Source organism: Streptomyces sp. NPDC048419, from assembly GCF_043200415.1.
Classification (GTDB): domain Bacteria; phylum Actinomycetota; class Actinomycetes; order Streptomycetales; family Streptomycetaceae; genus Streptomyces.
In genome coordinates, this window is sequence record NZ_JBICXT010000041.1 from 1 (window position 1) to 44,446 (window position 44,446).

Annotated in this window: 26 protein-coding genes and 14 pseudogenes; 21 read left to right on the forward strand and 19 right to left on the reverse strand. The window is 65.0% G+C overall.

From position 1 onward, the window contains the following. Positions 1-213: 213 nt before the first annotated feature. The gene (locus tag ACGFYN_RS43450; protein ID WP_393871538.1) at positions 214-1,347 is read left to right on the forward strand and encodes an LCP family protein; all 1,134 of its coding nucleotides are present in this window, start codon (positions 214-216) and stop codon (positions 1,345-1,347) included. Between the two features lie 2,179 nt (positions 1,348-3,526). Continuing rightward, a pseudogene (locus ACGFYN_RS43455) lies at positions 3,527-3,882 on the forward strand (transposase family protein); the annotation flags it as partial. A gap of 5 nt (positions 3,883-3,887) precedes the next feature. Here the strand turns inward: ACGFYN_RS43455 and ACGFYN_RS43460 are convergent. Continuing rightward, positions 3,888-5,148: pseudogene (locus ACGFYN_RS43460) on the reverse strand (IS110 family transposase). Between the two features lie 402 nt (positions 5,149-5,550). Between ACGFYN_RS43460 and ACGFYN_RS43465 the strand changes: the two are divergent. Continuing rightward, positions 5,551-5,954: pseudogene (locus tag ACGFYN_RS43465) on the forward strand (transposase family protein); the annotation flags it as partial. On the opposite strand, the gene ACGFYN_RS43470 reads toward ACGFYN_RS43465, so the two are convergent. Both ACGFYN_RS43470 and ACGFYN_RS43475 read right to left on the reverse strand, forming a co-directional pair. Then, positions 5,900-7,219, reverse strand: a complete 1,320-nt coding sequence (locus tag ACGFYN_RS43470; protein ID WP_393871559.1) for a transposase — start codon at positions 7,217-7,219, stop codon at positions 5,900-5,902. The pseudogene ACGFYN_RS43465 and the gene ACGFYN_RS43470 overlap by 55 nt on opposite strands. Continuing rightward, a pseudogene (locus ACGFYN_RS43475) lies at positions 7,110-7,496 on the reverse strand (transposase); the annotation flags it as partial. The pseudogene ACGFYN_RS43475 and the gene ACGFYN_RS43470, both read right to left, overlap by 110 nt. Positions 7,497-7,584: 88 nt before the next feature. On the opposite strand from ACGFYN_RS43475, the pseudogene ACGFYN_RS43480 reads away from it, so the two are divergent. Continuing rightward, positions 7,585-8,131: pseudogene (locus tag ACGFYN_RS43480) on the forward strand (IS5 family transposase); the annotation flags it as partial. A 174-nt stretch (positions 8,132-8,305) separates the two neighbouring features. Here ACGFYN_RS43480 and ACGFYN_RS43485 read toward each other — a convergent pair. From ACGFYN_RS43485 to ACGFYN_RS43495, 3 genes are read right to left on the reverse strand one after another with little or no spacing between them, the layout of a single operon-like run. Further along, positions 8,306-9,490, reverse strand: coding sequence for an IS701 family transposase (locus ACGFYN_RS43485; RefSeq protein ID WP_393871560.1), 1,185 nt, complete (start codon positions 9,488-9,490; stop codon positions 8,306-8,308). Positions 9,491-9,520: 30 nt separating this feature from the next. Next, on the reverse strand, positions 9,521-9,823 hold the full coding sequence (locus tag ACGFYN_RS43490; protein WP_393871561.1) for a transposase: 303 nt from the start codon (positions 9,821-9,823) through the stop codon (positions 9,521-9,523). Beyond that, on the reverse strand, positions 9,733-10,281 hold the full coding sequence (locus ACGFYN_RS43495; protein ID WP_393871563.1) for a hypothetical protein: 549 nt from the start codon (positions 10,279-10,281) through the stop codon (positions 9,733-9,735). The genes ACGFYN_RS43490 and ACGFYN_RS43495 overlap by 91 nt, the downstream gene beginning before the upstream one ends. Before the next feature lie 118 nt (positions 10,282-10,399). Here ACGFYN_RS43495 and ACGFYN_RS43500 point away from each other — a divergent pair, with 118 nt between their 5' ends. Then, positions 10,400-10,621, forward strand: coding sequence for a hypothetical protein (locus ACGFYN_RS43500; RefSeq protein ID WP_393871539.1), 222 nt, complete (start codon positions 10,400-10,402; stop codon positions 10,619-10,621). 1,189 nt (positions 10,622-11,810) lie between these two features. On the opposite strand, the gene ACGFYN_RS43505 is transcribed toward ACGFYN_RS43500, so the two are convergent. Together ACGFYN_RS43505 and ACGFYN_RS43510 are read right to left on the reverse strand one after the other, a co-directional pair. Beyond that, positions 11,811-12,113, reverse strand: a complete 303-nt coding sequence (locus tag ACGFYN_RS43505) for a hypothetical protein (protein WP_393871540.1) — start codon at positions 12,111-12,113, stop codon at positions 11,811-11,813. 964 nt (positions 12,114-13,077) lie between these two features. Then, complete coding sequence (locus ACGFYN_RS43510; RefSeq protein WP_393871541.1) at positions 13,078-13,896, reverse strand: gamma-glutamyl-gamma-aminobutyrate hydrolase family protein; 819 nt, start codon at positions 13,894-13,896, stop codon at positions 13,078-13,080. A gap of 255 nt (positions 13,897-14,151) precedes the next feature. Here ACGFYN_RS43510 and ACGFYN_RS43515 point away from each other — a divergent pair, with 255 nt between their 5' ends. Then, complete coding sequence (locus tag ACGFYN_RS43515) at positions 14,152-15,060, forward strand: LysR family transcriptional regulator (protein ID WP_393871542.1); 909 nt, start codon at positions 14,152-14,154, stop codon at positions 15,058-15,060. Positions 15,061-16,332: 1,272 nt separating this feature from the next. Beyond that, entirely contained in the window at positions 16,333-16,704 is a 372-nt protein-coding gene (locus tag ACGFYN_RS43520; protein ID WP_393871543.1) for a DUF1330 domain-containing protein, read from the forward strand. 693 nt (positions 16,705-17,397) lie between these two features. Here ACGFYN_RS43520 and ACGFYN_RS43525 read toward each other — a convergent pair. Continuing rightward, positions 17,398-20,292 (reverse strand): putative adhesin, encoded by a 2,895-nt coding sequence (locus ACGFYN_RS43525; protein WP_393871544.1) that lies wholly within the window; start codon positions 20,290-20,292, stop codon positions 17,398-17,400. Between the two features lie 2,697 nt (positions 20,293-22,989). On the opposite strand from ACGFYN_RS43525, the gene ACGFYN_RS43530 reads away from it, so the two are divergent. Then, a complete protein-coding gene (locus tag ACGFYN_RS43530) occupies positions 22,990-23,598 on the forward strand; it encodes a hypothetical protein (RefSeq protein WP_393871545.1) in 609 nt (202 codons plus the stop codon). Positions 23,599-23,711: 113 nt separating this feature from the next. Here ACGFYN_RS43530 and ACGFYN_RS43535 read toward each other — a convergent pair whose 3' ends face one another. Then, the gene (locus tag ACGFYN_RS43535) at positions 23,712-23,891 is read right to left on the reverse strand and encodes a hypothetical protein (protein ID WP_393871546.1); all 180 of its coding nucleotides are present in this window, start codon (positions 23,889-23,891) and stop codon (positions 23,712-23,714) included. Between the two features lie 483 nt (positions 23,892-24,374). Here ACGFYN_RS43535 and ACGFYN_RS43540 point away from each other — a divergent pair. Then, positions 24,375-24,525: pseudogene (locus ACGFYN_RS43540) on the forward strand (transposase); the annotation flags it as partial. 808 nt (positions 24,526-25,333) lie between these two features. After that, positions 25,334-25,452 (forward strand): annotated as a pseudogene (locus tag ACGFYN_RS43545) (IS5/IS1182 family transposase); the annotation flags it as partial. 9 nt (positions 25,453-25,461) lie between these two features. On the opposite strand, the gene ACGFYN_RS43550 reads toward ACGFYN_RS43545, so the two are convergent. Then, positions 25,462-25,896 carry an SSI family serine proteinase inhibitor gene (locus ACGFYN_RS43550; RefSeq protein ID WP_393871547.1) on the reverse strand — a complete coding sequence of 145 codons (435 nt, stop codon included), beginning with the start codon at positions 25,894-25,896 and terminating at the stop codon, positions 25,462-25,464. An 820-nt stretch (positions 25,897-26,716) separates the two neighbouring features. Between ACGFYN_RS43550 and ACGFYN_RS43555 the strand changes: the two genes are divergently transcribed. The 4 genes and pseudogenes from ACGFYN_RS43555 (at position 26,717) to ACGFYN_RS43570 (ending at position 28,818) form a co-directional block, all read left to right on the forward strand. Further along, positions 26,717-27,505 carry an IS256 family transposase gene (locus tag ACGFYN_RS43555; protein WP_393871548.1) on the forward strand — a complete coding sequence of 263 codons (789 nt, stop codon included), beginning with the start codon at positions 26,717-26,719 and terminating at the stop codon, positions 27,503-27,505. Then, a pseudogene (locus ACGFYN_RS43560) lies at positions 27,502-27,618 on the forward strand (hypothetical protein); the annotation flags it as partial. The gene ACGFYN_RS43555 and the pseudogene ACGFYN_RS43560, both read left to right, overlap by 4 nt. An 88-nt stretch (positions 27,619-27,706) precedes the next feature. Further along, positions 27,707-27,784 (forward strand): annotated as a pseudogene (locus ACGFYN_RS43565) (hypothetical protein); the annotation flags it as partial. A gap of 216 nt (positions 27,785-28,000) precedes the next feature. Further along, positions 28,001-28,818, forward strand: a protein-coding gene (locus ACGFYN_RS43570) for an IS5 family transposase (RefSeq protein WP_393871549.1) whose coding sequence is annotated in 2 segments (ribosomal slippage) — positions 28,001-28,343 and positions 28,343-28,818 — 819 coding nt in all. Because the reading frame shifts where the segments join, the coding sequence is not laid out codon by codon here. Between the two features lie 251 nt (positions 28,819-29,069). On the opposite strand, the gene ACGFYN_RS43575 is transcribed toward ACGFYN_RS43570, so the two are convergent. The 4 genes from ACGFYN_RS43575 to ACGFYN_RS43590 form a co-directional block, all read right to left on the reverse strand. Then, the gene (locus ACGFYN_RS43575; protein ID WP_393871550.1) at positions 29,070-29,384 is read right to left on the reverse strand and encodes a hypothetical protein; all 315 of its coding nucleotides are present in this window, start codon (positions 29,382-29,384) and stop codon (positions 29,070-29,072) included. Between the two features lie 907 nt (positions 29,385-30,291). Next, on the reverse strand, positions 30,292-31,155 hold the full coding sequence (locus ACGFYN_RS43580) for a GNAT family N-acetyltransferase (RefSeq protein WP_393871551.1): 864 nt from the start codon (positions 31,153-31,155) through the stop codon (positions 30,292-30,294). A gap of 234 nt (positions 31,156-31,389) precedes the next feature. Next, positions 31,390-33,903, reverse strand: a complete 2,514-nt coding sequence (locus tag ACGFYN_RS43585) for a hypothetical protein (protein ID WP_393871552.1) — start codon at positions 33,901-33,903, stop codon at positions 31,390-31,392. A gap of 2,179 nt (positions 33,904-36,082) precedes the next feature. After that, positions 36,083-36,424 carry a hypothetical protein gene (locus ACGFYN_RS43590; protein WP_393871553.1) on the reverse strand — a complete coding sequence of 114 codons (342 nt, stop codon included), beginning with the start codon at positions 36,422-36,424 and terminating at the stop codon, positions 36,083-36,085. 179 nt (positions 36,425-36,603) lie between these two features. Here ACGFYN_RS43590 and ACGFYN_RS43595 point away from each other — a divergent pair. Together ACGFYN_RS43595 and ACGFYN_RS43600 are read left to right on the forward strand one after the other, a co-directional pair. Next, positions 36,604-36,742 (forward strand): annotated as a pseudogene (locus tag ACGFYN_RS43595) (ATP-binding protein); the annotation flags it as partial. Between the two features lie 499 nt (positions 36,743-37,241). Continuing rightward, positions 37,242-39,470 (forward strand): hypothetical protein, encoded by a 2,229-nt coding sequence (locus ACGFYN_RS43600; RefSeq protein ID WP_393871554.1) that lies wholly within the window; start codon positions 37,242-37,244, stop codon positions 39,468-39,470. 139 nt (positions 39,471-39,609) lie between these two features. Here ACGFYN_RS43600 and ACGFYN_RS43605 read toward each other — a convergent pair. After that, positions 39,610-39,846: pseudogene (locus ACGFYN_RS43605) on the reverse strand (transposase); the annotation flags it as partial. A gap of 269 nt (positions 39,847-40,115) precedes the next feature. On the opposite strand from ACGFYN_RS43605, the gene ACGFYN_RS43610 reads away from it, so the two are divergent. Beyond that, positions 40,116-40,250, forward strand: coding sequence for a hypothetical protein (locus tag ACGFYN_RS43610; RefSeq protein ID WP_393871555.1), 135 nt, complete (start codon positions 40,116-40,118; stop codon positions 40,248-40,250). Here the strand turns inward: ACGFYN_RS43610 and ACGFYN_RS43615 are convergent. Beyond that, entirely contained in the window at positions 40,247-40,405 is a 159-nt protein-coding gene (locus ACGFYN_RS43615; protein WP_393871556.1) for a helix-turn-helix domain-containing protein, read from the reverse strand. The two genes, ACGFYN_RS43610 and ACGFYN_RS43615, sit on opposite strands and share 4 nt — an antisense overlap. Positions 40,406-41,193: 788 nt before the next feature. On the opposite strand from ACGFYN_RS43615, the pseudogene ACGFYN_RS43620 reads away from it, so the two are divergent. Continuing rightward, a pseudogene (locus tag ACGFYN_RS43620) lies at positions 41,194-41,322 on the forward strand (hypothetical protein); the annotation flags it as partial. Positions 41,323-41,363: 41 nt separating this feature from the next. Beyond that, the gene (locus ACGFYN_RS43625) at positions 41,364-41,747 is read left to right on the forward strand and encodes a putative Ig domain-containing protein (protein WP_393871562.1); all 384 of its coding nucleotides are present in this window, start codon (positions 41,364-41,366) and stop codon (positions 41,745-41,747) included. 418 nt (positions 41,748-42,165) lie between these two features. Here ACGFYN_RS43625 and ACGFYN_RS43630 read toward each other — a convergent pair. Further along, positions 42,166-42,451 (reverse strand): annotated as a pseudogene (locus ACGFYN_RS43630) (transposase); the annotation flags it as partial. Between the two features lie 395 nt (positions 42,452-42,846). On the opposite strand from ACGFYN_RS43630, the gene ACGFYN_RS43635 reads away from it, so the two are divergent. Continuing rightward, positions 42,847-43,101: a DUF3303 family protein gene (locus ACGFYN_RS43635; RefSeq protein ID WP_393871557.1), complete on the forward strand. Its 255-nt coding sequence runs from the start codon at positions 42,847-42,849 to the stop codon at positions 43,099-43,101. 369 nt (positions 43,102-43,470) lie between these two features. Further along, on the forward strand, positions 43,471-43,827 hold the full coding sequence (locus tag ACGFYN_RS43640) for a hypothetical protein (protein WP_393871558.1): 357 nt from the start codon (positions 43,471-43,473) through the stop codon (positions 43,825-43,827). Positions 43,828-44,330: 503 nt separating this feature from the next. Here ACGFYN_RS43640 and ACGFYN_RS43645 read toward each other — a convergent pair. Further along, positions 44,331-44,446 (reverse strand): annotated as a pseudogene (locus ACGFYN_RS43645) (IS5/IS1182 family transposase); the annotation flags it as partial.

The window sequence follows — 44,446 nt, forward strand, 5'->3', positions numbered from 1 at the left end:
GACATCCGTCAGCTGGTCGTCGTCCTGCAGCTCTGCACCGAGAAGGACGTCGATCTCCTCTTCGGCTGACGCCGGTCGGCGCTACAGGATCACTGTCGCCACCAGTTACGGGACAGCGCTTAGCGGGGTGAGGATGGTGCGGTAAGAGCCTTAAGAGCCATGACTGACTCTGAAAGCAGAGGATAACCGGCCGGACAAGAACCGAGGAGCACAGTGTCCGCCAAGAGCACGCCGGAGCCCGACATGCCGGGCGGGTCCAGCTCGGAGCTCGTGCAACCACGCCAAGGCCGTCGCCGCAAGCCGTGCGGGAAGCGGAAGGGCCTGCTGATCGTGGCCTGGATATCCGCCGGGATCGTGGTCCTGGGCGGCACCGGCACCGGATACCTGTACTTCACGCTCAACGGCAACATCAAGAGCGTCGACATCAACCAGGCCCTCGGCACTCACCGGCCGCAGAAGATCGACAACGGCTCGGAGAACATCCTCGTCCTCGGCTCGGACTCCCGCTCCGGCGGCAACAAGAAGCTCGGCGGCGGCCCCGACAATGGCAGCGCCCGCTCGGACACCGCGATGATCCTGCACGTCTACGAGGGCCGCAAGGAGGCAAGCGTGGTTTCGGTCCCGCGCGACACGCTCATCGAACGGCCCCGATGCACAGACACCAAGGGACACACGTACCCGCCCGCGTCCGGCGTGATGTTCAACTTGGCGTACACCACCGGTGGCGCGGCCTGCTCCGTGAAGACGGCGGAGTCCATGACAGGCGTCCGCATAGACCACTACCTGGAGGTCGACTTCTCCGGCTTCCAAAAACTCATCGACGAGCTCGGCGGCGTCAAGGTCACCACGACCAAGAACATCGAAGACCCCAGGAGCCATCTGAAGCTGAAGGCCGGCACCCATCGTCTTAACGGCAAGCAGGCCCTCGGCCTGGTCCGCACCCGGCACGGCGTCGGCGACGGCTCCGACCTCGGCCGCATCCAGCTCCAGCAGGCCTTCATCAAAGCCCTGACCAAGCAGTTCAAGAACATCAACCTGTTCGGCAACCCCAAGCGGTTGTACGACCTGGCCAACACCGCCACCAAGACCGTGACGACCGACTCCGACTTGGGCTCGGTCAATAGGCTCATGTCGTTCGCGAACGGGCTGAAGGGCATCAGCTCCAGGAACATGACCATGGTCACGATGCCAGTCCAGTACGCCCCGGCGGACCCGAACCGGTTGATCGTGGCCAAGGCGAAGGCCGAGCAGGTGTGGACGGCCCTGAAGAACGACAAGCCGATCCCGAAAACGGCCACCGAGGACACCGCGAAGGGCGATGCGAACGGCGTGTTGACAGGCTCTTGAACTGATCTCCCACGTAAACGAGGGAGACTGCGTCCTGCCTTGTGGTGGGTGGCTTTCCGTGCGGTGCGCGCCTGAAGACCGCCCTCCCGGCAGCCGGTTCATCCGACCTGTTGATCTCCCTTTTCCGCCGGTTCCGGCGGCACGCTGGTGAGTGCGGACGATGATCAAGTCGATCTGCCCAGCCAGTCGCTGTCAGCGGCCGCGCCTGCGAGAGGCTTCGATCCGCTGGAGAGCTTAGTTCGGCCAGCGTGTGGTCGAGCGTGAACGCCTGACTGAACACCCTCAACCGTGTGTGGACGGGGGAGCTGAAGCAGCACCTCACTTCGATGCGGGACACGAACCCGGACCAACTGACTGCGGCCGTCCTATGTCTCCATCGACCCGGTCTCCCGCACGGTCTATCGGCCCGGCGAGCTGGCCCAGTGCAATCGCCCCGGCCAGGCCGCACGCTGGCGTCGGCGGGTGCGGGAACGGGGCCGGATGCGAGCTTCGCTCAACCTCGTGGCCGCCGAGGCCGGGGCCGTCGCGTCGCGGGCAGGCCAGACCGGCCCTATCGCCCAGCCTCCTGCCAACACCATTCGGTGGCCCGAAGGGGAGACGCATGGGGAGAAATCCCCTGCCTAATGATGCCGAATCCCTAGCCTTAGCCGATCTTGACGGGCGTTTACACCTGGGGAACCATGAGATAGGTGCTAAAAAACGTGTCCCGAATAAATCGTTCCCACGGGCATGCACCCATACGGACACCTCTATCTAGTCGGGAGTGAACAGAGAGCATGTCGACTTCACCGGAACCACCCCCGGGCACCGAAGCCACCACATCACAGGACCCCGTGCTCGTCCCACCCACGGCCCCCACCGAACCAACCAGCGGGAGCACCAGCAGCGCCACCAGGTCCGGCACAACGCTCTCACCACCAATGGGATCCATCCGTGGGCGCGGGCGCGGCCGCACCCGCGGCCGCGGCACTTCCCCCACCATGGAAGATCTTCGCAGCGTAGTGGCGAGGTTTCGCAGTGAAAACGGGCCGGCGCCAAGAGGCCTGCGTGAGCTCCTAGGTGCTCTCCAGGAGCGCACAGCAGAACTGCGGCAACCGCTGGACACCATCACGGAAGAAAAGACAAATCAAACGCCTACCCGCCCTTCTTCTCGCAGCAGGAAGGATTCGAGGAGTGAGGCAATTACATGCAAAGCATGTCTCGAGGAGTTGGTGGACTTTACTGCCAATATTAAGCGATGCATTGACGGCGAACATTTCCATGCAGCGTGCCTAGAAGATGGCCTGCTATGCCCAATATGCAAACTTGACCTGTCAGGCACCCCGTTCACCGTGAACAGTCCACAGGCCACAGCCACTGTAGAAGAAGTCTGGAACGCGCAGGTAGATAGCGTAGGGTGGCGTCCAGCGGCTGGCGTGAAGCAAGAAGGGCTCCTTTGCTACGCGGCGGCCACCGCAACTGCGGCAAGGTCTCTGGGCAGTACTACAACCATGCATGAGCGCGCCCATCTGTTTGCGATGTCTAACGGCGCCGACGACCTAGATTGGGTAATAGGCGACGAGGGATACCGAGCGGCGTATGCTGCAGCATCACCCCAGCGGAGTGGGGCCGCCGGTGCCCCCCGCGTTCCCATCATCGTAGTGCATTCTCGGATGCAGGCCTCGGATCAGGAATGGATTCGCAACGCATACCATGATCTTACTACGAATAATGGCTCTCCCGACTTCACCGGCCTCGCGGTGAACGTCACATCAAGCGGCCGCCCCACTTTCACACAGGTATGCGCCGCCATCGATTCCGGAAGTCTGATCATGGCCGCGGATGGCACTCACTGGAGAGTCATCCATGGCTATCAAACCTCAAACCTTCGAGAACGCGTTTGTGTTTTCGATCCGGAGCATGGACCAGGTCGAAAGTTCATATATAAGGCCTTCACCATTGAAGTAGTCTATACAATTTCCCGTTGAAACTTTGGGCGCAGTTGCACAGTGCTGGTGGCAGATCGCGGGCAAGTGACCAATTGGGCAGACTTTGCAACTCAGAGGAATGCATTTCACATGCGTACTTGCCGTCGGGTGATCTGTGATTTCGGCTCACCCAAGCTTGTCACGATTACGGATTCGCCTCAAACTAGAGGTTGTCCCGTAACCGGTGTGGCAGTTGAAGCGTTGTCCGGTTCATGGGTGGGGTGATTTCAGCTGATGATCCGAAGTGGATCGAGCCGTTCGTCGGGTTGAAGCCGGCAGAGTTCGACCGGCTCGTCGCACTGGTGCGGCGACGTGGTGGTGACGTCCATGGCGGTTGTCGCTGGAGGACCGGGTGTTGTTGGTGGCCACGTACTGGCGCACGAACTTGACGTTGCGGCAGATGGCGCCGCTGTTCGGGATCTCGAAGTCAGCCGCGGACCGGATTCTGGACCACCTCGCGCCGCTGCTGGCGATCTCGCCGGCCCGCCGCAAGCGGGAAGACACCGTGTACATCGTCGACGGCACCTTGGTGCCTACTCGGGACCGGAGCATCGCAGCCTCGAGCAAGACATCTCATGTCGTTGGTTGGTCAAGGAGGTGCTCAGGCAGCAAGGTCCAAGGCGGTGCGAAGGCACGATCGGGGTCTAACACCGTACGGTGCTGCAGACAGTGGTAGAGGCAGCCGAGCAGTTTGTTGAACAAGTTCCTGAGAGCTGCGGTATGGCGTTCTCCGCCAGCTCGCCCTGGGTCATAGTGGGCTCGTGGAGCCTGCGTTCGGAGGGCTGCGAAGGCCCACATGTGCCCGGCTGAGGCCAGCCGCTGGTCCTTGACGGTCCGGGCCACGACCACGTGGCTTCGACCGGAGGCTCGCGTCACAGGGGCCGCTCCGGCGTATGCCTTCATGGCTCTGGCATCTGCGAAGCGTTCGCGGTCATCCCCGATCTCGGCGAGGACACGTGCCCCGGACAGCACAGACAGCCCCGGGAAGCTCGTGATGATGTCGGCATCCGAGTGTGCGAGGAATGCTTCCTCCGTCGCCACCGCGAGCTGAGTGACGCTGAGGCAGGCGGCGTCGACCTGTCGGATGAGCGCCAATGCCTGGTGCCCCAGGGCCTGTTCGACCTGCGGCAGTTGCCGCAGGTAGTCAGCGCGGAAGACTGTCCGAAGCCGCTCGACCTCGGCTTCGACTCCACAGCGTGGACGCTCGCCGCGCTTGAGCAGCGCGCGCAGCTGACTGCGGGTCAGCCTGGCGGCGTCGGCCGGCGTGGGGGCGGCGGTCAGGATCACGCGGGCGTGGTGAGTCGAGTCCGGGTTTGCCAGTGCCGTGAAAGGCCGTGAGGGCGGCCGGATAGTACTCGCGCAAGTGTGACCGGAGCCGGTTGATCATCTGCTGCCGGTCCCAGATCGCGTCCTGGTGTGCGCGGGCCAGAACGGCGACGGTCTGCCCGGCCTCGCTGTCGTCGGGCAAGGGACGGTGGGCGTGCCGATCGGTCCGCAGGATGTTGGCCAGAACCCGGGCGTCCGCCGCGTCGGACTTGGCTCGGGAGACGCTGCCGCGATCGCCATAGCGGGCTGCGGCAAGTGGGTTGATCGCGTAGATCTGACGGCCAGTGGCCCGCAAGCTGGCGACGAGGAGCCCGCGCGGCGTCTCGATGGCGACAGGAATCGGATCCTCTGCAGTGTCACCGTGCCGGGTCAGAAGCTCTATGAGCGCGTGGAAGCCGGCGCTGTCATCGCTGATCCGTAGCTTGGCCACCTGGGTTCCGTCCTGGTCGACCAAGGCTATGTCGTGGTGCCCCTCCGCCCAGTCAATGCCGCAGAAGATCTTGTTCAACCCTGTACCTCCGTACGAATCTGCAGGTCAGTCCCACGCGGAGCACGCGGCGCTCTAATAGAAGTGCTCCAGGCACGCCATCTCATGAGCCGTTCGTGTCTCCAGCGACCGACAGGGACCTCGGTCTGCTGGTGAGCTCACGGGCTCGCGAACTGCTGAGAGGTGGCCCCTGTCGGCGGGCTGAGGACATGAAAGCCGGTGATATCCAAGTTCCTGCCGGACGGGACCGGTCTTGCACGAGAGATCAAGGCCCCGGAACTACCGAAGGCCTCCGCCAGGCAGGGCGAGGTGCGAGGCGGAGCCAGTCTGACCACGGGGATCCAGTCCCGGAATGGCAGCAGACTTCCACCTCGCATGGCACCCCTTGCACTCACGTGCCCGAGGCCACCGATGACCTATTAGAACTATCGCTACTCGACGAACCTCCAGGTGGTCATCGACGCCAACAGCCGCCTGGTCGTGGCGATCGGTAACCCGCTGCCCGGCAGCCGTAACGACTGCCGGGCCTTCAGCGAGTCCGGAGTGGACCGGGCATGCCGCGGTGTTCCCACCATCGCCGACGGCGGCTACTAGGGCACTGGACTGCTCATCCCGCACCGCAAACGGCGAGGCCACGAGCGTCTGAGTCTGCAGCAGGAAGCCGAGAACGCGGTCCACCGTCGCTCCCGAGCGCGTGTCGAGCACGCCCTGTCCCGTCTGAAGAACTGGAAGGCCCTGCGGGACTACAGTAACGGCTCAAGGGGAACGGCGTTCACCTGGCCATGCTCGGCATTGCACGCCTGCACAACGTGGCCCTCAGCGGATAACTCAACCCCCATACGGGACAACCTCTAGCTTGATCTTTAACCTGTGCGGCGTGGTCGTGGGGTGGTTGACTTCTTCGTTCGCTGCTTCGCCGTCGGTGTTTTGCGGGGTGTGTGCACGTCGTGGCGGGGTGTGGGTCGGGTGTTCTTTCTGCCTGGAGGCCGCCCGGGGCCGGGGCGGGAGGGTTTCGGTGCCTGTGCCGGGCAGCTGACCTTGGGACGGATGTGCCGAAAGGCGCGGCGGACTCGGGCGGGGGTGAGCCTGTGCGGCGGCGTTGGTCTCTCCCAGGGCCGACGCAAGTCGGTTGCCAGCGGTCGGGCGAGCCGCAGTTGGGTGTAGGTGGCGAGGATGAGCCACGTCCATCGGTCGGCTGCCTCGGGGTGCGGATCTTCGGGGAGGTCCAGCCGCGGGTCTGTGTGAACAGACGGAAGGTGTGCTCGATATCGAAGCGCCGCAGGTATGCCTGCCAGAGACGGTCGGCGTCCGCCGCGGTGGCATCGGTGCCTGACCACCACAGCCAGACCGGCTTCGGTGTCGCTCCGCTGGGCAGGTGACCGATGTCCAGGCGGATTACTGTCCCTTCGACGATCGGGAGAGTGCCGTCGTCGGCTGCCCAGGAAGAGCGGTGGGTCAGTTTGGGGTGCAGCCGGTTCCAGGAGCGGGCCTTGGCGGTTCCGTAGAGACGTGTGTCGGTGACCGTTTCGGTGTCCGGGGTGCCCCAGCTGTCAGGCTGCCCGAAGACGAACTCGCTGCCGTGCCGGGGTGGCCGGCCCTGGGTGTGTGGGAGCCGGGGCGGGACAGCTCTGCGCAGGACACGGTCGGATCGCATCCTGGCCAGCACCTGCACCGGTAGATCTTTGAGGAGGAAGCCAAGGCGGGGTGTGTCGTATCCGGCGTCCGCGACGATGAGGATGTCCAGGTCGCCCGCCTGCCACTGTCCCGCGGCGATGAGCCGCTGAATCAGATCGCGCAGTTGCCGGGCGGTGATGGTGGCCGTGTCGTCGCCGGGTGTCAGGCGCAGTGCGTCCAGCGGTGCGGTCCATGAGCTGCGGCCGGGCTCGAGTGCGCAGATGATCGAATAGGGCCAGCCGGGGACGGGGATGTGGTGGTCCTTGCCCCGGCCATAGGTGTGACACAGGATCCGTTCCGGTGAGGTGTGAGCGTCGGGGCCGCAGCCAGCAGGTGACATCGACAGCAAGGACGAGCCGGCCATCGGCAGCGCGAGGCAGCGGCACTTCGACCAGTGCCCGCCGCAGCCGGCCGGCATCGACGCGTCCACGGGCCACCGCCGCGTAGAGTCCTCCATGGCCGCGGCGGTGTTCACCCACCAGCGACAGTTCGGCCAGCGATCTCACCGGTCCGTCGCCGCACAGAACAGCATCAGCCAGCTCGAACAACGCGTCCGAACGAGCGGTCAGGCAGGCGTAATACTCGCCCCGGCAGCATGACAGTTGCTCCAACGGCTCTCGCCCGGCGTAGTGATGCAGCAGACTCATCCTCACGGCCTTCGTGCTGGACGTGTGTGTTCCTTGGTCGGAGCACATGTTCAGCCGAAGGCCGCCCCCGTGTACGGCAGTTACCGGACCAGGTGATCAAGTTCGACACACCATTCGACGCCAGACGTTAAAGATCAAGCTAGTGCTCGACGAGCTCGGCTCCCGCGGCGAGTTGGACTGGTCGCGCTGCGCGATCGACTCGGTGAACATGCGGACACTGAAAAGGGGATCTGACAGGTCCGAATCCTGTCGACCGGGGCAAATACGGGTCTAAGATCCACCTGGTCACCGAGCGGACCGGTCTGCCCCTGTCCGTCGGAATCTCGGGGGCGAACCTCCACGACAGCCAGGCGCTGATCCCGCTGGTGAAGGGCATACCGCCGATCCGCTCTCGGCGGGGACGCCGGCGGCGCAGGCCGGCAAAGCTCCACGCCGACAAAGGATACGACTACGACTACCTGCGGCGATGGTTACGCAGGCGCGGCATCCGGCACCGCATTGCCCGCAAGGGCATCGAGTCCTCGACCCGCCTGGGCCTGCACCGCTGGACCGTAGAGCGCACGATGTCCTGGCTCGCCGCATGCCGTCGACTCCACCGTCGCTACGAACGCAAACCCGAGCACTTCCTGGCTTTCACCAGCATCGCCTGCAACCTCATCTGCTACCGCCGACTCACCAAATGAAATGAGGTCTAATACTGCAACGGTGGTTGTTCTGAGTGCTGGGCAGTTTTCAGGGGCTGTGTCCGCGTCGTTTGTAGTGACTCAGGCGGGCCTGATACTGGCGACTTCGGCGCCAGGTTGACCAGTGCAGAATGTGCTCGATCGGTGCCGGTCGGCGGTCGGTGAGGCGGTGGATCAGGCGTCGGATTTCGGCGAGGCTGAGGTGGATGAGCTGGGAGGATCCGTTTCTGCTTTGTCCGTGTCCAGCTGTCGGGCCCGCAGGACGGTCAGGCAGGCATGGGCGGCCATGGCGAGGGTCATGTGGCGGTGCCAGCCGGGATAGCGGCGGACCTGGTAGTCGTCCAGGCCGCATTCCTGCTTTGCGGTCTGGAAGCACTCCTCGACCGCCCACCTGCTTCCGGCGATGCGGATCAGCTCGTCCAGCGTCGTGTCGGCGGGGCAGTAGGCGATGTAGTAGGAGATCTCCTCGGGCCTGCTGACGTTGCGGCGGGCGAGAACCCAGTGCCGGCGGTCCTCGCGGTGCCAGGGCCGCACCTCGACGCGGGCCCAGTCGAAGATCCGCCGGCCATGAGCTCCCTGTCCGCAGGAACGGCGTTTCCACTTCTGCCGCGGCAGACCGGGGAACAGGTCGTGGACCGGGTGGTCGAGTGCCCAGCGGGTGACGACGGTGTCGTGCCGGGTGGTGGCCATGACGTGGAAGACGTCCGCCTGCTCCAGCTCGTAGCGCCAGCCCTTGCTGAAGCCGTAGGCGGCGTCCGCGGTCACCCAGCCGAACGGGACCTGGTCGGCGATGGCATTGCGGACCATCGTCTTGGCCATGGCCACCTTCGTCTCGAAGGCGACGCTGTCGTCGATGCCGGCCCGGCGGCAGCGGTCCCGGTCGTCCGTCCAGGAGGTGGGCAGATACAGCCGACGGTCGATCAGAGTGCGTCCACGGCCGGTGGCGTAGGCGAGGAACACGCCGATCTGGCAGTTCTCGGTGCGTCCCGCGGTCCCGGAGTATTGCCGTTGCACCCCGGCCGACCGGACGCCCTTCTTCAGGAAACCGGTGTCATCGACGATCAGGACGGCGTCCCGGTCCCCGAGGTGTTCCACCACATACTCGCGCACGTCGTCGAGGACCTCGTCGGCCTCCCACTCGATCCGGTTCAGCATCCGCTGGATACGGTCCGGTCCGTCATGACCGGCCTCCTCGGCCAGCGTCCAGCCGTTCTTCCGCTCCAGCGGCGCAACCAGCCCCCGCATATAAGCCAGCGCCGACTGACGCGGCTCCTCCCGGTTGAACCTGTGCACGAACCGCTCGTGCAGAGCGGTCAGTTCACCCGCCCACAACCTGACTTCAGCAAGGTCCCCACCCATATCCAGACCAACGACCAACCTGGCCAGCAGTCACGGCAAGCACCGTTGCAGTACTAGGCGGTGCGGTGGACTCGAGCAGACGAAACGTGCGACGGCTGGTTTCAGGCCCCGTTTGATCTCGCGGTCGGGTTTGCCCTCAGCTGTGCGGCGGCCACATAAGCCCTGGTGGGGGCGTCGTGCTGTAGTCGGGACAGCACGGATGGTATGGAGCGCCCGGTTCAGCTGGCCGTCTCCGGAGCGGTTCAGGCAGTGCCGGGTGATCTGACCGGAGCTGGCGGGTATCGGGGCTGTCCCAGCCAGGGACGCAAGCGCAATCGCCTGGGGTGGGACCAGGAGAAGATGCCCACGCCGGGCTGGTCCAACAGCGCCGGCGCCGCGTCCAGCACCAGTTCTTCCAGCTCGGTCTCGAGGTCTGTCGCTTGGGTCTCGAGGAACAGGGCCTGGCGGGCGCTGATGCGCAAGGCCCGGACGGTGGCTCGGTGTTCGGCGCTGTGGCTTGGCACGGTGCGAAGGCGTACGCAGCGTTCCAGTTGTCGGTCGGTGGTCATGCCGCGGAAATGCTGGCACAACTGTTCCGGCGCTGCGCCGAGGAGGGCCTTGAGCTGACAGATCGCTTTCGTGCGCGCGACCATGGTGCCTTGACGGGGGGTCAGCAATACTCGCATGGCTTCGCAATCGCCGCCACGGCGGGGCTGGGCCAGATGGTCCCGGTCGGCACGGACCGCGTCCAGCTCGTCGGTTTGGGCACCGTTGCGGCGTGCCGGGCGCTTGGGCCGGTCGATCTCGACCACCCACTCGCTGTGTCTCCAGCAGGTGGCAGGTCAGCCCGGCGCCGAAACTGCCGGTGCCCTCGATGGCCCAGACCCGGCGGCCGGGGGCCTGGGTGCGGGCGAAGCCCAGCATGCGCCGATGTCCGAAGGCGTCGGTGGCGTGTGCACCGCCGTTGGGGTCGACGACGGCGAGGGTGTGATAGTCCCGGTGGGTGTCGACACCGATGATGTGGTCGATCTGGCCAACGAGCATGGACAACGTGCCCTCCCCCTGAGGGTCGGCATCGGCCTGAGAAAGATCACCGAGCGGCCTGACTGTGACCCCGGGTGGGCGATGACCTCGCGCTGGATGGATCGCTGATGGTCGAAGTCGACGTCCTTCAGCGACTCGCGGGAGGGGGAAACGGGCTGCGCGGGCGCGTCCCTCGGCGCTGTGGCTGTCGCTGGCGCCTTCGCGCTTGCAGGCAGGTCGCCAGATACTCCTCATGGCTCCAGCCCTCACCGCGAACCCGCTCGGCCAGCCGGGCGGCCGCATCTCGCAACGCGGGCGCCTTCAACGCTTTGGTCATATAGGCCAGTTCGGAGGAGACGTCGCGGGTCTTGGAGGCCTTATTCGTTGTCAGAAACCGCCGGCCATCGGGACTTGTCCCGGGGCGATCGAACGCAAACAGCTCAGTCTGGGCTGCCGATTGATCTCATTCATCCTAGATTCCGAGATATGAACCGTCGCCGCTTGGCCGTATGCATCGCTAGATTCCTTGCGGCCCTCGCGCTTGTAGCCTGTGGGGGAACTGCTACCGCCGCCACACTGGCCGCTCCCCCGGCTGCTACTCGACGCATCCAGCCACTTGCTCCGCCAGCGGGTGCCGAGCCCGGAGTTCTGGGGGTAGCGGAAGATGCGACGTGCAGCATCCTCTCTGACGAGGGCAATTGTTATAGCGCAGGCGAGTTCTGTCGCCAGAGTGACCTCGGCAAGACCACCACCGATGTTTCCGGCCGGTCGATCACATGCAATATCGAGTCAGGACGACCGCACTGGCAATACACGAATCCAGCTTCACCGTCGGTGAGCCCCTTGGAACCTACCCGGACGCCAAGTGGTGGAGTGGTTGCCGGCGACGGCGCTAGCCAGGCCAGCGAGTTTTCCCTGGTGACCTTGTTGACAGCGCTAGGCGTAGCAACCGCAGTGATCAGTCTATTGACTCTGCCTAGGCAACGTCGTGGAGCACACGAGTGATACGCCGTGTCTGAGGGGCTCCTCGACGAGACTGACGCCCTTCACCCGCAACTCACCACCCTCCCTCAGCTTCCTATTTCCGTCTACCGTCGGCCTACACACCGAGGAGCAGGCGTGGTTCAGGGCGTCAAGGTGGAGCACGCCACTGTACGAACGACCTTGACGCCCTGGGCCGTGGCTGCTCGGCTCTGCCTTGGCGATGGCAGAGGGGACGGAAGCTCCCCTGCCCTCGCCAAGGTCGAACCCGTACACCATTCCCCTGGACGCAACCGAATCTTCCGGCACCCTCGCACCAGTGACGAACAAGCTCACGTCACTCGCCGCAGCAATCCTGACCCTCATGATCTACACCTGAAAAAGACTCCAGGCGGGACTTCTTGCGACCTTTCGCTCGGCTTGATTTTTCGCGCGCCTCTTCCACGAGATTCTTCTCTTCCCGTGTGAGGGCGGCCACTATTGCGGGGTCTTTCAGCCATCCGTTCAGCAGAGCATGTGAGCCTCCTAGCATGAGCGAGTAGGACCACATGCTCTCGCCTCTTGAATTACCCTTCCATCCAGCCGCCCATTGAAGCACATGTTGAATCTTGTCCTCACGACTATATCGTACGAAGGTCACGGTTCTCTTCTCCCTGTGGGAACTGGTCACCACCTTGAGTACCTAACGGTGGAGAGATCGAGAGGGTAACGTGCGACTACATGCCTATTACTGGACAACACAGGGGGCAACGTTTTATCCCGGAGACGGAGAATCGCAATCCATGGTTCGCTAACCATTTCCCACGTCCACTCGGAGCATGGAGCCGCGCGCGTCTCCGGGAGTCCTCAAGAAGCCGCCACAGAGTCCGACAGCCCCGAAGGGCGTGCCGCCGCACCAGCCACCTGCCGCGTAGATAGTTCCTTCGACACGGGAGCCCGCTTTCCGCAGCACACCAGTTGCACACCGCACCACATCGCATACCAGCCAACAATCACTATGGGCGGCTGGCATGCCTGGCCGTCACAGCGCCTCGGGAATCCCACGCGAGGGCTTGCCTCAGCACCACCTCCGAAGGGATGCCCGATTCACCAAAGATTGCACTATATGTGCAATATGTCAATGCGTTGCAAGATCTCCTGAATGGTGTCCGCGGTCCAGCGCATTGCCGCGGCTGCGGTACAGCCGCGGCCGATCAGGGCAGGGGCGTGGCTGCGGCCCGGTCCTGGCGGGTGAGCGAGGTCTGACGTGCGGCGGTGCAGGAAATCACCGTCGCCAGGTCCCGACCGCCCGCGGGGGGGGTGTAGGAACGGCCGGGACCGGCGCGCCCGCTCGGCAACGGCGCATGAACCGAGCGGAGCCTTACCGGCGAAGGCCCCGTTGCGGGCGTCGTGGGTGGGCGCCAGGCATGCGGTGACCTATCGCTGCACCGACCGCCGACCGGGTACGACGGGTGCGTATGTCCGCCGTGGCGCGCCTGGTCGCGGCCGTGTGCGTTCAGGTTGGGCCAATGGTTGACGAAGGCGACAGAATCGCATGAGTTGCGCACTGATCGCGCTTGCGCGTGGGAAACATAATGCGAAACGCCCCACGGGGCAGGGTTGGGTCAGTAGCTTGGTTGCCGATGTCGCTTCCATGCGTCAGGTACTACGTGCTGCCTCGCCCAAACTTCGCGGAGAGTGGCCGCTGTGCATTCGCATTCGGCCTCTCCTGGGGCTGTGCTGGCCGGGGCGCGTGCTGCTGCCACAAGAGCGTCAAGGACCGCCTGGTCAGGGCTCATTTCGGGGTGCCACTGCACACCCAGGCGGAAGGTCTGGCCCGCGAACTCAACGGCCTCTACGGTGTCGTCCTCGGCGCGTGCCGTCACGGTCAGACCGTCGCCGAGGCGGTCGATCGCCTGATGGTGGTGGGTGGGCACTGAGGTGGCGTCCGGGTACACGCGGCCGATCCGTGTGTGCGGCATCGTGGTGACTACATGGGGGGTGAAGATGCCGGGCTGGAGGTTGTGGCCCTCGTGCCCGACGTGTTCCGGCAGATGCTGGATCAAGGTGCCACCGGCGTGCACGTTCATCAGTTGCATGCCTCTGCAGATGCCCAGAAGGGGCAGGTCGAGTTCGAGGGCGGCGCGCAGGACGGCGAGCTCCCATGTGTCACGTGCCGGCGCGGGGGCATCCATCGACGGGTGGCGGACGGCTCCGTACAGCGCCGCATCGATGTCCTCGCCGCCGGCCAGGACGACGCCGTCCAGTCGGGAGACCAGGTCTGCTGCAGCTGCTGGGGCGTCAGGAGGCAGCAGCACCGCCAGGCCTCCAGCAGCCTGAATGCCATGCGAGTACGCCGCCGGCAGCACCGCGGCCGGCAGCTCCCATACCCCCCATCGTGCCGGTGAAAGGTAGGTAGTTATTCCGATGAGGGGGATGCCCATGTGAGGCCCTTTCGTTGGTGCCGTCGTCTGGGACGCGTGGCTCGCATGGCGATGCCGGCTTCCGCGGCGTGAGGAAGCACCCCAACGGGGCGCCATGTGCAGGTTGACTGGGGCCTGGCCCTGGCTCCGTCCTGCACGACCAATCTTGCGAACCAGCGAGATTAAGCACAAGAAATGACATCTTCATGGTGGGTAAGCCACGCTTAACCACGCGCAGACCTTTGATCCTCGCTTGGGGTAAGCCACGCTTACCCTGTGCAGACCTTTGACCCTCGCTTGCTGGCCACTCTTGAAGCCGTAGTCCGTCACGGCTCGTTCGCCGCGGCGGCCCAGGAGCTGGGCTATAGCTGCCCGGCGGTGTCCCAGCAGGTTGCCGAGCTCGAACGGCGGGCGGGACTGAGGCTGTTGGAACGTCGTCCGGTGCGGGCGACGCGTGCAGGACGCATCCTTCTGGAGGCGGAGCAGGGGGTGCGCACCGCGCTGGCAGCTGCTTCGCTGGAACTTCGTGCAGTGCGGGCGGGCACGGCGGGGCGGATACGGCTTGGCGCCTTCGCTTCGGCCTCCACCGGCATCGTGCCCAGGGCGCTCGCCCAGTTTCAGACGGTATTTCCGGATGTTCAGGTCAGTCTCGTCCAGCTCGAGCCCGGGCCGAGCTACACCCGGGTCAATCGAGGTGATCTGGATCTTGCCCTTGCGTACGACTACGACTTCATCCCCCTCGTGCCGCCGCGCACGCTTCGCCGGACCTTGGTCGTGCGCGACCCGGTCGTGGCGGTCCTGCCGGCAGACCACATCCTTGCCTCCCGCGAGGCAATTGACCTGGCGAGCCTTGCTGCAGAGACCTGGATAGCCGCCCCGGAGGCGGCGCTGCGACTCGATCTGCTCGCTCAGATGGCCAAGTCGGCCGGCTTCGCCGCGCAGATGGAGTACGAGGGCGATGACTTCAACACCATCCTGGGCTTCGTCGCCGCTGGGCTGTGTGTGGCGCTCTTGCCACGCCTGGCCCTGCCGCGAGGCGCGACCGACGTCGTGGCGAAGCCTCTGGTCAATCCGTGCCTGAACCGCTTTGTGTACACAGTGCGGCTTGACACGCGGCACCGGCCGCGAGCCATCGACATGCTCGAGCGGCTGCTGACCGAAGAAGCACAGGAAGCCGTGGAGTGAACCTTCGTTCCAAAGGAAGTTCAGGTTTCGGCTGAGCGGGTTTCAACGCATGCATGACAGTGCTTTCGCTCGCTCTTGAGCGCCTGCCGGGGCGATGGCGTTGGCGGGTTCCCCGCGGTGACCTCTCCACGAATCGAAGGCGAGCGGAACTACGCGAGAAGGCAAAGGCCATCACGTTTCGCTGATTGCTTCCACCTACACAAAGTTGCTGACGCGCCCGGGTGCGCACGGCGACGGGCATTCATCTGCTGACCGCCGCGGAACAGCTCCGGTTCGTGTGGCTTGCCCGACCGACGGTTGGTCGGCCGGATCTCACCGATGCCACAGTTTGTGGAGACCGACCGTGGTCAAGTCTCGGCTTCCCGGGTATTTCGGCGCGCAGCTGTCGAATGCGGCGGCGGCATTCGCCAGGCCCGCGTCGTACGTCTTCTTGGAATTCTCTGTTACCCCTCGCCCACCGCCCGGTGAACCGGGGGCCGATGTTTGGCTTCTCTGCACGCCTTGCGCAGCGCGGGCAGCGACCACGGCCGCCACTCGGTCAGCTCGTTCCTACCGATCCCGTATGTCTCCCCGGACCGGTGCGACCACAACGACGCGGTCGCCCAGCCGACCGCCCGGTTGCCGGCGGCACGCGCCGCATTGCCACCCAAGCGCAGCTTCCTGGCGGGCGTCCGGATCCAGGACGAACACGTATGCCTGGACCACGGAGCCGGGACCGGAACCTCTTCACTCGGCGGCCCGCCCGCGCGGTGCCCATCGCCACGGCCGCGGCGCGGAGTGGCTTCGCCGTCCGCCGCCCATACCGGCGGGCGCACATCGAGGTCAGCACCTCGGTGACGTCCCGCACCAGATCGCTGACGCTCTGGGCGCGACCGAGCACGACCAGGCAGCGACCCCAAGCCCGAGTACGGCGTCCGGGTGCTCGACTTCGAACCGGGCCAGCCGATCACGATGCCCGACCACGATCACAGCCGACCCGGCATCCGCGAAGGCCGGTGCAGCTTGCCGCGCCGCCCGTTCAGCCCGACCCCACCCCCCGACACGACCTCGGCGACGGCGACGGCGACGGCGACGGCGAGGCTCCGCCGGTTCGCGCCGGCCGCGACACGGGCCGTCCGCCCATCCAGACCAGCCCTCTGGCCGGCGGACCTCGCAACGCCCGGTTGACACTCATTGCATTTCGAGTGCAACAATGTGGTCGCTTGCGGCCCGGTCTCCGGACCGGCCGCTCGCAGGAGTCGGTTGCCGCCACGCACGGAAGGGTACGCGCATATGCTCATCGAGCCGTCGCAGGAGCAGATGGAAGAATTCGTGAGCAGTGACCTGCAGGGGGGAATTGTGATGGTCAATTTACTGAAGTTCAGCGACGAGCCCGAAGCATACATCCGCTACCAAAATGCAGTGAAGCCGCTTTTGGAGGGCGTTGGTGGGCGCATTCTATGGTCTGGTAAACCTCGCCACGTGTTCATCGGAGATCAGACCATTCATGACTGGGACGCTCTCGCGGCTGTGGGGTACCCCTCTCGGGATGCCTTCTTGGCAATGATCTCGCATCCCGACTATCCCTCCGCCCGAAAGGACCGCGCTATGGGTCTTGCACGGACAGCGGTGCTTTGCTGTGTGCCGATGATCACAGACCTCTAGGAGGGCGCTGCAGGCAGCCGCAAAGTTCTTGTTCCATGCCAGATGCCGCTCGCGCATGGTTGGCCGTGGCAATGCGAGGTGTGCGCCGCGGACGGATTTCACGCTCGATGACCGTGGAGAGCGTGGCGATGTGTAGCGAGACACCTTCGCGTCGTCCAGGCCGGTTCTGCGGACCGTCTCCACTGACCACACCGCTCCGTACTGCGGGACCGTCCCACGAACGTCGCCCCCAGCACGGACACAGATCCGTGTGGTCGTCGTGCGGTGGCGTTGGCTCGAGGCAGCCGAGGGGATTGCTGCAGATCCGGAACAGACCGTGGCGTGGCCCGGGCAGCGTTCCCGAAGGGCAGCCTGGCGATACGAGTCCGAAGCGGGAGACCGACGACGGCGTCCCGCCCAGCCATCTGCGCCTGGCCTCACCGTACGCCCCGACGCCCACTGGGCGGCCAACGGGGTTTTCTGGATGGGCCACAAGGTCCATCCCACGGAAAGCTCCCACACTTGCGCCGGAGCCTGGGGAGGCGGGACAGTCCGGTGCCGAATCTGATCACGGACGTGTACACGACCGAGGCGACCGTGCAGGACATGAAGACGACCGCCCCCCATCCCCGCGTCTGACCGAACACGACCTCAAGCCCGCCGAGCTCATCCGCGGCGAACCAATAGTCATCTTGATCGGTTGACAACAGCGTCCTACGAGACGTGGTTCACGGTGCCGCCGTTGTTGGTGGTGACCGTTGCCGAATCGCTGAGGTACACGGTGCCGCTGTTGAGGGTGGTGATCGTTGCCGAGTCGCGGGCGGTTACGGTGCCGCCATTCACGGTGGTGACGGTAGAGGTGTCATCGGCGTTCACGGTGCCGCCGGTGTTGACGATTCTGACGGTAGCCGTGCCCTCGGCGTTCACGGTGCCGCCGTTGTTGACGGTGTCGACCTTGGCGCTGCCGCCGATGGTCACGCCACCGCCGCTGACGGTCGTGATGATGGTCGGGGGGCCGGTTCCCAGGCCTTTGGCGGTGACTATTCCGCCGCGGACGGTGGTGACCGTGGTGGGTCCGTGTGCGGTCACCCACCCGCCTGTGACGGTTTCGACGGTCGCTTTTCCGCGGGCGGTTACCGACCCGCCGGAGACAGTGCCGATCCTGGCCTCGCCGTCGGCCTCCACGATGGTGCTGGTGCCGCTGACGGTGGTGACGGTTACTCGGTCGCGGGCGTTTACGCGCCCACCGGAGACGGCGGCGATCGTGGCCGCGCTTTCGGCCTCCACGGTGCCACCGCTCACGCTGACGATCGCGGCTCCACGAGTACCGGAGACGAAGATGCGGTGCGGAGTGCTGCGGCTGATGGCGAGGGTTTCGCCGAGGGTGTCTGTGATGTGGATCTCGCAAGGGGGGGTGGTGCCCATCAAGGCGTCGAATTCAGCCTGGGTGGTCACACGCCACGCCGGCCAGCTCCTGTCGCGGGGCCTGCCCTCACGTTGGATGGGACGTTCCAGGCCGGGGGTTTTGATCCAGATGTTGTCTTGACGGTTGAGCAGCTCGTCGATGGGCTGGGCAACGGCCAAATCTCTTCGACGTTCCTCGCTCAGCAGCCGCCAGGTCCGCCCATCGCCCTTAGAGGCCCCGCGCTGGAAGACCTGCATCCAATGCTTGGCCACCGCCAGCGTGCTGCCCACCTGCGGGTGGGCACGTATTTGATCGGCCACCCACGGTTCCATTCCTCCGACGACGGTGATTTCACCGGTCCCGGGGTCGGTGGCGGTCCGCGGTGAGATGTTCTTTTGTTCCCATGTCCCACGGCGCCCTGTCGGGGCGGGCGCGGTGCACGAGGTCAAGATCACTGTGCCGGAGAGCTGGCCCAGCAGGCCAGTGCAGTTGTGGACGCCAGCGGCAGGGGCACACGTCGTTGGCGTGCCCTCGCACATGCGGATCCCGTCTTTGAGCGTGGTCGGCCCGGGGCCGGCCCCGGGCGGGGCAGAGGCCTTGGCGGTGACCGGGGTGCCGCCCACCGCGATCACTCGCCGCCGGATCGGCCTTGAGGTGGCCTCGAAAAACTCGTTCATCCCTTTGATATCTCCGCTCCCCAATGCGTTCAGCTTGAAGTTCGGGATCGCCGATTCAGCGTGATACTCGCGCACCGGGGTGAGATCATCCACGACCGCCGCCGTCCGCAACCCCGACAGCGCCGGCGAGTCCCGCTCAGTCAGGGTGTGGATGGTGCAACCGGTCGGGACGAACGTCTCCTGCTCCCCCGTCTGGTAATCGCCGTGGGCGACTATCACCAGCTCCGGGCGCAGCGTGCCAGTGGCTTTGGTCTCGAGCGGGCCGGCGTCCTGGTACTCCTTGAGCGTGACCGAGGCCTCCTGCAACAGGTCAGCGATCATCCTGACCCGCCCCCGCTTGGACTGCCAGGTGCGGAGCTCGGCGACCGCTGTGGTGAAGCGGGCCTGGATCTGCCGCGCGGCGGGACTTTCCCGTCCGTTGACCCCGAGCCGGTAGGTTTTTACTGCCTCGTCGTAGGCAAGCTCGCATTGGGTCAGCGTTTCCCAGTCCGGGCTATGGGCCGCCTCCATCAGCTGGGCGACCGGGCCCCTCCACGTCTGTATCAGTTCTTTGGCCCACTTGGCAGAATCCGCTTCCCGTTCGCCAAGTGTCAAAGGTCGGTGGCGTAGCGCCGCGCGCAATTCCTCCACCCGGGGCTGGTAGACCATAACCTCAAGGCTGACTTCCTCCTCCGTCTCATCGGCCAATTCCCCGACCGCCGTGCGCACCTTCGCCACCTGGTCGAGCAACCTGCCCACCGTCTCCGCAAACTCCCGTTCCACCGGCTCGGCAGCCGATACGGTCAAGGGCGCGGTGGCCGATTCCGTCCCGGTGGCCACTGCGAGCCCCCTCTTTTTCTCTTCTGGGCCCACACGGGCCGTGCTTCCCACAGCGGTGGGGTGTCCGAGACGGAGGCGGCCTCCGCCGACCCCCCGCAAGGAGCCCTGGGTGAATTGGGCGCCCTCGCGTTTAACGGTGCTTCCCTGCCCGTCGAGGACGTACCTGACCTGCCCCGCCGACGGCTGAACATACAGATCACCGTCAGGGTCCTCATACACACGATAACTGTGCCCCTCCTGCTGGATGGACCACTGGGACACCGTGACCGTCTTCTTCTTTTTTGTAAAGGTAAGCAGATCCGTGACCTGCTTTTCGGTGACGCCGATACCCGTCACTGCTACCTGGATCTCTCCCCGGTCTCGCCCCAACATTTTACCCTTTCGCGCCATGGTAATCCTGCCCTGAGCAGATGTTTGGAGATCCTCCGGCCACTGAGCCGGAGGGGCAAGAAGAACCATGGCCAACCCTTTACCATCGGGCAGGACCTGTATAGAGAAGTCAATGCTGCCACCCGACTCAAGGCGCTTCAATGCTTCAGAATTATGCGTCCGCAGTTTGTCTAGGAGTTTTTCTAGGGGAAGTTTGAGCGCAGCTGGAGCTCGCCTTTTTTCCTCTTTCCGCGGGGCTAGCCCGAGCTTCACTGCTTCCTTCGATCGCGGCTCTCGCTCCGGCTGGTCGATACCCTCCTCAAAGTCCTCCCTGATCACCGAGGGTGACGCAGGCCGCGGAGACGTGGGCGTCGTTGGCGGTAGCCCCGGCGACGGCGGCCCTGCCGGGGACAGCGGTTCCGGTGACGCCGGCTCTGGTGATAGCCCGGAGGGCGATCTGGGCCCCGAAGGGGACCGTGGCTCCGGTGACGCAAGCCCCGATGCCACCCGCTCGTACACAACCATTGCCTCCGGGCTGTCGGGCATCGGTGGCAGCTCGGCGACGACGTGAGTGATCATCTGCCTGACGAACGCAAGGCTGAGGCGTGGTGCCTGCCGAGGTGCCCCGCCTACCGGAGCGGTTGTGTCATCCCGGTCTGGCTCCAGCTGGGGAATATCATCCTGCTGTGACTCAGGAGACAGCCTTGGGGGAATATGTTCATTAGACATTTTCCCATCCTCTCGGATACCAAGGAGACTACCTTTCCACAAGAAACTCCCGGAGCCATCCACATTACGGCCCCGTCATCACCCACCATATATCCACACAGCGACGGCGTCTCAGCTCCACGCCACCATCCCGACAACCACGGCGCCTACGGAGTCCGGAAGGTCTGACGGCAGCTTTGTCGCGAGTGCACAGCCGCGGCCCGCTGCACGGTCGCCCGGCTGATGCGCGAGCTCGGCTTGGAGGGCGCCCGTCACGGCAGAAGATCCGAACCGCCGTGCGCGATGACGGGCCTGAGCGGGCGGCCGCCCGCTCAGGCGCGACTTCACCGCGTCCCGGCCGAGCGAGAGGTGGGCCGCCGACTTCATCGACGTGGCCACCTGGCGGGGATCGTCTACGTCGTAATTTTCGTGGACGTGCTCTTCCGGGCGATCATGCCATATCGCTCAGCTCCGAAGCCCCGGAATCAGCTGGCAATTCGACTGCGGGTTCCTTTGCCTCTTCTGGCAAAGCCAGTTCCGTCAAAAGAGTGGTGAAGATATCCCCCGCCGGCGGCGGATTTCCATCTACGAGTCCTGAACCGTCTGGGCTATGGTGTTGTCACCTTCCTGAGGCGTCGGCATAGGTCCTCCTCAAAAATGCGCTAGATCTTTGAAACTGTTTGAACTGCTCGCCTCCTGCTCTCAGGATCTGGCCCTCGCAATTTAGCCGCAAACGCTACCTGACCAGAATTTGAGGCATGAAATGTGGGCTTCCGGGCGAAGAAGCCCGCGACACGGCCGTGACAGCGGAACGCCGCCCGTACCAGCCGCACACCCTGCTCGCTGGAGCTGACCGACGAGATCACCGCCGAGCTCGCCGTCCTCGTCCCCCGGGACCACAGCGGCTGCAAGACATTGGCCAGCCCCTGCGAGACCTGCTCCAACCGCTCGACGGACTCCCGTTGCACAGCCATCAGCCGGGTGAGGACCAACTCCGGTGTGACGGCCGAGTAGGTGGCCACTCGCCCCGGGTGGGAAGTGGCCAACTGTCTCCGTACCAACGTATCCAGCACGTCGTATACGCGTTGGCGCGGCACGTCGGCCCTCCCGGGCCACCTCGGCGGCTGTAGGAACCACGACGGACGAGTGCCAGGTAGACCCGTGCCTCGTAGCGGGCCAGTCCCAGTGACATCAGGTCGTTGGTTGTTTCCTCTTCGAGCTCCATGGCTGGTCAAGGTGCCTGCCACTCCTGATGAGTTGAGGGCAAGATTTTGCCGACTGGCGTCCCGACGCGCCGGGCGGAGAAGCCCGCCGAGGCCCTGGGGGTGACGCAATGAGGGTGTGCCACCGAGTGGTGTAACAGCGATCTTCCCATAGCCCCCTGGTCGTGGGCAGGGGCAGCCACAACTCTCCCAGTAGAGAAGCAGGTTGAAGTCAGAGGTGACGCGATGGCCCTGTCCCAGCACGACGTACGACGTTGTCGGCTATTGGTGTTCGGCCATGCTGGCCTGGAGGTTTGGCTGGTGGGTGATTCAGCAGGCTGCTGTGTTGAGGGTACAGGCCCGGGGCTCGGCTTGTGTCGGCTGGCCCGCTGAGCGGCGCGGTCGCAGACCGGGCCGGCGATGGCCTGGTGGGTGTCGGGGCAGTGCTCGCGGCGTCCGGGGAAGCGTTGCAGCGGGCGCCACTGCTTGTGCTCGGCGTTGGCATGCCCGACGCGGACCGCCGCGAGCACTGGCGTCGGCGCGTCTCTCGCCAGGCGTATCGCCCGGTCACCGGAGCATCATCGCCATCGGGGCCCTTCGGCTTCTTCGGCGGCGCCGGCACCTGGTCGGGAACGATGATCAGAACCGAGCGAATGATCTTCGTGAGGACTCGGGCGACCGAGCCGTCCGCACGGTGCCGGCGGACAACTACGCGAAGTCCAGGCGGGGAAAGCGCCGGGGCGCGAAATGGGCGTGCCGGGCATCCCAGCGGCAGCCGTCGCCGTCCTTGACGACTTCGCCGCCGCAGCCGAAGGCCGCAGCTCACGCATGCCGAGGGCAGGGCATCACATCCACGAGACCGACGAGGTGGTTTTGCAGCTGCCCCAGCCGCAGGGGCGGATGCGTCCCGGATACAGCCTCTGGCCGGCACCGTGCCAGGACTGTGGACGCAGGCAGGAAGCACGGCAAGAACAACTCCCACTGCTTGTCTGTACCATCTGTACACCAAGACAACGCGCGGTACTTGCAGCGTCCTAGCCGGAGCGAGACAGCCGACCGGGGCGTCACCCCAGTCCGCTGCAGCCCCGCAACATCAGGGGCCATACGCCGAGGAGAGGCCAACGCCATGTCCGAGATCACGACCCCCACAGAACTGACATCGCAGTACGCCGCCCAAGTCACCAGCGACCTAGAGCGCAACGTCAAGGCGCAGGAACGCGTCAGTGCGGAAATCGCCTCCCTACAAGAGCAGTTTGCCGCCTTGCAGCACGACCACACCGTGCTGATGAACATGCAGCAGGCGCTCGGCGCCGCACCCACGCCGACCGAGGCTGCGGCAGAGTCGCAGGGTGCGGCGGTGCCCTCTCCTCGGCGCAAGGCCGGCACGGCGCCCGGCGGCAAGCACAGTGCACGCGAGTCCAACGCCGCACGAGGAAGGCCAGCGGACAGCAAACCCGCGACCCAGGGGGCGGGCGCCACGAAGAGGACAACGCCCACTCTGGTCGAGCTCATTCGCCGCCACCTCCTCGGGCAGAAGGGACCGCGCTCGGCTGCCGAGATTTCCGCAGCGCTCAGCCAGGCCCACCCCGAACGCAGGATCGCGACGAAAGTCGTGCGCGTCACCCTCGAAGGGCTCGTGGCCAAAAGCCAAGTCGAGCGCACCAAGCAAGGCAAATCCGTCTTCTACACCGCGCCCGCGCCCGAGGCGCAGCCGAAGGAAGGAGTGTCAACTTAACGGCTGTCGGGTTATTGAGTGCAGTGGAGAACGGCTTCTGGTCGGGAAGCGGGCCCGCACTTTGAGTTCCAGTGATTGTGGCAACACCCCCAGCTCAAGGGGCGCGATGGACGTCAAGATCCGGGAGAACGGGAGGCCGTAGGGGCGAAGAGGCTCACGGCGGAGCGGACCACATACGTCCAACTCAGCAGCAGGGCTTTAAGCAACAACGAGGCCTGCCGATTGAAAAAGGCGACCGCTTCGATCAGCGCCCCGCCAGCCCCTCCGACCAGAAGGTACTCGATCACTGTCACCTCGCAGCTCCCCCACCGCGCTGAACGACAGCGTCCCCCTCTTGCCGCTACAGGCAAGCACACACGGCAACTTGGGCGCTGTCACGACTCGTTCAACACAGAGGAGGCCCGCACACGCGCGGACCGCACCAAGCTCCGCTCTCAGCACCACCGGGAACACCCTGCCTTGCGTCTGTCCCAGCTCAGAATCCCAGCAGCGCAGTATCGGGGAGCGCCTATAGGCGGCCCAGTCTTCAAGCTTCCAGGTTCCATGCCGGACGACAACCACTCTTGCCGCAGACCGAAGCCCCCGAGACGAACGACCGTAGGCTCCCAGGCCTCGTCCGTGCGACCGATCTCAGAAGGGGTGCGCTCCCGAACGCCCCTTGGGCCGCACGGACGATCCCGCGCGAGGACATGCGTCAGGGGGCGACGCGCGTTCTCGTGCACGGCGGCCGTCGCCTCCCGCCGACCACGAGGCGACGGTCAACGCTCCACCGGTCATCTCAGTCCGAGGTCTCCCGCATCTGCAAGGACCTCGATACCGGAGGTCGCCCTCATCCGGGACCGGCCGCTGTCTCACACCGTCGTCCCCTGCGTGTTCGTGGACGCCGCCTACTGCAAGGCCCGGGTGAATCACCGGATGGTCTCCCAGTTGGGCGGGGTTACCGGATGCTCAAAAGTAGATGGCGCTTGAGATTACCTGGAACTTCAGCAAAGCCTTTCGCATATAATGCGATTCGAACCTCAAGGGAAATGACATATTCAGGGCAAGCGCATTAAGCGTGGCGCAGCTTGAGCGGTCCACAACACCGCATCCTTTCCTTTTCAACGCTTGAAGCCGCATATCATACATGCCTCTAAATGATGAAGATTGCACAGCGCACCGAATATGCCAATTCCTGCCCGCATATTCACCACCGGTCATCTAGTGCGCTAAAGTCAGGCCCAGTTCGAGGAAGAGTTCCGAGCGGTCGGTGCGGGCCTCTCGGAGGGTGGTGGGGGGGGGGGGGGCGCGGCCCCCCCCCCCCCCCCCCCCCCCCCCCCCCCCCCCACCCCTACAGCACCCGCGCACAGCGAGGCTCCGCAGGTACGCCGCGCGGGCGCCGGAGCTGAGGCCACCGCCCTGGCTGCGCACGCCCACCGACGTGGTGGTGTAGGCCGGCATAAACACGGGCCCGGCTTCGAGGAGTTCGATGGCGCGGAGGGTCCGCAAAATCTCCGGTATGCGGCATCGATAGCCCGCTCGCGACATCCCGCAGATCACGCCCACTGCCGCGGCTTCCCTCACGGCCTCCGGCTCTCGACGTGCCGGCCGTGGGCGCCTCCCGTATGACTCCAATCGGCACGCTGTCCACGCCAGGATCCCTGCCGTGCGCCACACACCCCGTAAGAAGACCCAGAGGATATGCGGTGAGGTCGGGCCGGCCTGGCCCGCGGTCTACGCGCACTTGCCGCGGCGGAGCCAGGCTCGGGTGTTGGCCCGGCTGCGCCGCGTCGTCCTCGACGCGCTCGGAGTGCAGGGCGGGTTGGACTGGTCGGCTTCGCCCTCGACTCCGTCAGTGTCCGCGCGCTCAAAGGGGGGTCCCGTTCAGAAGACGAGGGACAGTGCTGCCTGAGTGTCCTTGATGCACGAATTGGCAAACGTGTGCTCGTAGTTCACGCGGGTCCCGCGCCATACTCCCTGCACGGTGACGACCACAGGTCGGTACTCCATCGTGCAAGGGGGTTTTGCCTCATTGCTGCGGAGGGTGGCCAGGCGGTCAAGGTTCCCGTTCACTCGGTCTAAGTCCGCGCAGGCCTGCCGGGGGTCGGGGTGCGTCCCGGTGGTGGTGTACGCGCAGTTCACCGTGACCGCGCGGTCCGGCGCGGCCGTGCTGGCGTTCTCGCCACGGCCGGTGGTCATGACCAGGGCGGAAGGGGCGTACAGCGAGGTGGGGGCGCTGTGGGCGGGCAGGCTTAACGGGCCTGCCAGGGCTGCGGCGAGCGCAGCTGCTGCCACGGTCCGGCGCGTCACTGGTCGCATGGTGCAACTCCCATCCGTTGAGGTGCTGAGAGCCCCGAAGTACCCGCTGTGCCGTTCCCGTCTCAGGAGAAGAAGGTTGAGGCGTTCCGTACCGCTGCTATCCGGACCCGGTCAGCCGTTCAACCAGCGGCCCGACCGGCCACGCTGTCTCGCAGCTAAAAGGGGTAGGCGCCCGTTCACCGCGCCCCGCCTGGCATAAGGCGCGACTGGCGAGCACAGATGCCAAACGACCTGATCTGTAGGGGGTATGGCCTCTCGCTCCGAAACTCCGAGCTGTGCCAATACGACTGCTGACAACTGCGTGCGGGGACCAGAGATAGGTTCGCGGCCGACCCGCCGCGAACGGCGTCTTCCGAGGTGCGGTGCAGGGTGATCACTGTCTGCTCACTTCTTCGACGACCGCCTGGCTGCCGCGGTCACGGAGGCCGGGATTGAGGGCGAGCCACGGATGAGTTTCCGGCCGCTGCACCGCCGCTTCATCGCGGGCGTGACCGGCGCGAGCCACGGCAGGAACCCCTCAGCCATCGTCACCGGTCAACAGCGCACCCTCCGACGCCAGCGAGGGAGGACAGGGGCGGCACTTTCGTCGCGAGGGACGCCGAGGACATGGCGACTCCCTCGCGTATGCGACCGTGTTCCGTCAGCAGACCCGGCCGGCGGGGATGGTGTCCCTTGTCGTGTGTACGGGATCAGTGGCCGGGAGTGCGCGGGCGTCTGCCCGGGGCGCACTTCCACGGGTGAGTGCCGCTCCCTGAACAGAGGGCGGGCCATCGCGTAACTCTCGTTGGTGAACGCCCAGTTCAACCACGAGGAGTGCACGATGGCCCTGTCTCAGTCCGAGCTGATACGGCTGCTTGAGTCACTACGTTCCACCGACGGAAGCGAGCTGATCCGCGCTATCGCCGAGCGGCTGGTGCAGGAGCTGATCGAGGCCGAAGCGAGTGCCCATATCGGCGCGGAGTGGAACGAGCACCCGCCGACGCGGACCAACATCCGCAACGGGCACCGGGAGAAGGTGCTGACCACGCTGGCCGGCGATCTGGACCTGGAGATCCCCAGGGTCCGTACCGGCAGCTTCTTCCCCTCACTGCTCGAACGCCGGCGCGGCATCGACCAGGCGCTTTACGCCGTCATCATGGAGGCATACGTGCACGGAGTCTCCACCCGCGGCGTGGATGACCTGGTCAAAGCCCTGGGCGGGGACAGCGGCATCTCGAAGTCGGAGGTCTCACGGATCTGCGCGCTGGACGAACCGCTGACCGCGTTCCGCACCCACCCGCTGGATCATGTCCGCTTCCCTTACGTCTACCTGGACGCGACCTACTGCAAGGCACGGGTCAACCACCAGATCGTCTCGCGGGCCGTCGTGGTCGCCACCGGTATCACCGAGGACGGAGGCCGCGAGGTGCTGGGCCTGATGGTCGGCGACAGCGAGAGCGAGGCGTTCTGGAAGGAGATCCTGCGCTCCCTGCGGGAGCGCGGCCTGTCCGGGGTCCGCCTGGTCGTCACCGACCAGCACTCCGGCCTGGTCGCCGCGGTCCGCAAGGTCACGCTCGGCGCGGCTGGCAGCGGTGCCGTGTCCATTTTCTGCGCAACGTCTTCGGCGTGATCGACCGGGACTCCGGCGAGATGGTCGGCGCGACCATCCGCACCATCTTCACCCAGCCCACCGCCGACCTCGTGCGCACCCAGCTCGACACCGTCGCCGACATGCTCGCCACCCAGTTCCCCAAGGTCAAGGCCATGTTCCTGAGCGCGAAGGAGAACCTGACTGCATTCGCGGGACTTCCCGCCCAGGCACTGGAAGAAGATCCAGTCGACCAACCCCTGGAACGGATCAACCGGGAGATCAAGCGAAGGGATCGACGTCGTCCAGGTCTTCCCCAACGACGACGCGCTCATCCGGCTGGTCACCGCCGTGCTCTTCGAGATGCACGACGAATGGATCGCCTTCCCCCGCCGTTACCTGCCCGAAGGCAGCATGGACGAGTTCTACCGCGCACGCCCCCCAAAAAAAGCGCCCCCGCACTACCCAACACCACAGACACGACCGCCAGTTGATCCCCAACACCACGCCAAGGGGCACGACCACGTTGAGCCGTACATGGGGCGAGGAACCTGGAGTTGGATTGTTCCGGAGGGGCTGTGGGAGATCGCGAAGCCGTTGATCCCTCCGTCCAGGGTGCGGTCGCAGGGTGGCGGAACGCAGCACACCCCTGATGAGACGCTGTTTGCACCGATCGTCTATGTCCTGGTGAGCGGGTGCGCCTGGCGCGCGTTGCCGCCGTGCTTCGGGATATCGAAATCGACGGCTCACCGACGGCTTTTGATCTGGTCCCGAGCCGGTGTCTGGGGCCGACTGCACGAGGCCGTAGTGCACCGACTGGATGACGCCGGCCTCGTCGATGTCACCCGCGTCGTCCTGGACACCGCGCACGTCCGCGCTAAAAGGGGGGCAAACACACAGGTCCGAGCCCCGTGGACCAGGGCAAGCCGGGTTCCAAGATGCACATCCTGTCGGACGCGAACGGCCTGCCCCTCCTCGTCGGCGTCTTTGCCGGTAACACCCACGACAGCGAAGGCCTGAAGCCCATGGTGGCGGGTCACCAAACGAGACACGACCCGGATCGTGGCTGCTACTTCAAGCCCCAGCGCCTCCACGCGGACAAAGCCTACGGCCGACCGGACCTGCGGAAATGGTTACGCGGCAAGCGCATTGGAGTCCGCATCGCCCGCAAAGGCATCGAGTCCAGCGAACGGTTGGGCCGCCGCAGGTGGGTGATCGAGCGCACGATGTCGTGGCTGTCCGGCTATCGCAGACTCAGCCCCCGCTACGAACGCCATCCCCGCAACTACCTGGCCTTTCTCGGACTCGCCGCCGCCCTGTGCTGCTACAAACGACTCGTCCGCCTCACCACATAGGACACGGTCTTAACTTGCCTTCCGCGCGGGAGGCAGGCCTTGCAGGGTGGCGTCACTGGTATGGGACAGATCCGTCAGGCGTACCAGGATGGCCAGGAGTCAGTTTGCCGTCGTGTGCTGGGCCAACGAGCCGAAGGAGCTGGCCTTTCCGGCTCCGTGCGGCTGACTGGCTTTCCTCATCTACTCCCACGCCGTCAACGCCTTGACCAGGTCGGCCAAGGGCTCAACGCCTGTAACCGTTGCTGCCAGTCTCAAAATGGCGGTGCTCCGTACCCTCGGATTTCTATCTGCAGAGACCCCAGGAGATTGTCCGGTCTTACAGTGAACAGCCCTTTGCGCCCACCAGGCAGGGACAGGTTCCCGCCGTGCGCCTCGTTCAGTGCAAGCTCGTCTAGCGTGTCACTCACAGTAAAGTTGCCGCCCCAGCTCGTCATCTTTTGAAACGAACTGTCACTCTCGATGTTGCCCATGTGATCAACCCAGGCGGAAGTTGACCAAAGGTTCGCGATCACGTGGATGTCGCCGGTGCCTACATCGACTACGGCATCCCCGATGTAACTACCCATAACTCTATGCTGCGACGGCGGCCATCACCTCGCGCGCTCTCACTACGCGATCGCCCGTCCCCTTCGGCGAGATCGGGGCCCCCTTTCCAGAGCGTGTCGGCGCGGGCAGGGCTTCTCGAGCTCGTCTTACTACTTCAGCAGCGTTTCTCCATTGATGCTGATTGAAGTACCAACACCCGATCGGTTTGCGTTGAGACAGGGAGCCGGATGCCGAAGCGGCCCTGGGCGGCCCATGAACGCCGCGGTGCTGTGGCGGCTGCCCCGTCGGCGGGCAGGACGCCGGCATTGTCTGTCAGTCCGGACGGGCGGACCAGGCAATTGCGGGTCAGGTGGCCGGTTGGGGGCCAGTGGGCGGAAGCCGGCGGGCGCTCCGTGTTTGATTCCAGCCACGGGGTCCAGTACGGCGCTTCCGGGCCTTCGCCGATCGCTGCACGAGCCGGGGTGCCGGGGTCGATGGGTGCGTCGGCGCCAGCGCGCACAATGCGGCCGGCGGGAGTTTCACGTGCCCCGGAAACGTGGGACCCTCTGGTTATCCGCGGCTACGGCGGCGCCGGCACCTGCACAGGGACGGTATATGCCCGGCGGCCTGCTCCAACACCCGCCGCCGGCACTTCGCCGAGGCCCACCTCGGCCCCAACGCATACGAGCGCCGACACCACGCGGCCAGGCTCACGCTCGCCGCGTGGTCAACGAGGCGTGTCCCCCATCACGGAGGAGGCAAGGGCCCGTCGCTGCTATAGGTGGTGTCCCCAAAAACGCTCCCGAGGCCACTGGAGCACCTGGGGCCAAGCCCGCCACGGGACGATCGCCTGTCCCGGGCTTCCCCGTGACCGGCAAGCCTGTGGGGACAGACCCGTCAGCGAGTGCGCGTATATCTGCTTGGTGAGTTCCTGACTCGACCGGAACGTCAGGGTCGACGAGTGTAGGCGTGAAGCTGGTCGATCTCGCGGAATCCAGCCTGATGATGCAGTTCCCGCGCAGGACTGTACGGGCACTCTGTGCCGGCCGGGGCCTCGAGGAAGGTGATGACGTCACGCATTCCGCGGTCGGTGAGGTGCGCGAGGCATTGTTCGAGAAGGATGTGGCCAAGGTTGTACCCGCCGGCCCGGAGGGCGATCCATTCCAGAACGGCGGTCATGTCGTCGAGCCTGCCGATGACTGCCATTCCGATGCTGGCACCGTTCCCGTCACGCATATGAACATGCCAGGTGGCCGGGTCAGTCTCCGTGATGTCACTCACCACTCGTGGGCGGCGGCGGTGGATGTCGAGGCGGTGGTGAAGGTAACTCCATCCGTCGCGGCGGGAAAACCCGGCCGACTCCAACGCCCTGTGCGTGCCCGGACGGTTCCCAACTGGCAGTCCGGCGAACGAGAGCGCCGTAGTGGCCTTGAAGGCGTGCACCGTCCGCCGCCCGAAGCGGCTAAGCGTGTGGGCGATCAACACTCCGGCGAGGTGCTGGTCCTCCTCCCGGCAGTGCATCCACAGCAGCACGCCCTCAGCCCCCCGCGCACGGACCGCGAAAGACACGACTCCCACGATTTGGCCGTCCGCAGAGACAAGCACATCGGTGGCCAGCTCTTCCAGGCCTGCCCACAGCTCCGGGTCTGCAGGGCAACGTCCTGCGGTGGCGTCGTCGAGCATCCGGGCGGTTACGGCGGGTTTGCCCAGGAGGCGGTCCGCCGTAACCAGATCCAGCACCTGCACTTGGTCCAGCGCGCTATAGGCCCGCACCGTCAGACTCTTTCCCGACCCCGCCGCCAAGACCGTCACTGCTCATCCAGCCCTTCTCAATTCAATGGATAGCGGACATACTGACGCAGTGATGGAGCCGCCACCGGGATGCCACGCGTGCGTTTCTGTTGCGCTTGAGCCGGCGGCGGTGCCTGCGCCGTCCGAACGCGTTAGTCAACCTGACTCCCTCGCGGGGCTTGTGGCGTCGAGGTGCCAGTGCGCCCCAGGGGTCTCGGCAAGGGCCTGATCGTGCTGGGTCTCATCACCGGTATCTCACGCCGCAGGGTTGAGGGTGCCGCCGTTGTTGGTGGTGACCCTGGCCTCCTCCCTGAGGTTCACGGTGCCGCCGACGTTGAGGGTGACGACCGTGGCCGATTCCGCGGCGTTTACGACGCCGCCATTGACAGTGGTGACCTGAGAGGATCCCTCGGCGTTCACGGTGCCGCCGTTGAGAGTTGTGACCCTGGCGTTCCCCTCGAGGTAGACGGTGGCGCCGACGTTGACGGTGGTCACAGTGGCCGAGCCGTTCGCGCTCACTGTGCCGCCGTCGGCGATGCCCACTGTGGACGAGCCGTCGGCGTTCACGATCCCGCTGGTGACCCTCCCGACTGTGGCCGAGCCACGGGTGCTCACCATCCCGCCGGAGACGGTGGTGACGGTGGCCTCGCCGTCAGCCTCCACGTTGCCCCCAGACACGCTGACGGTGGCGAGCCCACGGCCACCGTAGACGAATACGGGGTGAAGCCCAGTACGGCCGATATTGAACGTCTGGCCGAGAGTGTTGGTGATGTGGATCTCGAAGTCGCCGGTGGCACCCGAGAGGGCGTCGCATTCGGACTGGGTATCCGCCCGCCACGCCGGCTTGCCTGATGTGCGGGGAGCGGCACGCCGGAAGGGGCGTTCTACACCCGGGGCCATGATCCAGAGATTTTCTGCGCGTTGGAGCAGCGCGACGATCGTCGGTTGGGCGACTCTCATCGCCTTCTTGTTTTCCTCGGGCAGTACGCGCCAGGAATTCCCCTGGCCCTCCGTGGCGCCCCGCTCGAAGATGCCCACCCAACTCTTGGCCTGGGCAAGCGTGCGTCCGAATTTTGGGTGCTCGTATATCTGATCAGCTACCCATGGCTCAAGCCCTGCGGTGGTGGTCTCTTTGGTCTCGGGATCGGTGAACGTCCGCGGGGTTTCGCGCTTAGCTTTGAGCGACAACCGGCGACTAGCGTCGGTCGGCACGGTGCACGCGGTAAGGATTACCGTGCCGGATAGGCGGGCGAGCAAGCCGTTGCAACGGTGAACCCCGGCGAAAATACTGCATGCGCCCTCTGTGTCGTCGCACAATTTGATGCCGGATTCGAGAGTGACCGGACCGGGGGGTCCTCCGGGCGGCCTGGAAGCTTTGTCAATGAGGGGCAGGGTCCCCACCGCGATCGCTTTTCGCAGGACGGGCTGGGACGTGCTCTCCAGGAAATCGTTGAGCCGCTCGGTCTCACTTGCGTCTCCTGCGTGCAGCGCCAGGTTCGGAATCATCTTTCTGGCCTTATATTTACGTAGCCCTGGAAGCTCTCCTATCACCGCTTCAATTCCCATTCCTATCGCAACGTAGGAATCCCACTCCGCCATGGTGTGGATCTCGCAGCCCTCTGGTACGAACGTCTCCTCCCCTCGCGTATAGGACCCGTGTCCAATCACCGTTACCTCATTGCGCAGTTTTCCCTTGACGGATTTAATCTCCTGGGGGCCGGTGTCCTGATAGCTCCTCAGTGTGACTTTGGCCTGTTGAAGCAGCTCTGCCAGCCGCCCGGCCGGCCTGCGCCCAGCCTCCCAGTCGCGGAGCGCCCTGACCGCCGAGGTGAACGTGGACTGCATCTGCCGCGACGCCTCACTCGTTTTCCCGCGGACCGCAGAGTGGTAGATCTCCAGCGCCTGGGTGAACTGGCGCTCGATTTTGGTCAGCTCCCGCCATGCTGGGCCGTCGGCCGCGCTTGTCAGCTGCTCGACCTTCTTCCCGTGCTCGCGGATGAGCTCTTGCGTCCAGCCGGCGGCCTCCTGCACCTGCTCCAGATCAGGCACCTCAGAGTCTCGACGGGCACTACTCCGCCGCAGCCATGCGCCTAGCACCTCGACTCTGCGTTGGTAAACCAAGACCTCCTCGCTGAGCAGCTCCAGTTGCTCAGGTTCCAGGACCTTCACGCTCTCGCGCACGGCCGCCACATCGCCGAGCAAGGAGCTCGCTCGCGCCAAGAACTCACGTTCCGCCGCAGGAGCACCGGTGAGCGGCATGGCAGGGGATTGCGGCCTGGTGGGAACAGTCAGAACAATCTTCTTCTCTTCCCGCCTGACCGGCGATACGCCTGTGGGGGCCCCAAGGTGAAGCGCACCGCCGTCTACCCCCCACAAGGAGCCCTGAGCGAGCCGGGCCGCATCGCGTGTAACGGTGGTCCCGCGGGCGTCAAGGAGATATCTGATCTGTCCAGGTCCTGTCTGGACATACAGGTCCTTGTCCGCATCTTCATGGACGCGATAGTGACGCCCCGCATATTGGAAGGTCAGTTCATCGGTGGGATCGGGCGGTTGAGTCACCGGATTACGACTGAAGGTCTTCTTCTTTTTCGTGAAGTTGAGCAGTTCGGTGAGCTGGGACTCTGCCACGCGACCACCACTCACCTCTATTTCAAGCTCCCCTCGCTGCTCCCACGACCAGCGCTCGCCCTTCCGGGCCTTGGTGATTTTCCCCGTCGCCACAGTCCTGAGGCCGCTCGGCCACTTTTCCGGAGGGCTGAGCAACACCATCGCCAAATCCCGACTGCCGGGGATTTCTTGAATGGAAAAGCGCACACTGCCGCCTTCGGGGACCCTTTTCAGCGCACGGATGTTATGCGACCGCAAGTCACGTATCGGCACCTTGACGGGGGGCCTCTTTTCTTCCACTCCCGGTGAGGCCACGCCCTCGAAGTCCCCCTCCCCCCCGGATGGAGAGCGTGGACCACTCGGCGAGACTACGCCCTCGAAGTCCTCCTCCCCGGATGGAGAACGCGGCCCCGGGGATCGTGTTGCCGACGGAGACTTCGGATCGGGTGACAGAGGTTCCGGTGATTGCCGTCGTGTCGGGGACTGCAGCGACGGAGACACGGGCCCCGACGCCACCCGCTGGAACACAAGCATTGCTTCGGGACTGTCCGGTACCGGCGGCAGCGTGGTCACAATGTGTGTGATGGCTTCCCTAGGCACACGGCGGCTTGGAACTTCTGCCTGCGTATCATCCTCGTGAGCGGGTGTGTCATCCTCTGCCGGCTCCAGCAGGGGAAGATCTTTTTCGCCCTGCAGATCAGGCGGTCCGCCACTCGCGGGAATCTGGTCGCCAGACATTTTCCGCCCTCCTGAAAGGTCATCCCTGCGTGATCAAGACATGAATCCAGTGAGCACTTCCGATTCACCAGCACTATATGCAATCGACTGGCCACCGAGAGCGACACGGCGCCAGCACGAACCCTCCTATGGAATGCAGTATCCCACCGCCATGCAGGAACTGGCCAATTACAAAGAAGGGGCTGAACCGAGGGGATCGGTAGTTCGATCGGCTGGTCTCAGCGGCAGTCATCGAGCGGGTGGGGCGGGCTGGACCTTCTTCGGCTTGCGTTTAACGACGCAGACACTCCGGAAAATGGGCACTGAACCCACGCTCGAAGTCGTCGGCCGCGATCGGTCATGAGTCCCCGTCAGCTTGCTGCCTGGTCCTTTATGGTGGGTGTTGGTGGGGGCCGCTAGTCTCCTGAGTCAGGAATTCTGTGTAAATAGCCGTCGAGGTGTTCGAAGATCTCATCTGCGGTCTTGGTCCAGCCATAGGACCCGGAGTCCGGTTGGGTTTCGGGATGGTCGGCGCCGTTACCGCTCTCTCCGGAACGGAAATTCCTTTTCTTCTGGCTGTTGGCATCGAGAAACTTGGCTGGCGCTACACATTCGTTCTATTTGCCACTCGTCCTGGCGTTGATGTTCCTGACAATGCTCACAATCTCGGAGAGCAAAGGAGAACAGTCTCCCAGTTTTGATGTGTTCGGATGCGTACTGCTCGCTGCGGGCCTATCTCTGCTGGTGATCGGCTGCGAACGGTGGTCCGACTGGGGGATAGTAAATCCCAGAGTCGGCACCCTGCTCGCCGCTGGCGGTCTGACCACTGCTGCATATTGCCAGCATCAATTGCGTACAAAAATACCCATTGGGCACCGCAGGTGCTGCAGTCCCGTTGCTTCTTGCCCAGCACGCTCTCCGAGCCACAGCGCGGCATCGAGCGGCCCCGGGGGCGCGGGCCTGCGGAAGATCGGCGCCCGGACGTGGTGGTGCGACGGGCCGCTCGATTGGGGTGGTGGCGACCTCGGTCAGGTCGTTGGGAGTGTACTCCCGCGCGGTGCACAACGCGGCCAGCGTGGTCATCTTCACCTGTGAGAGCTCCTTGGTGACCAGCGCGGACACCGAAGCGGAGGACACCGCGGTTCGGTGCCCGTCCAGACGTCGCGTTGGGCGATGGCCATCCGAAGCTGCCATTGGATCTTCATGCCGTGGCGTCCTCCTCGGTCAGCTCGGCCAGGGGGCTGGCGACGGCCCGTTGATAGGCGTCTTGGATGAACGTTGCGGAGGGCCGACGTCACGTTCGTAGTTGTGGTCGCGCAGGCCCGTCGCAGGGCATGCGGGCTGAACCGTCCGGCTGCTGGCTGGCCTTCGAGTTCCATGAGATAGCGCAGCCGACTGCGGATCGTCCTGCGATGGAGGCTGCCGCCGGCCTCGTCGGCGAACAGCACAGGCGAGTCGGGGAACTTGGCCCGCACGTCCTCCACGAACCATCTCAGCACCAGGTCGAGGCCGTCGAGCATGGGCATCCACCGCGGCCGCGGTGCAGGAGTATGGGCGCACTTGCCGAAGGGGATGTGGGGCATAGGCCCGGGCGGCAGGCCCGTACTTCCGGGCTCGCGATCCGCTATTTCATGAAGTCAAAGAATTTCGCCACTCGTTCCGGGGTCGGCGGCGGCACCAAGGCCGGGGAGTCGTCGCCGACATGCCGGGATGCGTGGAACTCATCGACCGGGCAGACCAGCCGGACGCCGAAGGCGGCCTCGATCTCGGGAGCCTTGCGGGCCTGCAGGAACCGGTGGAGGTCCTTGAGGATCTGCACGTACTCGCGTCGAGTTGAGGTCTTGCGGCCCTTCACCGCGAGGTCAGCGACCACGCGGTCGACGTCCTCGGGCATCACTTCCCAGGCCGGTCGCCCCAGAGCCGTGATGGTCCGCTCCAGGAGACCGATGTCGTTGACGACGGTCACCGGGCTGAACCCGCGAGCCCGCATGAGGCGGCGAACGCATCGACGCACACTGCCTGGAACCGCCAGGGGCCCGTCATCGGCGGAACGGCACCGCCCGCGATGACCTGCAGTCACGCCTCGGGGGATACAGTCAGGTAGCAGCAGGAACTCACGATGGGGAACAAGTGCCAGCCCCAGATGAATGGGAGGTCTTCGGCGACGAGGTCCTCGCCACGGCGGTCCTCGACCGCCTCCCGCGCCCCTGCGAGATCGTCCCGATCAACGGCAACAGGCTACCGGCTCAAGAACCGCCGCCTCCAGGCCATCGAGCGGAACACACGTGGCCTGAGCACTGGTGCACACAACTTCGTACTCGATGGCGCACTCAGACGAGTACGCGGACACCAGGGCGTACCGCAAGGATCAAGAAACGTCACGCCCGCGACCGAACCACATGTTCATCCTGAGTGTCTCCTTTTGCTGCCCTTTAGGGTCACCGCTGCGGCAATAAGAAGAGGACTCTCGGGGAAAGGGCGCTTGTCGCCGCCGGGACATAGCCCGCCCCGGGCACGTCAGGGGGTGGGGCGTGGGTGGCATCAGCGACACCGAGCCGAGCAGCTCACATCTCGCTGGACCTCGATGCCAGCCGCGTGGACGACAGGGAGCCGTGATGACTGAACAACCTCCGTCCGGTGGACCGACATCTCCTCCTCCATTGGAAACAGCCACCCCGTCGGCGGAGCGGAGCACCCTTGTACCGCCCATGTCACCGTCGCGCGAAGGGCAGGAGGAGCCCTCACCCAGGCGGGCGGACAGTACACCGCGGCCACCGCTTGAGGTGAAGGAGCTGTCGGTTGAGGACGAAGGCGAGGAGGAACAGTTCTTTACTCCCAGAAGTGAGCCCGACGACGACGCGCAATTCTTTGACGCCCTGGAGGAGATTAAAGGGGTCGCCGACGGGCTGGGCGCCCAGGAGGTATCCAGGGAGGAGGCGGTCCATAAAATCGCGACACAGATCTACGATTACCTCGAAACGAGAAAGTGGCGTCACAAATACCTCAAGCGTGTAGTGGGCGGACCGAAGCAATCTACGACCTTGGAAGCCGCGCTCGCCGCAACGGTAGGTGCGCACCCGATCGAGCAACGCATAGAAGGAGTCCGCCGGACCTATTTGAAGGCTGCGCGGACCATGCTCGCGCTGGTCAACCCGGAAGGGACCACCACGGCCAGTACCCAAGGCCTGGTGGCGTCCATCAATGGCCGTATCGCATACTTTCAGAATCTGATCCGTATCCTGGCAGAAGTCCGCGGGACCCACTTGGGGCGCACCGGAAAACTTCGCTTGAAGCTCGCTGGCGACGTCAAGGCCTACGAAGGGATCCTGGAAAAGCTCCTGCAAATTCGCTTTGCCGCCGTCCAGTTGAGCACAAAGACTCCGCGTGTGCCGTCAGAAGAAGAATTTTACGCTCTGTGCCAGCAGCAGGGTATTTCTGTGGCGGCCGCTCTGGGTTCAGAATTGACCACTTTCATCAAGCAGACGCACAAGGTTTTTACCAGCTATCGGAAACTTGCCGCCCTCGGAGCATCGACCGGAACGGCCCTTTCCGGACATATGAGGGACCTCGTCAAGCAGGCCGTGAAAGATTACGCGAAGGGTTTGGAGCAGAAAAAGAAGGAGGATCTCGAGAGGGAACAGTCGCTGCTTCAACGGGCACAGGCAGAACTTCTCAGCCTGGACACGGCGGAAAAGCTGTTCGACATTGGTATCGGCGTTGGCAGGTCGTATGCCGGAGCGTTCGCTCCTGCCTTCGGAGCTGTCGGCGCCGGCAAAGCGGGGTTCAAGCGCTACCTCCAAGGACGATCCGCACAAGATGCCTACGAAAAATTTGTCAACGAAACGAGGAGCAAAAACCAGTCTCTTGTGGAAGCTATGCAGGCCGACGGAATGGTGATGATTGGTGCGGGAACGATCGCCCGCATGGAAGCCAATTTCGACTTCGTCATGGGGCTCATGGGATTTGTCCCAGGTTCGTTCATTCCCGGCTGGGGCCTCATCAGCGGCGCCTTTAAGGGTGTATTTCAAGCATTCAAGCAGGAGCTTGAGGCAAGCTTGGGAGCTGCCGAAGTGGCGAGCGTGGGCGAGCGGCTCGCAGAGAAAATTAAAAGCATCGCCGCAGACGACATCGTCCCCGGTATTACCGCCGCAGCGAAGAAGGCGGACGGCAGGCTGGCGACTGGCACCGGGCAAGATCAGCTGGCCCTGGAAGCCGGACTCTTGTCTCCCGTCGTGACCGCCGTGATTGAACAGCTAGCCACCGTCATCGCGCGCGTGTTCCCTCAGAATCCTGCCATGTGGCTGTCCCCTGAGGCCATTGCGGGCGTGGTCGAGGAAGTATGTACCGTTCCAGCCGAGGCCCTCGCGGCCGTCTCCATCACCGTGGATGCCCCCGGCTTCAGCGGCATCGAAGAAAAGAAGATCACCCGCTCTGACGGATCCGGAACGGCCTTCGAAGGAACCAGGTTCGGCACCGGCAAAAGGTGGACGTTCACAGAACTCGGGAGAGGTGCACCCATAGACGGCGGGACGCGCTACTCGCGCGCCCTCATCACCTATAACGCCGACAGCGCCCGAACCATCGAATTTGATGGCGAAGTACGGATTTACCACACCGGCAGCACAGCAACCCACGCCACGATGAAACTCCTCCGCGTCTTGAGAGGAGCAGAAACCACAGACATCTGGCAAGGACGCACCGTCTACGGTGCCGGATATTCTGTCAGCGGGGTACAACACCCCGGCACCTGGCACAAGGTATTCGGATCCACATACGTATTCATCCCGGCCGACGGCCAGCAAGGCCACATAGTCGACCCCACCGCCCGGGCCTGGCCTACCCCCGCCATCCCCGGTCTCGGAGGAAGTCAACCGTCACTGCCATCGACGCCCACCAGCATCGCCGACATACTCGAAGACCCTCAAAATTACCAGGTCCCGCTCGCCGTCTTCGGCATCGACACCACCCACAATCCAGACGAAGGGACTGGCAAATTCGAACTCCCTGAATAGGGTGGGCGCTGACCGGCTAGCGGAAGTGGGAGTGTCAATTTGACGGCTGATCTGGTTGTTGAGTGGTCAGCAGTTGCTTGGGCTGAGTCGGCCGTCGAAGGAGGTCTGGAAGGCGTTCGGCGGTGCCTTTCCCGCACATGGTCCATCTGCGTCGGCCCTTGCCTGTGGGATTCAGGCTCATCAGCGCGAGGGAGACGCATTTCAGCGCGGCCTGTTCGTTGGGGAAGTGGCCGCGGGCCTTGACGGCGGATGCGGGCGTTGACCGAGTCTATTGCCGTCGTCGGGCAGATGGCCTTGCGGATCTCCACGTCGTAAGCGAGGAAGGGGACGAACTCCGTCAGGCGTCCAACCACAGCTTCACGATCGCCGGCATGCGATGTCGCCCCAGGCGGTCAGCAGCCGCCAGTGCCCGTCGATCAGGTCCCCACTCCGGCGCGAGGGCAGCATCCTCACGGCGATGATCCGCGAGTAGCACGACACCATCACCAAAACCGGAGGCCGTCCCGTCTGCCCGTAGCCCAGCGGGATGTCGGCCTCGGGGAACCACAGGTCGCACTCGGCTAGCTCGCCCCGCCGATATGTCGTCCGTGAGACCGGGCCCACCGGCAAGTGCGCCGGCCGCAGCTCGCGCACCGTTCCTTCAAGATGGTCATCCCTCGCTGCCAGCCGAACCGCTCCGCGATCACCGTCGCCGGCATCGTCGGCGTCTCCCGCAGCAGCTCGCGGATCTGCACCTCGACCGCGTCCACGGCCGAGCCTTTCGCCGGACGCTCGTACTAGCGGCCGTCATGCGCCAGCGCGCGTTTCACCGTGTTCTTCGAGATGCCCAGGTGCCGGGCGATCGCCCGGATCGGGATCTGCTCGGCCCGGTGCAACCGACGGATCTCTGCCCAGCCCTCCACGTGGATCACCTCTTCCCTTCTGACCTTGATCACCAAGACCAGAGTCAGATGAAGCGCCGTCAGAGGGTCAACGTTCGGCCGTCGTCGAGACACACACGGCGCTGCCATACGAGGTCGACTGTAAAAAGATGATTGCCCCGCGCCGGGACTGGGGGTGCGGTTGGCTTTAGCCGCACCCCCAGTCCCCCTAAGCGCACCGCACCGGACGCCCTCGCTCGCATCGTCAGAGTGGGGGGCACGCCAGACGGGAAGCGAGACTCGGCAGGACCTACACCCCACGGAGGCCCTGAGTGCATTGCGGTCTGCGAGCCCATCCCTGCAACGCAGACTATACGCACTCACGGTGCAAATAGATGGTATGCCTGAGGGGGATAAGGGCAAGTTAAAGCGAGAGGGTCGGGGCGGGCCGTTGGGGGGATGGGCCTTTGTGCTCGCCCCAGAGCCGCTGTGCAAGTTCCTGGATGGACGCGGGCCCTTGCCGCTCTGCACCGCTTCCGAAAGCTCGCCAGCTCGGGCGATCCTTCCGGCGGTAGCCACAGGGGAGGTCGACGCTCTCCACCATGTCTACCCTGCTCGTCGCCACGATGGGGTGTCCGTGATCGTCCAGCAGCGGCCACCCCCGGTGGCATGCGCCACAGGGCCTGTCGCTGAAGTGCCTGTAGCGCGTCTTCCCGCTCGGCCGGGCGTACTGGCCAGTACGCCCGATCCTCGCTCTAGTCTCCCCAACCCTTTACCCCTCAAGGAGCGGGGGGACGGCGCGGCGCTCACTGACCTCCAGCCTGCCGGACGGCACCGCGGGCAGCGCCTATCCAGGCGCGACGCTGACCTCCAGCGGCGGCACGGGCACGGTCGCCTGGAGTGCCAGCGGCCTGCCCAGTAGGCTGTCGCTGGACAGCAACTCCGGTGCGATCAGCAGCACTCCGGACATCGCCGGAACCTCGACGGTGAAGGTCACCGCGACCGACGCGAACGGGCAGACGGCGACCGTGAAATTGACGCTGACGGTCAACCCGTCAGCCACCCAGGCGCCGGTCTTCACCGACAACCCCAGCACCACGGTGCAGCCGGGTGTGCCGATCCCCTCGAGCCCGCCGCAGGTGACACAACCGGCAAGCCGACGCCGAAGCTGACCGCCTCCGGTACCCCGCCCACGGGCGTGACCTTCACGGACAACGGCGATGACACCGGGAGTTTCACCGGGACCTCGGCGACCACCAGCAGCGGCACCTACAAGCTCACACTGACCGCCACAAACAGCGCGGGCAACGCCACCCAGCAGTACATGCTGACCGTCGGCCCGTACAAGACGGACCTGCAGGCCAGCATCTCCGGACCGACTCAGGCCCCCGCAACACCGCCGCCGCCTACACCCTGACCATCACCAACAACGGCCCCGCCCCCGCACAGGGCGTCAACCGCATCCTCGGCACCACGGGCCTGTCCGGCGTCAAGGCCACCGGCACCGGGGTGAATGTGTCCGGCATCACCATCAAGATCAATGGTGTGACGCTGACGGGTATCCACGCCACCGTCAAGGGCCCCTGTCCCCCGGCAAGGACAACAGCGTCACCCTCACCGTCAAGGCACCACGCCCAACCGTGCCGGCACAGTGACGATCTCGGGCGGCACCTGGTCCTCCGCCCCCGACCCCTCCTCGGCAACGACACCGCCGAAACCACCACTACCATCAAATAGACCCCATGGTGCCCGCCCCAAGACCGGTTGGCCGGGCACCACAAAACGGGGGCTCCCTGCCCGCGCACCATGACCTCCACGTCCGCGGTAGAAAGCTCAAGGCCGGCATCGTCCAGACGGTGCAGCACGGCGGCCCCCGACACCGGCTCTGGACCAGATTAGGAACCGGCGGTGAGCGGCCGACTTCGAGATGCCGAAGCACGGCGGCAAAGCCCTCCAGGCACAGCCGCTGACTAGCACGTAGATGATCGCTGCGAACAGCGTCTCATCAGGCGCGTCCTGCGTCCCGCCACCCTGCGGCCGCACTCTGGACGGCAGGATCAGCGGCTTAGCGATCTCCCACGGCCCGTCAGGAACAATCCAACTCCACGTACCCCGCCCCATGTTGAAGTCAACGTCCGCCTGACCACATGGGCCACAGTCCTACAGAACGGTCAGTAGAACCCAAGCGGGCGACTACCGGCCACGCCGGTGGCGGACCTGTCGCTGTTGGTCGCTGCCGAGCCATTTCTTACGGCCCAGGGCCGACCCAAGCTGGGCAGTTGACACAACGGCCTCGGCGACCGAGTCACGCTCCGCGGATCACGTACATCTGATGATGCCCGATTGGGACCTGCGACACGGACGGAGGAGGAGATGTTGCTGCCCTGATCCCTCGAGGAGAGGCTGAGCGCGAGATCACCGGGGCTCAGCGAGCGCGGACGGGACCGCGCCGGTCGTGGTGGGCGGAAGGAGCGCGTGCGATGCGGGTCATGCTGAGAGCGCAACTGGATACTCAGATGTCGAGTGAGGCGGTCAAGAACGGCACCCTGCCGAAGGTCATGCAGTCGATGACGGAACTCCTCAAGCCCGAGGCGGCCTACTTCGGTCCGAGCGAGGGCGGGCGGTCCTGCACTTTTGTCTTCGACATGCAGGACAGTTCCCTGCTCCCCACGATCGCGGAGCCGCTCTTCGAGGAACTGGGTGCGAAGATCGAGATCCAGCCGGTGATGAACACCGAGGACATGCAGAAGGGTCTTGCTGCGCTGCAGTAGGACTGGTCCCGTTTTGTCCGCTGATCCACGCCGTAAGGCGGCGCCAAAGAGGTTGGATCTTGAGCGGTGTCACCGTGGGGCCCAATCCCACTGCCTCCACTCTGAGAACAGCGGAAACGGCCCCGACCTGGTGGATTGGTTGAGGGCCGTTCGCATGCCTGGACGTTGCGGCTGCCCTGTATCCGCGGTTTCCCGCTTCATCGGACACGGCACGGGCACGGCCACCCGATCCGTGGGGCAACTCTGCCAGGAGTGTTCTGCCGGTAGTGCGTACGGCGGGTGAGCCGACCGCTCCGTCGCAGGAGGTGCTCAGAACCGCGAGGAAGTCGGATACCTCCTGCGGGCGGGGGATGTGAGGACTGCGGGGTGGTGTCCGAATCGAAGGGTGCGAATGACCTCTTCGCCGAGGTGGAGCGCCTTGCCGCGCTGCGTGAGCCGCCCGTACGTAAACAGCATGTGGTCTCTCGAGCGGTGCTCAAGCAGTTCGCCGAGCGCCATCCGTGCCAAGGCCTCTATTTGCTATCGGTCGATCTCGACTATCCACAGCGTTCCCCGGCGCGCAAGGGCCCGAAGGGCTGCGGAGTTGAGGAGGTCTTCGTGGCCTTCGCCTCCCAGGAGACCCGCATGCAAGACGCGCCCGCCATCGGCTCGCCGTGCTGCGCCACGTGGATGAGGTCAGCGGCACTCCAGCGCTCCGCACCACACGCCGTATGCCACGACGGCTGACCGGGCCGCGGCATCGACCCCGCCCCGTGGTCCCCGCGCGCGCTGCCGCCGCCGCGACCGCCAGCCACGCCTTCACTCGGCACTCCCTGGAGGCGCCGATGTGCGTGGCACCCTGCTCACGCTGGTGATCGAGCTTGGGCAGCTGCTGCGACACCACGAACAGGCAGCCCGCGCTCGGCCCCCTGATCCTGCGGTTCGCCGGCGGCAGCAGCTGATGGACGCCGCCAGCCAGTAGCGCAGCCGCCTAAGCGGCCTGGCCTTGAAGGGCGAGGACCTCATCGGCGCCGACCAGGCCGCGACGCAGGGTGCGGACGGACGGCCGGGACGGGTGTTAAAGGCGCGGTGGACGGGTGGGAGGTTCGAGCCGTCTGGCGGCCTGCCTTCAGCCGTTCCCTAGGTTGCTGGATTGCCCTCGGGTACGACGCCTGTCGGGTCGTCAACGGCGGTGGCCGCCATGGTGGTGGCTGGTAGAGGTCGCTGGCCTGCCTTGCCGAGCGCGGCGAACGGTTGGGGCTGCAGCGGGGCCTGCGGAAGATCCGCCATGACTTCAGGCAGGCCACGCCGCGCTCGACCGGTGCCCGTGCCGCGGCCAGAGCCCGGCTGACGGTCTTCTCGGTAG

What these genes read in the sequence shown, in the direction of transcription:
- ACGFYN_RS43550 (WP_393871547.1), bottom strand. Translation starts at nt 25,896, where the DNA reads ATGCGACCAGTGACGCGCCGGACCGTGGCAGCAGCTGCGCTCGCCGCA.
- ACGFYN_RS43585 (WP_393871552.1), bottom strand. Translation starts at nt 33,903, where the DNA reads ATGGTGTTGCTCAGCCCTCCGGAAAAGTGGCCGAGCGGCCTCAGGACT.
- ACGFYN_RS43470 (WP_393871559.1), bottom strand. Translation starts at nt 7,219, where the DNA reads ATGCCGGCCGGCTGCGGCGGGCACTGGTCGAAGTGCCGCTGCCTCGCG.
- ACGFYN_RS43500 (WP_393871539.1), top strand. Translation starts at nt 10,400, where the DNA reads ATGTCCGAAGGCGTCGGTGGCGTGTGCACCGCCGTTGGGGTCGACGAC.
- ACGFYN_RS43555 (WP_393871548.1), top strand. Translation starts at nt 26,717, where the DNA reads ATGGCCCTGTCTCAGTCCGAGCTGATACGGCTGCTTGAGTCACTACGT.
- ACGFYN_RS43510 (WP_393871541.1), bottom strand. Translation starts at nt 13,896, where the DNA reads ATGGGCATCCCCCTCATCGGAATAACTACCTACCTTTCACCGGCACGA.
- ACGFYN_RS43575 (WP_393871550.1), bottom strand. Translation starts at nt 29,384, where the DNA reads ATGGGTAGTTACATCGGGGATGCCGTAGTCGATGTAGGCACCGGCGAC.
- ACGFYN_RS43530 (WP_393871545.1), top strand. Translation starts at nt 22,990, where the DNA reads ATGTCCGAGATCACGACCCCCACAGAACTGACATCGCAGTACGCCGCC.
- ACGFYN_RS43520 (WP_393871543.1), top strand. Translation starts at nt 16,333, where the DNA reads ATGCTCATCGAGCCGTCGCAGGAGCAGATGGAAGAATTCGTGAGCAGT.
- ACGFYN_RS43485 (WP_393871560.1), bottom strand. Translation starts at nt 9,490, where the DNA reads ATGGGTGGGGACCTTGCTGAAGTCAGGTTGTGGGCGGGTGAACTGACC.
- ACGFYN_RS43610 (WP_393871555.1), top strand. Translation starts at nt 40,116, where the DNA reads ATGGTCATCCCTCGCTGCCAGCCGAACCGCTCCGCGATCACCGTCGCC.
- ACGFYN_RS43635 (WP_393871557.1), top strand. Translation starts at nt 42,847, where the DNA reads ATGTCGAGTGAGGCGGTCAAGAACGGCACCCTGCCGAAGGTCATGCAG.